The organism is uncultured Porphyromonas sp. (genome assembly GCF_938023125.1).
Classification (GTDB): Bacteria; Bacteroidota; Bacteroidia; order Bacteroidales; family Porphyromonadaceae; genus Porphyromonas.
Genome location: NZ_CALHDW010000014.1, coordinates 1 through 57671, shown reverse-complemented (window position 1 = coordinate 57671; position 57671 = coordinate 1). Strand labels below are relative to the sequence as shown.

At 47.6% G+C, this 57671-nt stretch carries 43 protein-coding genes (1 of these 43 running past the window's edge); 33 read left to right on the top strand and 10 right to left on the bottom strand.

Features of this window, described 5'->3' with window-relative positions; genetic code table 11:
* The 22 genes from uvrB to Q0090_RS04195 all read left to right on the top strand — a co-directional run.
* Positions 1–1671: the 3' portion of an excinuclease ABC subunit UvrB gene (uvrB, locus tag Q0090_RS04300; protein WP_297947798.1), read on the top strand. Its footprint begins 360 nt before the window's first position; 1671 of the gene's 2031 nt are visible here — the last part of the coding sequence; its start codon lies off the left edge, out of view; the stop codon is at positions 1669–1671.
* 92 nt (positions 1672–1763) lie between these two features.
* Positions 1764–2111: a 30S ribosomal protein S6 gene (gene rpsF, locus Q0090_RS04295; RefSeq protein WP_004333484.1), complete on the top strand. Its 348-nt coding sequence runs from the start codon at positions 1764–1766 to the stop codon at positions 2109–2111.
* A 3-nt stretch (positions 2112–2114) separates the two neighbouring features.
* The gene (gene rpsR, locus Q0090_RS04290; protein ID WP_004333478.1) at positions 2115–2387 is read left to right on the top strand and encodes a 30S ribosomal protein S18; all 273 of its coding nucleotides are present in this window, start codon (positions 2115–2117) and stop codon (positions 2385–2387) included.
* A 22-nt stretch (positions 2388–2409) separates the two neighbouring features.
* Complete coding sequence (rplI, locus tag Q0090_RS04285; protein ID WP_297947795.1) at positions 2410–2958, top strand: 50S ribosomal protein L9; 549 nt, start codon at positions 2410–2412, stop codon at positions 2956–2958.
* 261 nt (positions 2959–3219) lie between these two features.
* Entirely contained in the window at positions 3220–4890 is a 1671-nt protein-coding gene (locus Q0090_RS04280; protein ID WP_297947793.1) for a putative transporter, read from the top strand.
* A gap of 170 nt (positions 4891–5060) precedes the next feature.
* Complete coding sequence (locus tag Q0090_RS04275) at positions 5061–6173, top strand: acyltransferase (protein ID WP_297947792.1); 1113 nt, start codon at positions 5061–5063, stop codon at positions 6171–6173.
* Positions 6174–6249: 76 nt separating this feature from the next.
* On the top strand, positions 6250–7557 hold the full coding sequence (locus Q0090_RS04270; protein ID WP_297947790.1) for a peptidase U32 family protein: 1308 nt from the start codon (positions 6250–6252) through the stop codon (positions 7555–7557).
* Between the two features lie 31 nt (positions 7558–7588).
* Positions 7589–8002, top strand: coding sequence for an acyl-CoA thioesterase (locus Q0090_RS04265; protein WP_297947788.1), 414 nt, complete (start codon positions 7589–7591; stop codon positions 8000–8002).
* Positions 8003–8214: 212 nt separating this feature from the next.
* Positions 8215–9249: a hypothetical protein gene (locus Q0090_RS04260; protein WP_297947786.1), complete on the top strand. Its 1035-nt coding sequence runs from the start codon at positions 8215–8217 to the stop codon at positions 9247–9249.
* A complete protein-coding gene (locus tag Q0090_RS04255) occupies positions 9249–9806 on the top strand; it encodes a sigma-70 family RNA polymerase sigma factor (protein ID WP_297947784.1) in 558 nt (185 codons plus the stop codon). Before Q0090_RS04260 ends, Q0090_RS04255 begins: the two co-directional genes overlap by 1 nt.
* 62 nt (positions 9807–9868) lie before the next feature.
* Entirely contained in the window at positions 9869–11143 is a 1275-nt protein-coding gene (locus Q0090_RS04250; protein ID WP_297947782.1) for a hypothetical protein, read from the top strand.
* A gap of 17 nt (positions 11144–11160) precedes the next feature.
* On the top strand, positions 11161–11817 hold the full coding sequence (locus Q0090_RS04245) for a hypothetical protein (protein WP_297947780.1): 657 nt from the start codon (positions 11161–11163) through the stop codon (positions 11815–11817).
* A gap of 474 nt (positions 11818–12291) precedes the next feature.
* Positions 12292–14901 carry a DNA gyrase subunit A gene (gene gyrA, locus Q0090_RS04240; protein ID WP_297947778.1) on the top strand — a complete coding sequence of 870 codons (2610 nt, stop codon included), beginning with the start codon at positions 12292–12294 and terminating at the stop codon, positions 14899–14901.
* A gap of 119 nt (positions 14902–15020) precedes the next feature.
* Positions 15021–16217 (top strand): tetratricopeptide repeat protein, encoded by a 1197-nt coding sequence (locus Q0090_RS04235; RefSeq protein WP_297947776.1) that lies wholly within the window; start codon positions 15021–15023, stop codon positions 16215–16217.
* Positions 16218–16265: 48 nt separating this feature from the next.
* The gene (locus Q0090_RS04230) at positions 16266–16961 is read left to right on the top strand and encodes a porin family protein (protein WP_297947774.1); all 696 of its coding nucleotides are present in this window, start codon (positions 16266–16268) and stop codon (positions 16959–16961) included.
* Between the two features lie 108 nt (positions 16962–17069).
* On the top strand, positions 17070–17594 hold the full coding sequence (locus Q0090_RS04225) for an NAD(P)H-dependent oxidoreductase (RefSeq protein WP_297947772.1): 525 nt from the start codon (positions 17070–17072) through the stop codon (positions 17592–17594).
* Between the two features lie 62 nt (positions 17595–17656).
* The gene (locus Q0090_RS04220) at positions 17657–18382 is read left to right on the top strand and encodes an ATP-binding cassette domain-containing protein (protein WP_297947770.1); all 726 of its coding nucleotides are present in this window, start codon (positions 17657–17659) and stop codon (positions 18380–18382) included.
* A gap of 53 nt (positions 18383–18435) precedes the next feature.
* Complete coding sequence (locus Q0090_RS04215) at positions 18436–19803, top strand: aspartate kinase (RefSeq protein ID WP_297947768.1); 1368 nt, start codon at positions 18436–18438, stop codon at positions 19801–19803.
* 24 nt (positions 19804–19827) lie between these two features.
* Positions 19828–20733: a 1,4-dihydroxy-2-naphthoate octaprenyltransferase gene (gene menA / locus Q0090_RS04210; RefSeq protein ID WP_297947766.1), complete on the top strand. Its 906-nt coding sequence runs from the start codon at positions 19828–19830 to the stop codon at positions 20731–20733.
* A 51-nt stretch (positions 20734–20784) separates the two neighbouring features.
* Positions 20785–21840 carry a type IX secretion system protein PorQ gene (gene porQ / locus Q0090_RS04205; RefSeq protein ID WP_297947764.1) on the top strand — a complete coding sequence of 352 codons (1056 nt, stop codon included), beginning with the start codon at positions 20785–20787 and terminating at the stop codon, positions 21838–21840.
* A 30-nt stretch (positions 21841–21870) separates the two neighbouring features.
* Positions 21871–22575, top strand: coding sequence for a (d)CMP kinase (cmk, locus tag Q0090_RS04200; protein ID WP_297947762.1), 705 nt, complete (start codon positions 21871–21873; stop codon positions 22573–22575).
* Positions 22576–22577: 2 nt separating this feature from the next.
* Entirely contained in the window at positions 22578–23474 is an 897-nt protein-coding gene (locus Q0090_RS04195) for a 4-hydroxy-3-methylbut-2-enyl diphosphate reductase (protein ID WP_297947760.1), read from the top strand.
* A 304-nt stretch (positions 23475–23778) separates the two neighbouring features.
* On the opposite strand, the gene Q0090_RS04190 is transcribed toward Q0090_RS04195, so the two are convergent.
* From Q0090_RS04190 to Q0090_RS04175, 4 genes are all read right to left on the bottom strand, one after another.
* Positions 23779–26010, bottom strand: coding sequence for a hypothetical protein (locus Q0090_RS04190; RefSeq protein WP_297947758.1), 2232 nt, complete (start codon positions 26008–26010; stop codon positions 23779–23781).
* Between the two features lie 104 nt (positions 26011–26114).
* Entirely contained in the window at positions 26115–28250 is a 2136-nt protein-coding gene (locus Q0090_RS04185) for a hypothetical protein (protein WP_297947756.1), read from the bottom strand.
* 102 nt (positions 28251–28352) lie between these two features.
* On the bottom strand, positions 28353–31523 hold the full coding sequence (locus tag Q0090_RS04180) for a hypothetical protein (RefSeq protein WP_297947754.1): 3171 nt from the start codon (positions 31521–31523) through the stop codon (positions 28353–28355).
* 111 nt (positions 31524–31634) lie between these two features.
* A complete protein-coding gene (locus Q0090_RS04175; protein ID WP_297947752.1) occupies positions 31635–34061 on the bottom strand; it encodes a hypothetical protein in 2427 nt (808 codons plus the stop codon).
* A 514-nt stretch (positions 34062–34575) separates the two neighbouring features.
* On the opposite strand from Q0090_RS04175, the gene Q0090_RS04170 reads away from it, so the two are divergent.
* Positions 34576–35508 carry a nitronate monooxygenase gene (locus Q0090_RS04170; protein ID WP_297947750.1) on the top strand — a complete coding sequence of 311 codons (933 nt, stop codon included), beginning with the start codon at positions 34576–34578 and terminating at the stop codon, positions 35506–35508.
* 65 nt (positions 35509–35573) lie between these two features.
* On the opposite strand, the gene Q0090_RS04165 is transcribed toward Q0090_RS04170, so the two are convergent.
* The 4 genes from Q0090_RS04165 to Q0090_RS04150 all read right to left on the bottom strand — a co-directional run bounded on the left by Q0090_RS04165 (position 35574) and on the right by Q0090_RS04150 (position 42032).
* The gene (locus Q0090_RS04165; protein WP_297947748.1) at positions 35574–36995 is read right to left on the bottom strand and encodes an MATE family efflux transporter; all 1422 of its coding nucleotides are present in this window, start codon (positions 36993–36995) and stop codon (positions 35574–35576) included.
* A gap of 10 nt (positions 36996–37005) precedes the next feature.
* Positions 37006–39546: a Smr/MutS family protein gene (locus tag Q0090_RS04160; RefSeq protein ID WP_297947746.1), complete on the bottom strand. Its 2541-nt coding sequence runs from the start codon at positions 39544–39546 to the stop codon at positions 37006–37008.
* A 6-nt stretch (positions 39547–39552) separates the two neighbouring features.
* On the bottom strand, positions 39553–40884 hold the full coding sequence (gene rseP / locus Q0090_RS04155) for an RIP metalloprotease RseP (RefSeq protein WP_297947744.1): 1332 nt from the start codon (positions 40882–40884) through the stop codon (positions 39553–39555).
* A 209-nt stretch (positions 40885–41093) separates the two neighbouring features.
* A complete protein-coding gene (locus Q0090_RS04150; protein ID WP_297947742.1) occupies positions 41094–42032 on the bottom strand; it encodes a hypothetical protein in 939 nt (312 codons plus the stop codon).
* A 357-nt stretch (positions 42033–42389) separates the two neighbouring features.
* Between Q0090_RS04150 and Q0090_RS04145 the strand changes: the two genes are divergently transcribed.
* From Q0090_RS04145 to Q0090_RS04100, 10 genes are all read left to right on the top strand, one after another.
* On the top strand, positions 42390–43016 hold the full coding sequence (locus Q0090_RS04145) for a hypothetical protein (RefSeq protein WP_297947741.1): 627 nt from the start codon (positions 42390–42392) through the stop codon (positions 43014–43016).
* A gap of 9 nt (positions 43017–43025) precedes the next feature.
* Positions 43026–44837: a hypothetical protein gene (locus Q0090_RS04140; RefSeq protein ID WP_297947739.1), complete on the top strand. Its 1812-nt coding sequence runs from the start codon at positions 43026–43028 to the stop codon at positions 44835–44837.
* 13 nt (positions 44838–44850) lie between these two features.
* Positions 44851–46347, top strand: a complete 1497-nt coding sequence (locus tag Q0090_RS04135; protein ID WP_297947737.1) for a hypothetical protein — start codon at positions 44851–44853, stop codon at positions 46345–46347.
* A gap of 236 nt (positions 46348–46583) precedes the next feature.
* The gene (gene ileS / locus Q0090_RS04130; RefSeq protein WP_297947735.1) at positions 46584–49994 is read left to right on the top strand and encodes an isoleucine--tRNA ligase; all 3411 of its coding nucleotides are present in this window, start codon (positions 46584–46586) and stop codon (positions 49992–49994) included.
* 28 nt (positions 49995–50022) lie between these two features.
* A complete protein-coding gene (locus Q0090_RS04125; RefSeq protein WP_297947732.1) occupies positions 50023–50730 on the top strand; it encodes a lipoprotein signal peptidase in 708 nt (235 codons plus the stop codon).
* Positions 50731–50732: 2 nt separating this feature from the next.
* A complete protein-coding gene (locus Q0090_RS04120; protein ID WP_297947730.1) occupies positions 50733–51644 on the top strand; it encodes a DUF4296 domain-containing protein in 912 nt (303 codons plus the stop codon).
* A gap of 40 nt (positions 51645–51684) precedes the next feature.
* Positions 51685–52716 carry an endonuclease/exonuclease/phosphatase family protein gene (locus Q0090_RS04115; protein WP_297947728.1) on the top strand — a complete coding sequence of 344 codons (1032 nt, stop codon included), beginning with the start codon at positions 51685–51687 and terminating at the stop codon, positions 52714–52716.
* A 21-nt stretch (positions 52717–52737) separates the two neighbouring features.
* Positions 52738–53853, top strand: a complete 1116-nt coding sequence (locus tag Q0090_RS04110; RefSeq protein WP_297947725.1) for a DegT/DnrJ/EryC1/StrS family aminotransferase — start codon at positions 52738–52740, stop codon at positions 53851–53853.
* Positions 53854–53875: 22 nt separating this feature from the next.
* Positions 53876–54463, top strand: a complete 588-nt coding sequence (locus Q0090_RS04105) for an acyltransferase (protein ID WP_297947724.1) — start codon at positions 53876–53878, stop codon at positions 54461–54463.
* Complete coding sequence (locus tag Q0090_RS04100) at positions 54460–55425, top strand: Gfo/Idh/MocA family oxidoreductase (protein WP_297947722.1); 966 nt, start codon at positions 54460–54462, stop codon at positions 55423–55425. Before Q0090_RS04105 ends, Q0090_RS04100 begins: the two co-directional genes overlap by 4 nt.
* A 6-nt stretch (positions 55426–55431) precedes the next feature.
* On the opposite strand, the gene Q0090_RS04095 is transcribed toward Q0090_RS04100, so the two are convergent.
* Both Q0090_RS04095 and Q0090_RS04090 read right to left on the bottom strand, forming a co-directional pair.
* A complete protein-coding gene (locus tag Q0090_RS04095) occupies positions 55432–56028 on the bottom strand; it encodes a ribonuclease HII (RefSeq protein ID WP_297947721.1) in 597 nt (198 codons plus the stop codon).
* 15 nt (positions 56029–56043) lie between these two features.
* Entirely contained in the window at positions 56044–57264 is a 1221-nt protein-coding gene (locus Q0090_RS04090) for a cysteine desulfurase (protein WP_297947719.1), read from the bottom strand.
* Between the last annotated feature and the right edge of the window lie 407 nt (positions 57265–57671).

Here is a 57671-nt window from a genome sequence, read left to right as displayed (position 1 = left end):
CGCCTACGCACTACGGCGTCTCTACTATCCGGTCGAAGGGATGTAATTGTCGTTTCATCAGTATCGTGCCTATATGGTATGGCCGATCCTCGTGTTTTTTCGGATTGCATCATCACCCTAAAACGAGGGATGACCTACCCAAGAAGTCAGCTCATGCGCGACTTGGCAGCAAGTTATTATATCAACAACAAAGTAGACTTCACCTCAGGAAGCTTCCGAGTACATGGCGACACTATTGATATTTTCCCGGCAGTGGAAGGGTATGATGGTGTAGCATACAGGGTAGAATACTGGGACGATGAAATTGACTCACTCTCGGTTATCCACCCCGTCTCCGGAGCGGTACAAGGCGATCTAGACAACCTAAGTATTTACCCCGCCAACCTATTTGTCACCTCCAAAGAGCAGACAAAGCTGGCTATCGAAGAGATTAAGAAAGATCTTGCGCTCCGTGTTGCAGAATTAGAAAGCATGGAGAAACACTACGAGGCCACCCGCCTACAAGAGCGTGTGAAGTACGACGTAGAGATGATGAGCGAGATCGGCTATTGTACCGGGATTGAGAACTATTCCCGCTATTTCGATGGGCGAACTGCTGGCGCACGTCCCTTCTGCCTCCTCGACTATTTCCCTCAAGACTTCCTACTCGTAGTGGACGAGAGCCATGTAACCATTCCCCAAGTGCGAGCCATGTATGGAGGCGACAAGGCGAGAAAGACGTCCCTTGTTGATTACGGATTTCGCCTCCCAGCAGCCCTAGACAACCGCCCGCTTACATTCGACGAATTTAGGGAACTCACCCCCTCTACTATATACATAAGTGCAACGCCTGCTGAGTACGAATTAGAAGAAAGCGAAGGGGTAGTTGTAGAGCAAATCATACGCCCCACAGGCTTGCCGGACCCCATCATAGAGGTCAGACCTACAGAACATCAAGTAGACGACCTCATGGAGGAGATACAACAGAGAAGAGAACGGCATCAAAGAGTGCTGGTCACGACCCTTACCAAACGAATGGCAGAAGAGCTAAGCGAATACCTCCAGAGAGCCGGCATAGCTACGGCCTATATCCACAGCGATGTAGACACCCTGGAGCGAATACGCATCCTCGACGAGCTACGCAAAGGGGTATTTGACGTATTAGTGGGGGTTAACCTCCTCCGAGAAGGACTGGACCTTCCCGAAGTCTCCCTCGTTGCCATCCTCGATGCCGACAAGGAGGGGTTTTTGCGTTCGCACCGCTCCCTCACTCAAACAGCAGGTCGTGCAGCTAGACATGTAGAGGGGAAGGTTCTTTTTTATGCCGATAAGATAACGGAGAGCATGCAGCAAACCATCGATGAGACAGCGGACCGCAGAGAACGACAGCTTGCCTACAACAAAGCGCACAACATAACCCCGCGCCAGGTTGTAAAATTGGGCACAAGCCTAGTCGCTGGAGGCGACCTACCCTCTACCCTCCCCGACAAAGCCTACATTGAGTACAGCATACCCACAAAAGATCCTATGGTAGAGCATCTTAGTGCATCTCAGCTCCGAAGCCTACTCGACGGCACCCGCAAGAAAATGTACGAAGCAGCGAAAGCGCTTGACTTCTCGGAGGCAGCAAGACTAAGAGATGAAGCCAACGACCTAGAGACTAAACTACTGAAGCTAGAAAACCATTCCTAGCAGATTAGACTCCAAGAGTTGCCTAAGATTCAAATATTTGTAGTACCTTTGCAGCCGAAATGTGAATGTAAATCATTAATAGAAACGTCAGTATGAACAGTTACGAAACCGTTTTCATCCTTACTCCCGTTTTGTCTGATCAACAGATGAAGGAAACGGTACAGAAGTTCGTCGATCTTCTTAAAGAACAAGGTTCTGAGATCGTGAACGAAGAAAACTGGGGACTCAAGATGCTTGCGTACCCCATTGACAAGAAGACAACAGGCTTCTATCAATTTGTTGAGTTTAACGCAGAACCCTCTGTGATCAAGAAGCTCGAAGTAAACTTCCGTCGCGATGAACGCGTTTTGCGTTTCCTCACTATCCGTCAGGATAAGTTCGCTCGTGAGTATGCCGAGAAGCGCAGAAATCTCAAGTCTAACAAGTCAACAAATCAATAAGCCATGTATAGTAAGAATAAGGGCGATATCCGCTATCTAACCCCCATGTCGGTGGATTCTAACAAGAAGAAGTATTGCCGTTTTAAGAAAAGTGGCATCAAGTACATCGACTATAAAGACCCCGAATTCCTTAAGAAATTTCTCAACGAGCAGGGACGCATTTTGCCCCGTCGCATCACTGGGACTTCACTCAAATTCCAGCGCCGTATAGCTCGTGCTGTAAAGCGTGCCCGTCATTTGGCTCTTTTGCCTTTTGTTACCGACTTGATGAAATAACAAAGAGAGGAGATAGAAACATATGCAAGTTATATTAAAGGAAGACGTCCTCAACCTTGGGTATAAGGACGATATTGTAACCGTTCGCGACGGATATGGCCGCAACTATCTGATCCCTCGTGGCATGGCTGTTATAGCTAGCGAATCTGCAAAGAAGGTGCTTGCCGAAAGCCTCCGCCAACGTCAGCACAAGCTCGCAGCCATCAAGAAAGCTGCTGAAGATCTTGCTGCTAAACTAGAGGGTGTTACTCTCTCGCTCAAAGCTAAAACATCTAAGTTTGGTGTTATCTTTGGTAGCGTTACTAGCATCCAACTCGCAGAAGCTCTCCAAGAAAAGGGCTTTGAGATCGATCGTAAGAGCATCTACCTAAAGAACCCCGTGAAGGAAGTTGGAAACTACGAATGCCAACTCCGTCTCCACAAAGAAGTGCAAGTAAGCATTCCTTTTGAGGTTCTTTCTGAAAACTATCAGGAACTAGAAATCAAGAAGGAGGAGATCGTAGAAGAAGCTCCTGCTGTAGAAGTAGCTCCCGAGGTTACAGAAACTCCAGACGCTACTACAGAAGCATAAACTAGAATATAAGTATCGCTCTCGCTCCTCTAGGGAGGGGGTAGGCCTTACTCTCGGGCACTCTATAGTCGCACACTATAGTAGAAATCTGCACAGACAAAGGTTAGCAATGCCTTAGCGATATGATATTTGCACAACATTACCGACCTCTAAACCCTGTACAAACAAGGGTCTGGAGGTCGGTTCTTTTATTTGTTTTGTAAGCGAAACACCCTCTTCCTGTATTAGGATCTAAGGGCTAAAGACTTTCCTTTTTGGGCTATGATTGAATGGATTAAAGAGGTGTTTTGGACACCGTCCGACATACAAACCATTATTGCCATTTGCCTTGTTTGTGCCGTAGGGCTGATGCTGGCAAAAATAAAAATGGGCAAGATATCCCTCGGGATCACTTTTGTATTCTTCGTGGGAATCCTTGTTGCACATTTTGGATTGCGAGTAGACCCCACGATGCTCACTTTTGCACAAAACTTTGGCTTAGTGCTCTTTATCTATTCTCTGGGAGTGCAAGTCGGGCCCTCGTTTTTCCCCTCGCTCAAAAAGGGAGGCATTACAGATAATCTACTCTCGGTACTGCTAATTAGTATCACTCTAGTGCTCTGTTGGGGCATTTATACAGTGGTCGGCATTCCCATAACAGAAGTAATCGGGATCATGTCTGGCGCAGTAACCAACACGCCGGTATTGGCAGCGGCACAAAGCACACTTGCCGGCATTGATCCCGGCTCCACAGATGCTCAATCCAATATGGCGCTGGCATGTGCTGTAGCTTATCCTTTGGGTGTTGTAGGGATGATCCTTGGGATGGTGATCCTCGGAGCTCTTCGCAAAAAAGGAGAGGAGAAAGGCTCTTCTGCCATCCAGCACAATACGTTTATCAATGAGTTTATTGCCAATAACCCTGCCATCCTAGGACGCACTATTGCAGCTATTGCACACGATGTGGATGCCAAGTTCGTTATTTCTCGCATTTGGCATAATGGAGCTGTTGTTTTACCCACCTCTCAAACCATTATTACGGAAGGGGATCACCTGCTTGTTGCTTCGCACAAAGAGGATGTTCGAACGATAGAAATGCTTTTTGGCACTAAGGCTTCGAAGGACTGGAACCGAGAAGACATTGATTGGAACGCCGTAGACAAACAGCTCGTCTCCAAAAGACTCATCGTTACGCGCCCCGATCTTAATGGAGAAAAGCTAGGCTCTCTCAAACTCCGTAATCTCTACGATATTAACATAACGCGCATCTATCGATCCGGTATTGAGCTATTTGCCTCACCCTCTCTGCGCCTTCAGCTAGGCGACCGCCTAATTGTGGTAGGAGAAGCCAACGCTATTGCCAATGCCAAAGAGAAGATTGGGGATGAAGTAGGCGTACTCGATGTTCCCAATCTGATTAGCCTGTTTGTAGGATTGGTGCTAGGGTGCGTTGTTGGGTCAATTCCTATATTTATCCCGGGTATCTCCATGCCCATAAAATTAGGATTGGCCGGAGGACCTATTGTCATAGGAATTCTAATGGGAGCATACGGGCCTCGATTCCGACTCTCAACCTACATAACCAATAGTGCGAGCTTGCTACTACGCCAACTTGGTATCGTGATGTATCTAGGCTGCCTAGGGCTGGCAAGTGGAGCGAATTTCTTCGATACCATTGTACACGGCAACGGCTGGCAGTGGGTACTGATAGGGGCGGTTGTCACCATTCTTCCCATATTGATTGTCGGCTGGATTGCCATGAAGTTTTCCCACCGCTCCTATGGAGCTACTTGTGGGATGCTGTGTGGGAGCATGGCCAACCCCATGGCTCTAGATTATCTCACAGACAAAGTGTACGACGATAGCCACAATGTAAGCTATGCTACGGTCTACCCTCTCTCTATGTTTCTACGGATCATCACGGCACAAATTCTTTTGCTACTTATTGTATAAGTAATCAAGCTCTCAGAAGCCTCTAGGGGGAGCAGGAAAAAATAGCACTCCCCTTCCCCTCTATTGGTTGCCATACAAATCGCAATATCCTTGGGAATTAATCCCTTCCAAATTATAGAGGAGTATCAAAAGTTCCATGTAAGATAGCTTTTCACTCAAGTATAAATACCATGTCTACAACGTACAATCGCAATGTTGATCTTCTCAAAGGAGTAGCTATACTTCTTGTCGTCATAGGGCACTCTTTCTACTTTTCTTTCGTCGAACATGAAAGCGCGATAGCATTCATAGCCCTAGCGAGTATACACATGCCCCTATTCTTTGTTATATCGGGGTATCTGTCAGGATGTAAAAACCCCAGCACTGCGAACTTAACATGGATTCCTAAATACATCAAATCCAAAGCACAAAAATTACTCTTACCACTCCTTATCATACCCATCTTGTACGCCTTATGCATGAATGCGAATGTAGAAGCGGCTCGAACATTTTACCTAGAGTCCGTTGTGCCTAGTACGATGCATGCAGGGTATTGGTTTACACTGGCTCTATTCCAAACATTCTTGTTCTTTCTGCTCTTCAAAGTTCTGCTCCATTTAACTATTAAGCTACCATTTTTCTCTCGAAAGGGGGAAAATTTGTTCCTAGAGCTTTTCTGGATGATTGCAATCATCCTACTTGTCCGTCTCTTCATAGCTCCCAGTCTACTCACGAGCCACGAAAGAATCTACAAAATGATTAGCTTTTCTAAAGTAGATGAATTGCTTCCCTATTTCTTCATCGGATACTTACTATCTAAGAAAGAAAAGTACGTCTTTTTACTCAAGTCGCCCATACTTGTGGCAATTGCAGCTTGTCTGTTTTTCCTATTTTTCTATGATAAGGTTGCCTACAATCGCTGGAGATACGACTATGTCATAACTATTTCGGGCTTAATTATCCTCTATAATATAGTGACACGGCTACACTTCAGAGATGGAAAGAAGACCATTTCTCCTCTATTCATCTACTTAGGTAAGAACACTCTTCCTATCTACCTCATACACTATTTCCTCCTTCCTGAGCTTCCCATGGTCAAAGATTTTCTGGATCAAATTGGGAACCCCAACCGAATATTCCTTGTCGAAACAACACTAGCAACCCTCAATGCCCTCTTCGTGATAGGTGCCTCCTTATTTGTTACTAAAGCGATTCGACTGAATAAGTATCTTGCATTTTTTCTCCTTGGGGATAACTTACCTCGAAGAGAACGCTCCAAAGGAAATTCTCAAGAAGAAGCGTAGTGTATACGTCATCATAAGTGCAATGCTCACATGGCAAAACAACTGTTTTTTGTGAGCCATGCACTACCTTTGTGATATGAAAGAGATCGAAAGTGCAGCAAAAACAGAGCTACATTCTCTAGAGATAATGGCTCCGGCAGGTTCATACGAATCCCTGATGGCAGCTATCAACGCCGGGGCTGATAGCATTTACTTTGGCATTGAAGGGCTTAATATGCGCTCCAAAAGTGCCTATAACTTTACGAGAGAAGACCTTTATAAAATCACCGAGATCTGTCGCAAAGCCGGGGTAAAGAGCTACCTAACCGTCAATACCATCATTTATGATGGAGACCTGACCTATATGCGGCAACTCATTGACGATGCAGCGGCAGCCGGCGTATCGGCTATCATTGCCTCCGATGTTGCGGCTATGACCTATGCCCGCAAAGTAGGTGTAGAGGTACACCTCTCTACACAACTTAATATATCCAATACGGAAGCCCTTCGCTTCTATGCCCAATTCGCCGATGTAGTGGTGCTTGCCCGGGAGCTCAACATGGAGCAAGTGGATGCTATACATCAGGCGATAGAAACAGACCCTATTACAGGCCCAAAGGGCGAGCCCATCCGCATTGAGATGTTTGCTCATGGAGCTCTCTGTATGGCTGTATCGGGTAAGTGCTATTTGAGTTTACACGAACTGAATAAGAGCGCCAACCGGGGATCCTGTGGGCAGGTCTGTAGGCGGGCCTATCGCGTGCACGACAAGACTAGCGACATAGAACTAGAGGTGGACAATGCCAACATCATGTCGCCCAAAGACCTCAAGACTATCCATTTCCTCAATAAGATGATTGATGCCGGAGTGCGTGTCTTCAAGATCGAAGGGCGAGCTCGAGGGCCAGAATATGTAGACACCGTGGTACGATGCTACCGAGAAGCAGTAGAAGCAATCTCCGAAGGAACCTATACCCTGGAGCGCATTGCGGAGTGGGATGCTCGGCTATCAACTGTCTTCAATCGAGGCTTTTGGGATGGATACTATTTGGGGCAACATCTTGGGGAGTGGACACCTATTTATGGCTCTGCCGCCACCAAACAAAAGATATACAAAGCCAAAGTAACCAACTATTTTAGCAAACTAGGGGTGGCAGAGCTAAGCCTAGAAGCCGGAAGTTTGGCCCTAGGAGACGAAATTCTGATCACGGGCCCAACAACCGGACTAGTACGCATCACTTTGCAAGAAATTCGCTTCGATCTACAGCCCGTAGAGCGAGGGGAACAAGGTACACGGGTATCTATCCCTGTTCCCTCTAAGGTGCGCCCCGGAGATCGTGTATACCTCTTCGAGGAGCGAGTGGTGCAGCAAGAAGCCTTCGAAACAGATACGCAAAGCAAATAAGTATAGACCTATTAAAACGACTCTCGGAGAGATGAAAGATCAAGATTACCTCTTCTCGATTGACCTAAAAGTACGCGACTACGAGTGCGATCTGCAGGGCGTTGTAAACAATGCCAACTACCAACACTACATGGAGCATACGCGTCATGAGTTTCTAGAGTCGCTAGGAGAGAGCTTTAGCGGGATGCACGAAGCCGGTATCGACGCCTTTGTATACAAGGTCTCCATCACCTACAAGAAGTCGCTCCGTGGCGGAGATCGCTTTAGAAGCGCCCTTAATTGCTATAAAAAAGGAGCCAAGCTTATTTTTGAGCAATACATACTATTCCCCGATGGCACGGTGAGCGCCCAAGGAGAAATAGAAACAGTGGCTGTAGAAAACGGTGTAATTACCCGAGGAGAAGTATTCGACAAGTTACTAGAGGGAATAGAGAGAAAAAAGTAAAGCTTATTTCTCCTCATTTTTAAACAGTTAGCGAGGTTGAGAAAAATATTTTCTCAACCTCGTGCAGTATTTGGGGGTATCGTGCATTTACCTTATAGAAGCTCGCTCAAAGGGGGTAACTCCAGAAGAGAGCTTCTAAACGACAAGAAACAGAAAGAAAAACTAAAGCAAACAAAATAGAAGCTCACAAGGAGCAAAACAAAAACGAAGTAATGAATCCAACGAGCCCAACACACCAACTCAACGGAATGCGCCCAACACACCAACACATACTGCGCTATACTAAGTTTTTGTTCTTACTCCTGTTTGTGGTTACGATTAGCGGTTGTTCCCTGGGTCCTCACGAAGGCCTCATTTGGGATTATCGTAACGAAAATCTTGAGATTGCTCTTGTTGATGATAAAGGGCAATCGCTGATCGACCCAACAACCGACGAAGGGCTCGCACTACTCGACTCTATCTCCATCGACTACGAGGGCAAGAACTACCCCCTCCACGATCGCATAGGAAGAGGCTTGCGTGCGACCAAGGAGGAGTACAGAGACTTCTTTTTACGCCAAAACTCGGGTCGTTACGTTCTTAGCTTCGGGGAGTTCCAACCTAACTATAAGGATCTACAAGTATTGTACCTTAACCTCCCCGGCAAAGAACGTCGCCGCATCTCTTTCACCCATACACTCAAGGGAAATAGATTCATCAGCTCCGTTTGGGTTGACGATGAGCTAGAGCCTCAAACCAGGGAACTGAACAACGTAATCATTCACCCCAAGAATAACGGAGAGGCCTTCCGTGTTTCGAAGAATGCAAAGGCTGCACCCGTTACCCTATATATCTACCCGCGCCTGGCGGACAGTTGCCTTTACAAGGATAATCTAACAAATGATCTCTCTATTCCTAGAAAGGAATATTCGTTCTACAAGATTAGTTATCGTGGCGAAAGTTACCCCCTCCTAGAGGAAAATAAAATAGATGGACTCGGACTCACAACCGGTAATAGTAGATTCCTGCTTCCCCATCAAAACTATTGCAAATCGCCCTACTTAGCATTCGGTCCCTTCCGCCCGGAGGATGATATACACAACGCCGAAATTGCAGTTAGCTACCGTGGCAAAGAATATATAATCTTGCTCAACTGCTATCTCAACGAAAAGGAAGAATCTGTATACGAAGCCTGGCTGGGAGACGAAAACAAGAAAAATATTTTCTACTTTCGCAGTGGCCCCCTTGTAGAAGTAGACTGGAGATAATGACAGAACAGGAATTGTGCGATAGCTGTAAGGCTGGTAGCCGAGAGGCATACCGTCAGCTTTACCACAACTATGCACCATTCTTACTACACCTGATACAGCGGTATGTAGGTGACATAGAGGTAGCAAAAGATCTGATGCACGATACTTTTCTTTCGATTTATCAGAAGATAGAAAAGTTCGAATACCGGGGCGAAGGCTCCCTGAAAGCCTGGCTCTCTCGCATCTGCCTCAACGATAGTCTCATGTGGCTCAGGCAAAAACAACGCATAACCATACATTCCCTCGATGAGGAACTAGATGCCGACCAAGAGACGCCCTACGATGCTCCGGAGGAAGAATCCATCGAAAGCATCAGCGAAGAGGTGCTACAAGGCTTTATACGCGAGCTCCCCGATGGGTATCGCACCGTCTTCAATCTCTATGTATTCGAAGAGAAGTCGCACCGAGAGATCGCCCAACTGCTAGGGATTAACGAGCGATCCTCCTCTTCTCAATTAGCACGTGCTAAGAAGCTATTAGCTCAGAAAATAACCTCTTGGCAGCGCAACAACTAAAACAACACACCACACTCCTTCTCCCTCAAAGAGAGGAGCTAAAGAGATAAGAACTCAATAGAATGAACAACAACACACCACAGAAACCGCTAGAGCCTTGGCTCCAAGCTCTCAAGAAGAAGGTGGAAGAAGCTCCCCAAAAGGAGAGTCTCCCCTTCGATCTTGATGCAGAATGGAGCAAGCTCGAGGCGAGTTTACCTCAAGCGTCTACGCCTGCTTCTACACACAAGGGGGCTAGACTTCTTAGGTTCAAAAAGTGGTATGGAGTAGCCGCCTCCATAGCTTTATTGCAACAGGGGGCTAAAATACTTCGATATAAAGGCTATGGAGCCGCAGCGGCTGCCACCCTTGCCGTCGGAGTTACCGGTCTTACCTGGGTTATGCTCAAGAAGCCCACCTCCCCCCAAGCAAACCCAACAAATGCCATTGCTCAGAACGAACTTGTAGAGCCGTCACACCCTTCGCCCCCTGAAACATTTGAGGAAATACCAGCCTCTCCGGCCACACCTCTATCCTCTTCCTTCGTAAAAGAAGAGAGCATAGAACCGGTAACTGTAGCTACCCAACCTCAGTCGGAGCCAAAGACAGAACCCACTCAAGTGGAGACTCCACAACCCGAAGAGACACCTAAGAATACATTTATAGGGCCCGAAGCCCCCGAAAATAAAAATTCCCAACAAGAGTTGCTAGCCGATGCCGGGCCACGCACCAACTCACAAATGAGAGCCGGATTGTTTATCAGCAATATATCCGCTTCCGGGAAATATGGCGAGAGCCCATCTCAGACCGGGGGAGACCTGCAATTGATGTCGCGTACCATCAATCAACCCCTATCCTCTCCAGGGACAGCTTTTGCCTACGAATCGGCTGTTTTTGCACACAAACTTCCTTTCAACTTAGGAGCTAAAGTAAGTTTCGATCTGGGTCGTCATTTTGCGCTAGAGACCGGACTTGTCTACACCCTCCTACGCAGTGATCTAAGCAACTACAGATCTACGGGCCGTAGAGCCATGCAGCAGATCCATTACCTAGGCATCCCTGTTGGCTTCAATTTTGCATTCTACCAAGTACAAGATTTGCGCGCTTATGTAGGAGCTTCGGCTCGTCTGGACAAAGCCATCAGTAGCACCCTTATGGGAGCAAGTCTGGGAGAAACCCCATGGCAAATTTCGCTGCAAGGAAAGGTGGGCATGGCCTACGATATTATACCTCACCTAGGTCTATTTGTAGAGACCGGAATGGCGTACTACTTCGACGACCAAAGTCGTCTGCAAACATTCTATAAGCAGCACCCCCTAACCTTTGCCATCTCCGCAGGGATTCAATTAAACTACTAAACTAACTTTATACGCTTATGAAATCAAATCTTCTACGCAATCTTCTATTGGGCTCTCTCGCCCTCATTGCTTTTTCGGCGAAGCCCCTACAAGCTCAGACGACCGAGGGCACTCGAGTGGTTTATACCCAGGCTATGGAGTCGGCTCGCATCCCCTCGCCTAGCAACATGTTCTACTTCAAGCCTCTTTCTCTCCTCTATGGGGCTCAACTTGGCTACCTAAGAAATGTACGCGAGCAAGTCTACGTTGGGAGTGAATTTGCATTGACGGCTTGGAATGGTGCTCCCAAATCCATAATGGCAGCTCCAACTCTCCGCTATTACTTTGGGCAAGGACCGATGGCTCAAACGATTGCCTTCTTCCTTTCGCTCAAAGGACAAATCGGATGCTACTACGATCTACCAACAAAAGATTCTTACACTCCGGAAGGGAATCGTAGTGCGGCTCTATTTGTAGGTGCCGGGGCAGGAGTGGGCTTACATGTCGCTATCGACAAGGCATCTAGATTCCATGTATTCGCAGAAGGGGCACTGCGCTTCTCTCACATACAAGGCCAGGAGGAGATGCCCTCACTTGAAGGCTCCGAAAACCTCTCCAGCACTATCACTTACTATGCTATGATGAGCCCTACATCACCTACAGAGGTTACAATTGGGATATCTTACTTATTCTGAACAGACCGAATCTAACAGGGACAAACACACACTTTCACTAGATTTGAGGTGGGCTACTATTCCGTTCTTGGAGTGGTAGCCCCCTCTGTTTTTATCCTCTACGGTAAGATCATGAAAAGGCTCTCTACGCCTAGGGCATTCCCTTTCCGATCGCCCCCTCATACGCCCCCAAGGATTCCATCGACACTTCTCCCTGCAATCTCCAAGGGAAAAGGGAATATAAAAGCAAAAATTGTTGTACCTTTGGGATCGGTATAGACTGCAATTCCGAGCGAGGGAAGCAGGTGGAAAAAGAAAAAAACTCACCCAAAACTCCCAAGGGAAATAGGGTGAAAACAAAATAGAAACAGAGTAGAAAGGGAAAGAAAACCACCCTACTTCGGAACGAAAACTAGCGTATAAATTTAGGATACAACTCCTGCCCTTCTCTAAGAGAAGAGACCAAGGAGAATTGCAACCTAGAGCACTATAAATATGGAAGATATAGAAGATCGAATAATAAAGATCGACATAGAGACCGAGATGAAATCAGCCTACATTGACTACTCAATGTCGGTAATTGTATCTCGTGCTCTACCTGATGTTCGCGATGGATTTAAGCCTGTACATAGGCGCGTACTCTACGCAATGAATGAGATGGGTAACGTACATTCTCAGCCCACACGTAAGTCTGCCAAGGCGGTTGGTGAAGTGCTTGCAAAGTACCACCCCCATGGTGATAGTGCTGTGTATATGACCTTGGTACGTTTGGCTCAGCCTTGGAACCTCCGATACACCTTAGTGGATGGCCAAGGGAACTTTGGTTCGGTAGACGGAGACTCGCCCGCTGCTATGCGTTATACAGAGGCTCGTCTTACGGAGCTGGCCGGAGAGATGCTGCGTGATATCGACAAGGAAACCGTCGACTTCCAGAATAACTTTGACGATACGACCCAAGAGCCAACCGTGCTCCCCACCCGCTTCCCCAACTTGCTTGTCAATGGGGCTTCGGGTATTGCTGTAGGTATGGCCACCAATATGGCTCCCCACAACCTGAGAGAGTGTATTGACGGCTGCGTTGCCTATATAGATGCAGGTGGTGATCTAGAGGTTGCCGATCTTATGCGTTACGTCAAGGCCCCCGACTTCCCAACGGGAGGGTTCATATATGGCTATACCGGTGTAAAAGAGGCTTTTGAGACCGGTAGAGGACGTATCGTACTAAGAGCTCGCACAGAGATTGAGACCGATAATAATGGTCGTGAAAATATCATTGTAACAGAGATTCCCTACCAAGTAAATAAAGCCCAACTTGTAAGCGACATAGCTCAACTAGTAAATGAGCGCCGTATCGAGGGTATCTCTAATATCAGTGACGAATCGAGCGGTAAGGGAGGTATGCGCATCGTGATAGAAGTAAAGCGCGATGCCAACGCCTCTGTGGTGCTCAACCATCTTTTCAAGCTCACTTCCCTACAGAGCTATTTCAATGTCAACAACATTGCGCTCGTAAAGGGGCGCCCCTGCCTACTCAATCTAAAGCAACTGATCGGAGAATTTGTGGATCACAGACACGATGTAGTGCGTCGCCGCAGTATCTTCGACCTCCGAAAAGCACGCGAACGTGCCCATATCCTAGAAGGGTTGCTCATTGCGGTAGACAATATCGATGAGGTTATCCACATCATACGCTCATCCGAAAATGCCCAGGAGGCTCAGGAGCGTCTTCGTGAGCGCTTTGAGCTATCAGAGCTACAAGCCAGAGCTATCGTAGACATGCGTCTGCGTGCTCTTACAGGCCTAGAGAGCGACAAGCTCCGTGCTGAGTTTGACGATCTTATGAAAACAATCGAGTATCTCGAAGGCCTCCTTGCCAACGACGAGCTACTCATGCAGGTAGTGAAAGACGAGCTACTTGAAGTAAAAGAAAAGTTCGGAGACCCTCGCCGCACCGAGATCGTATTCTCTAGCGAAGAATTCAACCCCGAGGACTTCTATGCAGATGATGAGATGATTATAACCATCTCACACCTAGGATACATCAAGCGTACTCCCCTAAGTGACTTCCGTAGCCAAGCGCGCGGAGGTGTAGGATCGAAGGGCTCAACAACCCGAGAAGAGGACTTTATTGAGTACATATACTCTGCCTCCATGCATGCTACTCTACTACTCTTCACCACCAAGGGTAGATGCTTCTGGTTGCCCGTTTACAAGATCCCGGAAGGCGCAAAAAGCACCAAGGGACGCGCAATCCAAAACATCCTCAACATCGAAGCGGACGACCGCATCACAGCGTGCATCCGCATCAAGAAACTCCAGAAGGACCCCGAATTTGTGGCTTCGCACTACCTCGTGTTTGCGACCCAGCAGGGGATGATCAAGAAGACTCCGCTAGAGGCGTACTCTAACCCCCGAAGCAAGGGAGTATTCGCCATCAAACTAAACGAAGGCGATAGCGTGGTAAGCGTTCGTCTCACCAATGGTAAGACCGAGCTACTCCTTGCCAATAAGGGAGGCCGAGCCATCCGATTCCCCGAAAGCAAAGTCCGCTCAATGGGGCGCGTTACTACCGGGGTACGTGGTATGATCTTAGACGAGGGTGTGGAAGATGCTATTGTAGGAATGGTAGCACTCAAAGACCCCGAAAAGGAAACCATCTTGGTAGTGAGTGAATGTGGTTATGGTAAGCGTACCACTCTCGACAGCTACCGCATCACCAATCGCGGTGGTAAGGGAGTAAAGACCATGCAGATCACAGAGAAGACGGGATCTCTCGTAGACTTCCGCTCTGTAACGGACGAACTCGACCTGATGATTATCAATCGAAGTGGCGTGGCTATACGTATGCCCATGTCATCTATCAACGTGATAGGGCGTGCAACTCAAGGGGTCAAGCTCATCAACCTATCGAGCCGAGGAGACGAAATTGCCTCTGTATGTATTGTTGCCAGCGAAGAATTAGAAGCTGAAAAGGCCCTACTAAAAGAGGGTGCTACTGATGAAGAAGTAAACCTTACTTCCGAAGTCGATTCTAATGATTATGAAGAGATCACTGACAACACACAAGAACAACGATTAGAAACAGAAGAAGATAACGTAGAATAAAAGAACTAAAAGGACTTACTCTAGAGAGGGAAGAGGGCACTATCGGGGCCAGTCTTGTAGGATCCTCTCCACTCTCGAAGGTAGGTATAAAGCGTATAAACTATAAAAAACTATTCGCAATGAAGACAACCAAGAAAGTAATGTCTATTGTTTTGACAGCCCTCATGACTAGTGGGTTTGCCATGGCACAAAAGGCTAATGTAAAGGGAGCTGAGAAGATTGCCGATAAAAAGGGCGATTACAACGAAGCTCGTGCTCTTATCAAAGCAGCTCTCGAAAACGAAGAAACAAAGAGCGACCCAAAAACAATGTACATTGCAGGATATGTAGAAGAGAGCAACTTTACAAACGAGAACGTAAAGCAACTAGAGGGTGTAGAGCCGAATCGTGCTGAGATGAATAAGGCCCTTCTGGACATGTTTGACTACTATATCGGCACCATCGATATGGAGACGGCTGCCAATGGCGGTAGCACCAAGCCCGGGAAATTTGGCAAAAAGATTAAGGATGCTTTTTCCAACAACCTCCTCTACTTCATCAATGCAGGGGGCTACTACATGGAGAAGCAAAACTACAAAGATGCCCTCCGTGCCTTCTCCGATTTCAAGCAAATAAAGAAACTTCCGATGTTTGCAGATACTCCTATAGCAGCTGCAGACTCTAACTCTATGATGGTAGATTTCTTCTCTGTGATCAATGCTTATCAAACAGGAGACAAGCAGCTTACTATCAAGCTTGCAGAAGAGATCAAGAATGTAGAATATCGTCGTAACGACCTTATTCAGATCCTCTCTCAAACCTATCTTGAGAATGCAGATACAGCCAAGTACATCGAAACAATGCGAGAAGGTCTCTCATTGTATCCTAACGAATCGTACTACTCTGTAAATCTTATCAATACCCTCATCCAGATGGGCCGCACAGAAGAGGCGATCTCTCTCTTGGCTTCTGCTATCGAAAAGGCTCCCAACAATGCTCAACTCTACGACGTAATGGGGAAACTTTATGAAACCAGCGATGAAGAAAAGAGTCTCGAATGGTATGGTAAGGCTCTCGCTATTGACCCCGAATTCACGGAGTCTAACTTCAACATGGGCCGTGTATACTACAACAAGGCTGTAACTCTCAAGTCTAGCGACAAGTACGATGCGGCTACCGACAAGAAGATTACCGAACTCTTCAAAAAAGCGTTACCCTATCTAGAGAAGGTATACGCAAAGAATCCTGATCAGTGCTACTACGTACTCGCTCAGGTGTACTATAACCTCAAGATGGGGGATAAGTACGATGCGATCAAAGCCGCTTACGGCCTATAATATTTGGTTACAAACACACAACAGAATAAAGAAAAATCAGAAATTCTTATGAAGAAACTATTGATTTCACTCGCTGCTGCTCTTATTTGTACAGCAACAGCATCCGCACAAATGTTTACCCTTCGCGTAGAAGCCGGTCCTGAATTCGCATTCTCTTCTCTTGCTACTCACGGAGTAAAGGTTCTTAGTGGTGGCACGAAAGTTGGGTACCACGTAGGTGCCTACGCAGATATACCTCTCTACAAAGGGCTCTATGCAAGTACAGGTCTCTCTTTCGAAATGAAGGGTGCTAAGGGTAAGGTTAAAGAAGATAGCTCTCTTATAGGACAACTCGGTTCTTTGATAAACAAGAATACTCAAAACGAGATTACCATGCACTATCTACAGATCCCCGTTAATATCGGGTATCGTCTATCTCTTACTCCTAGCCTCAGCTTGGCAGCACAGACAGGTCCCTACTTTGCTGTAGCTCTTGCCGGTTCACAAAGCTCGGGCATTAAGGGTGCCATAACAAGCTTCAATATCTTCAAAGAAGGTATCCTTGGTCTTGGTAAGGCCAGCCGCTTCGATGTAGGTTGGGGTGCATCTGCTATGCTATACTTCGGCAATATCTATGGTACCGTAGGCGCAGACTTTGGCTTCCTCAATGTGGCTCAAACAGATGCAAAAAGCATTGCAAGTCAACTAAAGGATTTGTCTCTTAAGAACTCTACAGCTTATATCGGTCTTGGCTATTGCTTCTAAAGCATCTCGCCTACAGAGAAAATAGTTTGTAACTTTGTGGGGGAATACTTATTGGGGTATCTCAATGGGTATTCCCCCTTTGATATTATATAAAAACGGCATTTAGCAATGAAAAAGACTCTCGTAATAGTGGTTCACCCCACCCTCTCTACCTCAACTATAAATAAGGCATGGAGCGAAACGGCTTGTGGGCATGCTACCCTTCATTTTCTCTACGATGCTTATCCCGATGGAGCCTCTTTTGACATTGCCGCCGAGCAAGCTCTTATCGAAGCTCACGACCGCATTGTTTTTCAATTCCCTCTCTATTGGTATGCAGCACCCTACCTGCTAAAAAAATGGCTTGACGAAGTTATTACTTACGGCTGGGCATATGGCGAAGGCGGTGATAAGATGGAGGGGAAAGAGCTGGCAGTGGCCGTCTCCTGCGGAGGTAAAGAACAAGAGTTTTCTGAGGGGGGAATACAATGTCATTCCTTGGCTCATTATATGCAGGTTTTTGATGGGATTGCCGCCTTCGTTCGTGCCAAGTATATTGGATTTCATGCCCTATACGACTCTTACAATCCGGCAACGCTAGAAAAATTGCCAGCCAATTGTAACGAGTACGTTAGGTTCCTCGAGCAAGACTAATCCCAAGAGAGAGACCTTCGTTTGATTTCCTCAAAACAGTAATCACACAAAGAGTGAACAATATGAAAAAGAACTCCACTTCTACAGAATACACAGTGCATCTGGAGGATGTACAAGTGGCTCGTGCAGAAAATCAACTTATACACAATGTTACGATACGTCTGGCGCATAATGAATTCGCCTACCTATCGGGCCCTGTAGGGGGAGGGAAGAGTTCTCTCTTAGAGCTTCTCTACGGAGAGCTTCCTCATACCAAAGGAGAGGCTTATGTCTTGGGGTATAATCTAGCTCACCTCAAGCGCAATGCTCGCCAAGCACTTCGCCGTCGGATGGGTATCGTATTCCAATCTTCGGATCAATTACTTTACGATCGCACCGTAGCTGATAACCTCGACTTTGTACTCCGCGCTACGGGGAAATTTCCTCGTCTCGAACGCCAACAACGCATAGAGGAGGTACTCGAGAAGGTAGGGATGCAGGGCAAAGGCTACAAAATGCCCCACGAACTCTCGGGAGGTGAAGCTGAGCGCATTTGCATTGCGCGCGCACTCATCGTCAAGCCCGAGCTTATCTTGCTGGACGAACCCACTTCCGGGCTAGACCCCCAAACGGCGCTATCCATTGGGCAACTTGTACAACAAATATCTAAGGAGGGAACGGCCGTACTTATGGCCACCCACAACCACGAGCTCATGCGAGAACTCCCTGCCCCCACCTACACCATAGAGGCCGCATCGCGCTCCCTAAAGCTCACCTTCCCACAAGGAATGGAGCCTACGGAGGCTTAATCCAACTCTCTACTGAAGACTCTTTCTAGTTATCTTAATCTCTACGATACCCTATGATTGTACTCAAGTTTGGTGGAACTTCGGTAGGTAGTGCACAACGCATACGAGCTGTGGCACACTTGGTCTCTTCCATTGCAGGACGCAAGATCGTCATATTATCTGCCATGTCCGGCACGACGGATGCCCTCGTCCAACTTTCACAGCGCATTATCAATGCCCAATGGCAAGAGGCAGAAGAGGCTGTAGCGACCCTAGAGGCTCGTTACCAATCCGTTATAGAGGAACTTTTCGAATCACCGGACCTCCGCAAAGAGGTATGGAAGGCCCTAGCTCCCATTTTTGCCGAATTACAGAGCCAAACGCACAACGAAGCCTTCACTCAAAACAACGAGAAGCGCATTCTATCTCGAGGGGAAATCATTAGCACAACCCTTATGAGATTCACGCTCAGAGAGTATGAGAATATAAATGCCGTACACCTTGATGCTCTCTCCTTTATGCGTATCAACCATAATGGAGAACCCGAGCCTCAGCACATCCAAGAGCATCTAACGCCCTTACTTACAGCAGCGCCCGACCCCAATGCCCTCTTCTTGACAGAGGGGTATATCTGCATCAATGCCTTCGGCGAAATAGACAATCTACGACGTGGCGGAAGCGACTATACAGCTACCCTTGTAGGGGAAGCAGCCAATGCCGAAACGATACAGATCTGGACCGATATAGACGGACTTCATAATAACGATCCTCGGGTTGTGAATGTGACCAGCCCGGTACGTCGCCTTCACTTTGGCGAGGCCGCAGAACTGGCACACTTTGGAGCCAAGATACTCCACCCTACTTGTATCGAACCGGCTCGTCGTGCCAATATCCCAATTCGCCTACTCAACACACTCGACCCTCAGGCCCCCGGCACTCTCATATCCTGTGAGACTAGCCGAGATATGGTCAAAGCCGTATCCGCCAAAGACGGTATTTCCCTTCTCACGCTACGCCGCCATCCCCATGTCAAGAGTGGATCTCCCCTATCCGATTATGTTATTGCTATTACCCAATTGATTGCCAAACACAACCTCTGTGTGGACCTTCTGACAACAATGGGAGACAGCTATCTCATCGCCGTAGAAGAGGCTCCCGAGGTAGCCCAATTTGCAGAAGAGGCCGAGGAATGGGGCTCTGTACTCTACCAAAAGGATATGACAATTGTGGCCGTTGTGGGGGATATGGGCTGGAATCGCATGGGCTTTGAGTCTCGCATTCTAGACGCTATTGATGACATTCCCATCCGCATGATCTCCTACGGTAGCAGCAATTACAGCCTCGTACTTGTAATAGGGACCGTGGACAAAAAGCGTGCTATGATTGCCCTCTCCGACCATCTGTTCGCCAATATCAACCTACAATCCCCCGAGATTGACTGAGCAGCCTATCGTCTAAACTCCCTCATGACACTACGACAAGTCCTCCACCTCGTCCGTCCTCATACCCTACCCGCCTCTCTTGCTCCCGTTATTACGGCACTTGCACTTGCTGCCTTAGATGGATTCTTTCGCCCTACAACGGCTATTCTCGCCGTGCTTGTTGGGCTATTGGCGCAGATTATTAGCAACATTGCAAATGATCTATTCGACTTCAAAAAAGGGGCTGATGGTAAAGAGAGAAAAGGCTTTGAGCGCCCTCTTTCCCTCGGAAAAGTTAGCTATCGGGAGGTCAAAAACCTACTTATTATCACCATTATTGCAACGGCCCTTACGGGCATTGCCTTAATCCTACTCTCCTCTCCTTGGCTTTTCATTGTGGGCGCTCTCGTTATCCTAGGGGCCATTGCCTATACGGGAGGGCCCTTCCCTTTTGCCTACCACGGCTTGGGAGAGGTTATGGTGTTTCTCTTTTACGGATTGGTAGCCGGCGGTGGCACTTACTATATCCAGTGTGGGACACTCTCCTGGGAGGCTATAGCCCTTGCTTCTGCCATGGGTTTTGCCAGCTGCAATATACTCGTTGTCAATAATTATCGCGATGTAGAGGAGGATACCCTCTCGGGCAAGCGGACTCTTTTTGTACGCTTTGGGAAGTCTCTTGCCCCCAAGCTTTATCTAGCGAATATACTCCTATCCGTACTCCTCCTCCTATTCCCCTTTTATTCTATCATAGGGATGCTATCTTCGGGGATTTATCTTGCCCAAATGATGCACCTACAACGTACAATGCTCCATACAGAGGGAGCTCAGCTCAATAAGGTACTAGTACGAACGGCACAAGGAGTCGTTCTTTTTGCCTTCAATGCATTGATTGTAATTTTCGTTCACTATCAGTGGGGCACAGCTCTCGGAGGGTTACATCATCACTAAACCTCTAGGCAGAATATACTACAGAGAATGCATAACACGTTAGTAGGATATATGGAAAGAAACAAACCTCTCTCCCCTCTTATGGCACATCTCTCGGTAGAAAAGATCTTTTCTCCCCCCCTTCTTTGGGCAGTACTTCTCGTGCTTCTACTCCCTACTTCGCACATTAAGGCTCAAGAGAGGGAGCAGTCGTTTACTTTTCTCAATATCCCAACATCTGCCCAAACAATGGCTATTGGTGGGCTAGCCCTCACCTATGTAGATGGAATGGATGGGCAAGCTTTTGACAACCCGGCTCTATACGGAGAAGAAGCCGCAGGGCGCTTATTTCTCTCCTATCTCAACTACATGTCGGGGGCACATGGCGCCAACGCTATGTATGGATTACCTGTGGGGGAGCGTGGTGCCTGGGCTGTGGGCGTAAGAGCACTAAACTATGGAAAACTTACAAGCTATGACAAAAACAACATACAAGGCTCTACCTTCTCCGCAACGGACGTTGCTCTGCAAGGAGTATTCAGCTACGAGCTAACCGATAAGCTACGAGGAGGAGTTGCCCTTAAGATGCTATACGGCAATATCGAACGGTACAATAGTTTTGGTGTTGCGGTAGATGCCGGAGTGAGCTATTACGATGGAGAGAAAGGTCTCTCTTTGGGTGCTGCAATCACGAATGCCGGAGCAACAATCAAAGGATACAGTGAGAGAAAGACTCCTCCGGCTTGGGATCTCCGGCTTGGCTTCTCCCAACGCTTTTTACATGCCCCCTTTCGCATCCATGCTACAGCCTATGGACTGAATCCCGTAATCCTCCGCTCTTCACTCAGTACCTCCCAGAAGTTTATGAGTCGCTTCGTTCGCCATTTCACATTGGGAGCGGAGTATCTTATGGACGATATGCTATGGATCGGTCTCGGTTACAACCCTAGAGTTGCCCAAGACCTCAAGGTGCAGAATGGTAATTTCCTCTCGGGGTTTTCTCTCGGAGTTGGCTTCAATCACCGTGCCTTCCGCCTTGGGATTGCAGCATCGCGCTACCATCCCTCTTCTCTTAGCCTCATGGTTACGTTTTGCACGAACTTTGGGAGCGATCAGTATGTTTTCTAAGTAGAATAATTCATATAAGTCTCTCTTCGTATGACGGATAGGAAGATTACAATTGCCATTGACGGCTATAGCTCTTGTGGCAAAAGCACCATGGCAAAAGCCCTAGCTAAGTCTCTAGGATATATCTATATTGATAGCGGAGCTATGTATCGCGCCATCACGCTCTACTCGCTACGACAGGGAATGTGGCCCCAAGGCGAGGTGGATCAAGAGCGACTAGCTAACGATATGCCTCAACTCAAGGTAAGTTTTAAGCGAGACAGCCAAGGACAACTACGTACTCTCCTCAACGATGAGGATATAGAAGAAGCCATCCGCACGATGGAGGTCTCCAATCATGTTAGCCCCATTGCCGCACTTCCCTTTGTTCGCACCGCGCTAACCCTACAGCAACAAGCCTTAGGGAGAGAGAAAGGGATCGTAATGGATGGACGAGATATCGGCACTACCGTTTTCCCCTTTGCCGAACTTAAGATATTTGTCACAGCTCGCCCCGAGGTGCGTGCCCAGCGCCGTTTTGACGAACTGCGAAGCAAGGGAGACACAACCTCTACTCTAGAAGAAGTCCTAACCAACCTAAGAGAACGGGATCGCATCGACTCCACTCGTGCCGTTTCTCCGCTACGCCAAGCCGAAGATGCCCGAGTACTTGACAACTCAGACCTTACGCTAGATCAGCAAGATGAGGTTGCTCTCTCGTGGGCTAGAGAGACCATCGCTCACTGCTCCGACTAAAAATGATTACCATCGAAATAGATCATCGGTCGGGTTTCTGCAACGGTGTCGTTCATGCCATCAAGAAAGCCGAGCGAGAGATGGCCTCAGCTCCAGAGGGAGAACTCCTCTATTGCTTGGGGGATATTGTACACAACAAAAACGAAGTCGATAGGCTCGAGAATATGGGGCTTTCCACCATTGATTACGAGCAATTCGATGCTCTCCGTGGCAAACGTGTACTCATTCGAGCACATGGGGAGCCGCCCGCCGTATATCAAGCCGCCCGAGAGCGAGGAATCACAATTGTAGATGCAACCTGCCCCGTAGTGCTCCAGCTGCAAAAGCGAATCCGCAAATACTACCAAGAGGGAGCAGCACAGCACACTCAGATTGTCATATTTGGCAAGAGAGGACATGCCGAAGTCAATGGCCTAGTAGGGCAAACCAACGGAGAGGCCATTGTAATACAAGAGCCCGAAGAGATTGAGCAACTCGACTTCTCTCGCCCCATCTCCCTTATATCCCAAACGACAATGTCTCTCGAGACCTTTGGAGAGATTGTAGAGAAAATTAAGCAGCGAATGCACCCGGGCGTAGCCTTTACCTTCGCCGACACCATCTGCCGACAAGTAGCCCTCCGCATCCCACACATCCAAGAGTTTGCCCTGTGTCACGACCGCATTTTCTTCATTGCAGGCAAGAAGAGCTCGAATGGGAAGGTGCTGTTTGAGAAGTGTCGCTCAACCAATCCTCAGACCTTTTTTCTCGGCTCCCCCGAGGAACTAACCCCCGATATGCTACCATCCGGAGAAGATGAAAGTATCGGTATCTGCGGGGCAACCTCCACTCCAAGATGGCAAATGGAGGCCCTAGCCAAGCATCTGCAGCAGCTACTCCCCAACAGCCAAATCCGCTAAGCAGGGGGCTTCATCCTCCCATCTCTTTTCCCGAATCTAAACCTGAATTTTACAGATTTCTCCTTACTAGAATAACGATCCGTCTAGTAAGAGATTATAAATCTTCGGTCCCCACCCCGAAATTTCGACACATCGGAATTTTCTTTTCAGCACGTCTGGAATCATTTTCCACGTCTGGAAAATTATGTTTTCGACGGTAGTGTCCGAAAAAGATTTACAGTCTCCACAAAGAGGGGGTATAATACAAGTGGGGGCCGGACAAGTCCGACCCCCACAAAATTGAAATTCGTACTAGGCTCTAATATTAGATAACCTTGCTGACTACATGACCGATACGTACGATGTAGGCATCCTCGCCGGGAAGAGCTACTTCTATTTCACGATCACCAAGTTCATTTCTGTACACAATTTGTCCCATTACGTCATAGACGTAAACGGCATCCCCATTAGGATTGGCAATAGAGAGTACTCCATTAGCCAAGCGAGCTGTAGGCTCCGTAAGAACGAGTGGAGTATTTGCAGTAATATTGCGTACCAAGCCCATCTTTGTGAAGGCGCTCGAGATCAGGTCTCTCTCAGTAGCCTTGATAGCCTTAACTCGGTGATAGAGAGCATCACCTTGTACGGCTTCGGGTACGGTCACATCAATAGAGGTACCATCAAAGAGAGGTTCGCCAAAGTATGGTGCGAGGTAAGATTCACCCTTCTTGAAACGTTGTGTTACCTTGAAGTTATCCACAAAGAGATACTCAGGCCCCTTGACTGCAAAGAGAGCTATGATAGAACGCTTACTACCATTCTTAAGCTGTACCCGATAGTCTTGCCAACGATTGATAATGGGCATCTCATTCTCCTCAGCGGGATATACAAGGTCTGCCTGCTCATAACGCTCTGTCTCTTCGTTGTAGTTGAAGAGGGCAAGAGCAGCTTGTGGGAATTGGTTGCTCTCCTTGGCATAAGCGCTATAGAGACTCATAGAGACGTTAATCACGCCACCTCCGTGTGAGAGGTCAAGCTCAGGAGATTGCATTGAGGCACTAACTCCGTGGTTGATATACTGCCAACCATCAAAGCCTACATAGTCTGTACACGGCGAGTAAGCGTACATCTCCCATCCCGGCATATGGAGGTCTTTCGGGAAGGCTCTACCATAGCTACCCGTAGGACGATTATCCACTGACCAACCGGTAGAATTGCCATCAAGATCCTTCACTCCGGTGAAGTCTTCATCAATAATTGTAACCTCAGAATCCTGATATACTCGTCTGTCATGATAAGCCATGTAAGCATAGCGTCCGGCAGAGGGAACCCCGGTCCAAGATGCAACGTAGCGTCCGGCAGTGAGTTCCGACACGTCCTTGAGTTCAGGTTTAGCAATACCATTTACAGCCTGATCAACAGAGCGGTAAGACTCCTTTGTTCCCTTTGCTGCGCGTACATTGTAGTAATAAGTGTACTGAGGCTCAACACCCGTTACCTTATAGCTGGTACCGGTCACCTCTTGTCCTACGATCACATCCTTACGTACCATAGGTTGCTGCCCCATAGGATTGGGAGGGTACATGGGATCGGGTTGCATACAGTAGACATCAATGAAATAGCGATCAGCTCCTTCAACGGCTTCCCAATTGGCAACAAAGCTATCGCCCATGAAGCTAGAGTGAGGGGTAACCTTTGGAATCGGTAGATAGGGCTCCATTTTGAAGATCTCAATATCATCGACAAGCATATCAAAGTGGAACTCTCCAGTCTCTGCGACTTCTCTACTCATAGGCATTACCATGAAGCCCATGTTGACAATGGTACTGTGACCGGCACCCGCAAAAACGACCTCATAGGTATTCCAGTCTTTCGATAGCGTAGTAATATTGGGCGAGAGTTGGCGTAGCACATCCCACGACCCTTTATAAGTCGGGAAGTCACTATCGCAATACCAAGAGGTCTCGGCAGATTCTACAAATAGACGTACAGCACAAAGCTCCGGATCAATCTCCTGCGTCACCTTGGCCTTAAAGCGTAGAACAATGATATTGTCACTATTAGGCTCCTCCTCGTGGAGAATGACATTCTTAAGATCTAGAGGTGGCGTATTAAGTTTTGCACCCTCCTTACTCCCGAGGTGGATGGTACCTCCGGCAGCGTGGGTATAACCCTTACCCTTACACTCTTCAAAGGTAAGATCCTTAAAAGATCCACCCCAGCCACGCCAATGGGTATACTTAGGGTCTATGTTTTGCCACATGCGATACTTATAGGTCCCATCAGGAGCACAGATGGTACCAACAGTGTCCGGTTCGGCCTCTGTACCGGCAGTCATTAGCGAGAAGTCCTCTCGGTGGAAGAGGGTTAACTTGCCCATAGATTCCGAGGGATGAGAGCCTTCCCGAAGAACCGACTTGCCATTTACTACAGTAATCTCTGCCCCTGCATTGCGGGGGTTAACGGAGGCTTTTCGACTCTGGAGCTCCTGAGCCGAGAGCGATGTGATAGTTGTCATCGATAAGACAACAGACATCAGTGTACTCGTTCTTTTCATAGGTCCTTACTAATATTAAGTGAATATGAGATTGAAGAAGAAGACCGACTACAAGAAGAGAAGGTTTTTCTCAAGCATTGTAATCGGTCCTTATGAATTAGAGATTAATAGAGGATAACTTTGTGCCGTTCTACATCCCCTGTAGCATCTGACACTACTAGCACGTAGACACCCGGATAACCGCTATAGACGAGTTGGTCTTGTGCTTGTGCAAGGCGAATCCCCTCTAAGCTATAAAGAGTGAGTTGGCTATCGGGATGAGTTGCCGTGATCGTCTGATTTGCAACTGCGATATTGGTAGTTGTACCATTTACAGCCTCTACAGCATTGGCTTGCCCCATCTTCATCTGTCCTATCAGTAGGTTGAACTGATCAACAGTGCGATCTCTAAATGCAAGACGCACTTCCTTACCTACAAACTTTGAGAGGTCTACCTTGTGAGCATGTAATACACAATAAAAACGCTCTTCATCCTCAATAGTTTCCTTCATATCCTGGATCTCCTGCTCCGCTTCAACTTCATAAATAGGCTCAGTTGAAAGGAATTTCTCAGGAGTCGTTGCCTGAGCATCTGCTACAATATATAGAGCATAAGTAGAGGGCATCTTACCATCCTCTGATGCAGCGACCCAATGGAACCAAGGAGATCCTGCCTCTACCTTAAAAGAAGGAGTAATGAGCCAATGGTCTGCGGGCTTATTAGGACGCTCAGCTACATACATACCATCCTCTTTAATTTCGCGACGGAAGGCCGAGGAAGACATGAAGAAAGTGTAATTGCTCCCCCCCTTAACCGGTAATACACGATCTATAAAGCCTCTGTCGATATTACATCCGAGAGACTTTGCTTGGATGTTAGGGATAAGTAGCCCCTTGTCGTAGATCAAGAAGTCTCCCGAACGGTTGGGAGGGAAGAAAGAACCTGCACGGCGCTTGTAAACCAAAGACTTACGATCCTTACGATACTGATTAGGCTTATCGATCTCGGGATCATAGGTTTCATTGATCCACTTGAGGATGGGCATAGTACCATTGATGTGATGTCTATCTGCCTCAAAGAGAGACACCCCTCCATCGTTGAGAGTTGTGATGAACTCGGGCGAAGTACACTCTGCATGTGTCTTAGCCTCTCCTAGTGAATACCCTAGCTGAGCATCAGCAGAACCATCAGACTTCACGATATAGCGATCCTTGTTATAGAAAACCTTATCCACAGTAAGCGGAAATCTATTCCCTGTATGGAAGGCACAGATAGGTCCAAAACATCGAGTATAAGCGGCCATTGTCTGACCATAGTTATAAGAGTTTGAAATCAAACGATGAGGAATAGGACCATTATCATCTGTTAGGTTGTAAGCCACAACCCCGATCAAGCCTGCAGAGTTTGTACCCATTGAAGAGACGTCTCCCGCATTCATACAACTCCTAAGCTCTGGATAATCAAAAATGAATTCTTGAGTAGACTGAGGCATGTATCCAAGGATACCACCAGCAAATCCATCCTTTGCCCAAATGTCTCCAAAGTTGGCACAACCTATTATAGTGGTGTTGGGCGAAGAAGCAATGATACCCCCTGCGGTCTTGTGTATACCCTGACCATAGACAGCGACATTGGCATAGTTAACGCACTCAATAATCTTCATGTTTTTGCCCAAAGAGGAGCCAACGACACCTCCCCCACTGCTCCAGCAAGAGATGCGCACATCAGGCCCAACCTTACAACGAGTGACAGTACACCCTTCGGTGATACGCCCTGCAATGGCTCCTACGGATGCAAAACCATAGATATGCCCGGAGGCAATAACAACATTCTTAACGGTAGCTCGAGGACCGAGAGCCCCAAAAAGACCTACAGCCATGTGAGCCTCATCTCCTTCAACTTCTAGCTGTAGCTTATCATAGATATTGAGATTGTAAATCTTGTGCATGCCTCCATCATACTCACCCTGGAAGCAACGATTCTCATCTCGGTGGAAATCTTCGATGAGAGGCCCCCCAATAGGCAGTACCGGCGTCCCCTCTGAGAAGGTAATGTCTGCTGTTTGCTTAAGATATTTCCCAGCAAAGCTATTGGATTTATCCACCTGCTCAGCTAGTGTACGGAGGTCCTGCTCCGTAGCAATTTGATAAGGATTTGATTTAGAGCCATCACCCCCGGAGAAGAGACCTTGCCCAAAAAGAGTGTGCGAGGTACCCAATAATAGGAGTGAGACTACTGATAACTGTTTTAGTAAACGCATTACTTATATCTGTATTATTTAGTTGCAAAGTCTATAACAAGCCCCCCATCCCGGGTCTTCTATAGCAAAGAAGACTCAGAGATGAAGGGCACAAGGATGAGACTACTTAGCAATGACCTTCGTAAAGATCACAGAACTATTTGTTAGTTCAAGGCGAACTAGATAAATACCTTCTTGTATGCCAGTAGCAGAAATCATATGACCAGCCATGTCATACACCTTCAAATCGGTATAGGGAACATTTACCTCAATAGATCCGTCTTGTACCGTTACGTGAACATTCTGATTAGCGATCATATCTGCACCATCAGGGCTAGAGAAAGAAACTCTATTTTGAGCAGCATTGAGAACCTCATTAGCGAGGAGTCGCTTATCATTGTTTTCTACGTTATCATTGGTAGGAAGCTCTTGATAGTAGTGTAGGAATGCAACTACATTGGCCTGCTTCATTGCATCCTCTAGGGTATTATTGCTACCCTCTAGAAGCATTGCATTGTCTTCAAGCTTACCTGTCGTAGCATTTGTTGAGTTGATGGGAAGTTCCTTTACAATCTTGAAGTCTCCATTCTCATCGAACTTCACTTCAGTACCCTTGAAACCAGCATCATCTACATATCTAAGAACATTAGTGTGTACAAAGCCTGGGATGGGAGAAGCACTATACTTCTGATCACGAGTTGCTATCTGATCTTGGGTAACCATGATCGTTAGATATACAGGGCGAGAGCGATCCAGACGAGCTGAAGCATGCCCCTCTACGATAACGTTAAGTTTATTGTTGTCCTTCGTGAACCAAGGCTTAACCTCTAGGCGTACAGAAGCAGGATTTCTCTTTGCATCGTCTACAACCTTTTCTAGTTCTGTTTGATTCTTTATGATACCACATACAGAACCATTCTTTCCTCTTGCATCGTCGAGTGCAGCCACAGGCTTACGATTGAACATATTGGTCGGAGAGCTGGGTCTTACCAACGTGATATCACCATTATCATTTCTTACGCCATAGAATGGAGCCAAGCCCTTGCTATAGGAATGCTCCATAAAGTCGGGAGCAAAGAAAGAGTGGTGAGATACAACAGCTAGATTCTTGCGGATCTTTTCGTTTTCGGGTTTGTTGATAAGCTCATCCATCCATTTCACACCAGCGGGGCAGTATTGACAAGCCTCAGAAGTAAAGACTTCTACAAGGGTCGTACGCTCAAAAACTTCGTCTCTTCTGAGAAGTTCTAGATCAGCTGTTTGTACAGAAGGAGTCTTGAGAGCAACTCCATTTACTTCAAGAAGTTTGACAGTTAGCTTAAGTTTACCAGAGACCCCATCGTGATTAATCGCTTGCAACTCAACAGCTTGTGTCAAAGAAGAAGACAAGTATTTGGGTAGCTCTACGGTCTGCTCCTGCTTTTTACCGCCTAACTCTGTCTCAACCTTAATAGTAGTGATATCCTTGATACCGGAGTTGAAGAGATCTACAGTAGGCTTCAACTCTTCATCTGTGAAGGCGAAGGCAGGTACTGTAAGACCACGCAACTCACCACGATTTTGGATTGTGGGATCTACAGCCTTAGGTTCAATGATGACCTGCATCAAAAGAGGACCTTCCCACTTGTTCACCTTGCTATTGAACTGAGCCTCACCAATGGTATAAGTACTCCAGTTTGTTGCAATCCAAGCGGAGTTAGGATCTTCTCCGGGAGTATGGTAGCTACGTACAAGGATCCCGCCCTTAGCGGCAGCATCGTAAGCGTAAGCCCCTGCAAAGAACTCGCTTTCCTCTGTAATTAGATAGGGATTAGCAAAGAAGAGACTATTCCATCCATCCTTAAATTTACCTACGGAGGTTACCTCGATAGGCTCCCAAGGAGTAATAACTACGGGGTTATTGATATCCGTTCTATCAAGAGTTAGTACAGTCTTAGCAAGGAAGATACAAGGGAGTTTAACATCGAAGTAACCAGGATTGTCATTAACCTGGTTCTCTTGCAAACAAGCAGCAGAGGCAAAGCGAACACCTACTACCTTGCTACCAATATGATCCTTAAGCAACTCCTTGGTTATCTTGATGGCACCACCATGGTAACCAGCCCAAGATGGACCTGAAGGCTCAACAGCCTCGTAGTTAGGAGCTTCATAGCCACAATATCCTACATAGAGGTAATTATTATCCTCTTCGACATTATCAAAATAGGCCGGTGCGGAGTACATCGACTTGTTTAGGTTACGACGATCTCCATAAGATGGCGAATTGTCGGTATACAACATACGATAAGCAATGCGCTCACCATCTGCCTTTGCAGCATTGAGATCTAAACAACGAGAGTCGATAGGTGAATTATTTCCCGATGCAAAGTCATACGAATATTTCACTTTATAGCGCTCAGGACCCAAAGGTATATCCTCAGGATTGTCACTATGTGACTTAACCAATTGGAATGGGATGATGAGGTAGTAAGTGCTACGGAAAGAGGTTTCACCCTTCTTAAGTTGCTGCTTTACTGCAAGTTCTCCAGAGAATTCCACCTCTGCAAAGTCATTAATTTCAATGATGACACGGTTACACCAAGTACCACCATCGAAGTCAAAGCTAAACTTATGAGCCTTACCATCGTTGGGGAGCGTAAAGTCCTTAACACCAGGTACACCGCCAATATAATTGAGCTCTTCTCCATAACCAAAGATTTTCATCTTGACAGATTGGCCGTTTGCTTGTAGTGCCTTTGCAGTAAACTCTACCGTGTACTTTCTGTCGCCATTGGAGAGGTCCATGACGGGAGATGTAATACGTGCATTAGCCCCAATCATATCAGCGGGCAAACCAGAGCCCTCCATATCCTTGGCATTGACAGAGAACCCGTTAGGAGTCCAATAGAGCAACGCCGTACTCCAGTCTGTTTGAGAGAGTTGATCATTGAGGTAGGTCTGCACGTAAGATACCTGCTTTCTGGTACCATCGGGATTGGGCTTGATGACTGCATTAGCGATCTTATAAACGCCATCTTTCGTAGCCTTAATCTCTCTAGTGATGATGGAACGGAAGAATACTTCGTTCCATGGGGTTCCATCGCTATTCTTCTGCTGTACGCTAACATTGCTCCAAGTAGCCGTAAAGCCATTGGCTGTCACATTAGCAGGCGACTCTAGAGCAGGAGGAGCCAAAGAGATCTTCCACCCCTTCCCTTGAGCCGAGAGCGACAAGGTTGAAAGGAACCCACAGTAGACAAGGAGACACAATGTGCACCAAAATCTACTAGTAAATGAGTAGTTTTTCTTGTTCATTTTGTTCGATTCTATTTATTACTAACCAGTGAATTCGAGTAGCAACCCCCGCAGCAATACGCTGGAACGCATTGCCTAGGGGAATTGTTATTGTCTATCTAAGAGAGAAAGTTATTTCACAACCTTGTAGACATTGCCTTCTACAAGTACATAGTAAATACCCTCTGGTAGATCGCCGAGAACGATCGGTGAGGTCTCAACCTGACGAGAGAGAATAAGCTCACCGAGTGTATTGTATAAGAATATCTGAGCCGGAGCCGATAGACCTTCGATACGTAGCTGTCCGTCTTTTATAAATACGATATAGCCTGCATGGGCAGGAGTATCTACGGCATTGTTTTGTACTAGGACAGCTTCAATCTTTAGGTCCTTAGAGACTGTAAATTTGATCGAAGACATCTTAGCACCTTCTGCATAGTCAGAACCATTGATCACCCACTTTTCTAGCAACCAATTGGAGCCCTCTGGTAGAGTTACTTGGCAGGTTATCTCTGTACCTTCAACCACCTTAGAGCCGGAAGCGATCGCCTCATTCGTCTTCGTATTAGTTACCACTAGCTTACCTTGAGCCTCTGGTTTAATACTATAGGATAGTGTGTACTCAACAACCTTCTTGATAAAGGAAACTTCTACAGTCTGGTCCTTGTCCATCATAAGCTCAATAGAGAGCCCCTTATCGGATAGCGTAGAACCATTGACAATCCATTTCTCTAGTTCGAAGCCCTCGTTAGGTGTAGCTGTAAGTCTAACCTTAGTATCTGTATCTACAGCAGATCCGGAAGAGATAGTCTCGCCACTCTCTCTATTTGCAACAAGCGAACCATTAGCACCTGCAGTATAGGTTAGTTTGTAGGATGTGGGAGCGGGAGCTGCACAAACAACCTTGATATTTGTTTCACCTTCAATGAAGAAAGAGGTTTCCTTAACGCCAGCGAGGTCTTCTCTTAGGATACCATTGACGAACCACTCCTTAACCTCGTTTGTCCCGGGGTTAACCCAGAAAGTAACCTCTGTTCCTTCCTCAATGCGATCTCCACTCTTAGGGAAGGTGAATGTAGCATCTTCGGGATTCTTTTTGTATTTAGCGATCATGATTCCGCCCTCTATTGACCAAGATACGGGGTACTCAACGGCCGCTCCCTTCACAAAGGTCACACGGATCTTCGTAGGTCTACCGATCTCAGTTTCTAGCGTTAGCTTTCCGGCATAGGCCTGTTGGGGCTCTTCATTTACATACCACTGGTCTACACCATAGCCCTTGTCTGGTTTAGCTGTTATAGCGACAGTTGTACCTGAAGGTATAGACTGTCCTGATTCAAACGAAGTAATACCAGAAGGTAGATATACCTCTGCCTTTTCGATAGATCCGTGTTCTCCTGCAGAATAGTCTACCTTGTAGCCAGACTTACCAGGCTTGAAGGTGGCAAGAATAGTTGCAGGCTCTTTTATTGTAAAGACATATAGTTCGGGGTCTTCCTCGCTAGGTTGTACCTCTTCATTATTGTAGTACCACTTATCTATCATGTAATCTGGGTTGGGCGTAGCACGTACCGAAAGCTCTACTCCTTCTTGGATATCTTTTTCCCAGTCAAATGAAACATTGTATCCATCTTCGGGGTCAACGAAGAATGCCGTTACGCTACCACCCTGTCCCTTCTCTACTTTGATATGGTGCTTAGGAGGAAGAGCCTTAAGTACAGCCTTTACGGTGAGGTTGTCGGTAAGGGACATTTGGAGTCTCTGTGGCATATAGAGATTAGGTTCTTCCTCTACCCCATTGACAATCCACTTATCAACCTTATAACCCTCATTGGGGGTAACAAAGAAGGTAATTTGCGACCCCTCGGGCAACTCTTCTCCCGAAGAAAACTGAGTATCCCAATTGTTCTTAAGATAGCTAGCTTGTATACTACCATTCTCTTCTACAGAGAAGTCCACCTTATAGAATTTGATCTGCTTAAAGCGCACTTCAATATCTAGGGGAGTACTCGTAAATGTCCACAATTCGGCAGAAGAACTTTGGGGTTTACCATTAATCAGCCATTGTTCTACAGCATAGCCAGGGTCAGCCTCCGAAACAATATGGACACTTCTGCGTGTGGGCAGTATATCGCCACTCTCAAAAGGAATCCAATTATAATCGGCATCCATACGTTCGGTCTTTGCGATCTTACCACCGGAGCCGGCTTTGACCGTAACCTTAAAGCCCTCTGCAGGAAGCGGGAGAACCTGAGCCTCTAGATTATTCTCTCCGCTCTGTACCGTGTACTTAATTTCTTCCTGGTATGGAAACTCTTCGTTACCGTTAATCTTCCATCCTTTGACGTAGGTTGTTTCATAGTTGGTAAGATTTACCCGAAGCATAATCTCCGTACCAACTGCAATAGCATCACCAGACTTGACCTCTTGGTAGTCAAGCGTGTTAGCACGCACCGTTCCCCCTGATGTAGAGGAAAAGTTCACCACTGCTGTCGTTTGAGCCATACCCGTCAGAGTTATGGAAAGCAGTGTAAGCATCATTAGTAATGTTTTTTTCATAAGCAAAGAACACCTAGTTACAGTATCTAATCCTTTGTATCAATAAGTTAGCGGAACCGACTGCGGAGAATCTGTCTGCGCTTCCTACTCACTCTCTTGATTTTGGGGCTAAAGTTATAAAATAATCTCAGAAAGGCAAAACGCAATCACTCTTTTTCTTGCATAAATATTCTTCTTACAAATAGAAACATATCCAAGCTATCTTCTTACAACTTGAAAACACACAGATAACATGGGGATTTCTAAGCATCTTCTTCACCCTCTAGGAGATTACCTACTTCTTCAACAGTAGTAAATACTCCGAATCTATTGTATAATAGCCCATATTCAACTTGCCTGTCTGCGTCCTTTTGCTTTTTTTGCTAGTCAACGGGAAAAATTCCACTTTGGGATACAAATTTGACAGATCCTCCTAGTAGCAAAGAATCTCCCATGAGATTAGCTGTAATCAACGAGAAAGACGTAAGTTTGCATCTATGATTGATGCAATTAAATCCTATAATAATATAGCATAATGACGAAGACAAATAGACTCACCTCGCTCCTCGGGATAGAGAAACCTATCATATCGGGGGGAATGGTTTGGTGTAGCGGCTGGCGTTTGGCAGCGGCTGTAAGTAATGCCGGAGGGCTTGGACTCATCGGAGCCGGCTCCATGCACCCCGAGACTCTCCTTGAACATATCCAAAAGTGTAAGCAAGCTACAACTCGTCCTTTTGGCGTAAACGTGCCTCTCCTCTACCCGGAAATGGATAAGATGATGCAGATAATTATGGACGAAAAGGTGCCCATTGTAGTAACTTCTGCCGGAAATCCTAAAACTTGGACAGGCAAATTGCACGAGGCGGGATGCAAAGTACTGCACGTTGTTAGTAGCGCCAAATTCGCTCAAAAGGCAGAAGCCGCAGGAGTAGACGCCATCGTGGCAGAAGGTTTCGAGGCCGGCGGTCACAATGGTAGAGAGGAAACAACCACGATGTGCCTTATCCCTTCCGTTGTAGACGCTGTAAAGATTCCGGTTATTGCCGCAGGCGGTATTGCCTCAGGCCGTGCCATTGCAGCAGCTCAGTGCCTAGGGGCGGAAGGAGTACAGATCGGTACCCTTTTTGCTCTAAGCGAGGAGAGTTCGGCACACCCCGACTTCAAGCAGGCTTGCTGCGCTGCAGGAGAAGGAGATACAGCCCTTGTACTCAAAAAACTTGCTCCAACACGATTGCTGAAAAAAGGCTTTTGGGAACAAGTTGTAGCCGCAGAAGATCGTGGAGCAAGCGCCGAAGAAATGCAGGCTCTACTAGGCAAAGGCCGTGCTAAAAAAGGGATCTTCGAGGGAGATCTAGCTGAGGGAGAACCGGAAATTGGACAGGTAACCGCTCAGATTTCATCCATCCGATCGGTTGCCGAGATCATGCAAACCCTCAGCGAAGAATATGACAAAGTAATGAGCTAAAGCCGCTATCCGCAAAAACATTCTCTCCCAAAGAGAGAGTACATATAAGGTGCTATTGAGGTGAATCACCCCTTTAGCACCTTTTCTTTTGCCTCGTCCGGCTCGTGAGTATACCGCTTCAGCAAGCGAGGGATCTGGTATAGCACCATCAGAATACTGGTAATACCGGCCAAGGTATCCGCTATAGGCATCGAAACCCAAATCCCTTTAGTCCCCATAAAAATAGGGAAGATAAGAAGGCATGGGATAAGGTAAACGACTTGGCGGGTAAGGCTCAAAAACATCGATTTACCACTCTTACCTAAACTCTGGAAAAACTGCACACTCGTGATTTGTACACCAATAATAGGGAATGCCATCATGGCGATCCCCAGAGCCTGCGTTGTAAAAGTAACAAGGGCACCATCCCCTTCTCTAGAGAAAGCCTGTACAATTAAACTGGGAGTAAATAGGGCCATTGCAAAACCAATAGCCGCTACAGAAACATTCACTAGGACGGCTAACTTATACGTATCTATGGAGCGGCGTATCTTACGCGCCCCAAGGTTGAACCCGACAATCGGCTGCATCCCCATAGAAACCCCCACCATAAACTGGATGAATAACTGGGTAATACTAAGGATAATTCCATAGGCAGCTATGGAGATATTAGCTTCTGCAGTAGAGGCGGCATAGTACACAAAACTCCGATTCATGATGATGTTGATAAGGCTATTGACAATCATCATGACGAAAGGAGCAATGCCGATGGAAACAATTGCCAACATCATCTTGAAGTCCGGACGATAGTCGCCCCAAGAACGAGAGAAGTGGAGCGTATGACGCTGATTGAAGAAGTGACTCATGACAAACACAGCAGCCACAATCTCCGAAATGACGGTTGCCCAAGCCGCCCCCTTTATGCCCCAACCAAAATCAAAAATAAAGATGGGGTCTAGGATACAATTGAGCACAGCCCCAAGGAGCATCGAAATCATGGCTTTATGGGGATAGCCGGATGCTCGCATGATGGCATTGTAACTGAAACAAAGGTCTGATACAATATTGGCAGGGACTACAATATAGAGATACTCCTTGGCGTAGGGAATAATTATGTCGTTAGCCCCAAAGAGATGCAACAGAGGATCCATAAAAAGCAGAACCATGGAGCATATAGTCACATTGAAAAGGAGCGTAAGCATAATGGCATTACTCAAAAGACGCTCTGCCGTCTTATGGTCATTCCGCCCTAGATAGATAGAGACACGAACAGCCGCCCCACTCCCTACCAACATACCAAAAGCCACCAAAAAGAGAAGAATGGGCAATGTTATTGCCATACCGGCTAGGGCATCATCTCCGGCCCCCTGCCCTATGAAGATACGGTCTACTATGTTGTAGAGAGCATTGACTACCGCTCCTATCACCGAGGGGAGGGCGTAAGTGAATAGGAGGCGTGGTATAGGAGCATTTTCGAGTTTGTGGAGTCTCTCTTCTTCTCTACTCATCTGTTTTTCGTTATAGTTCCACTATTGTTATACCGGCTCCTCCGAAGCGCACATCTTCGTCGTAGAATCGGAGCACATAGGGGCGCGTGGGAAGCATCTGACGAATGCTCTGGCGTAGGGCTCCAGTGCCCGTCCCATGCAGAATACGTACCCGGTGACAACCTACTTGTATTGCCTCATCGAGGTAGTACTCAACAGCTTGTAAGGCATCTAAGGCACGCATTCCCCGCACATCGAGTTCTTCTCGGAAGTTAGTTTTCTTCTCATGGATGTGCTCGGTTATGTTACTGGAGATGCGCTCGGTGAGAGCTGAAGTTTTTGGGGTATTTCCCGCCACTCGCTCCAACTTACTTACCTCAATCATTGTTTGCATAGTTCCCCCGAGAGCAACGAGAGCCTGACGCCCACGCAGCTCTAATAGAGTGCCCTCTATACCGTTTTGTGATACGATCCGCACCTTACATCCCTCTTCCAGGGGTAAAGTTTTGGGCGGTTGGGGAGCGATTTGGTCAGCTTCGTCAGAGGCTTTGCGGCGCTTCTCTTCTTTTCGTTTACGCCTATTCTCTATACGTTGCCACTCTCTATCAATGGCCTGACTAGCCTCCGATTGAGCCGCTTCGCCATGAGCGAGGGTTGTCTCTTGGGCGAATTGCTGCAACTCTTGCCGTGCTAGGAGCGTCTTTTCGCGCTCGGCATTACTCTCTTTAATTTCTCGAATGGTGCGCTCAATACGGGCGTTGCTCTCCTTGAGCAGTCGTTGTGCTTCGTCTTGAGCTTGGGCTAGCACCTCTTTGCGTGAGGAGTGCAACTTGGCAAGTGCAGAGCGATACTTCTCTATTTCCTCCTCAAGCTGCCTCTCTTGGCGGCGTATATTGTCACGCTTCTTCTCCCAATAGCGTTTGTCTCGAGCAATCTCTTGTACGTACTTATCCGTATCAAGCATCTCTTTCCCTACCAGGCTTTCCGCCATCTCCAGCACCCCTTTGGGTAAGCCCGATTTCTTAGCGATCTCAATCGCAAAGGAGCTACCCGGCTGACCAATGGATAGGCGGAAAAGAGGACGCATAGCCCCTCGGTCGTAAAGCATAGCTCCATTGATAATGCCTTGGTGGCAAGAGGCGTATTGTTTGAGGTTACGGTAGTGCGTAGTAATAAGAGCAAACGACTTGTGTGCATTAAACTCCGCCAAAAGAGCTTCGGCAATAGCTCCGCCTAACTCAGGTTCTGTACCGGCTCCGAATTCGTCTATGAGCAAAAGGGAGCGGGGGGAGGCTATCCTGCAAAAGTGGCGCATGCTCACCAGGTGCGAACTATACGTACTAAGATCGTCTTCGATACTCTGATCATCCCCTATATTGATGGCTAGGGAAGAAAAAAGACCGGCTGTAGAGTCGGGATGTACCGGGATAGGCATCCCCATTTGCAGCATGTATTGTAGTAAAGCACAAGTCTTGAGGCATACCGATTTTCCCCCCGCATTAGGACCCGAGATAAGCAAAATACGCGCATTCGGGGCCTTGAGTGCCAAATCAATAGGCACTAACTCCCGTTGCTCGGCTTGTAGGGTTCGGCGGAGAAGAGGATGCCTCGCCTCTTTCCAATCCAAATAGGGACGTGGCTCTATAACGGGCACAATGGCTCGCTCCTCTTGTGAGAAACGGGCGATAGCAAAGAGAGCATCGAACACCCCTACCAACCGGTACATGGCAAATAGAGAGGGGATATGGGGGCGAATATCATCGGCAAGGAGTATCAGGATACGAATAATCTCCCTGCGCTCGGCGGCATCTAGCTCTCGCATTCGATTGTTCGACTCAACAATCTCGATAGGCTCTATAAAGACCGTCTTCCCACTACTCGACTCGTCATGTACAATCCCCGGGATATTCCGCTTATAGCTTGGATTCACCGGTATTACGGGGTGCCCATCTCTCAGAGAAGGGCGAGCCTCTTCGTCTGCCCAGCCCTCACGTATTGCCTGTGCCAATAGAGAGCGAATCTGTCGCGCCATGCTACGCTCTACCGACGAACGCTCCGTACGGATGGCTCGCAGCTCGGGAGAGGCTGAGTCTTGTATTCGACCGAAGCGATCGAGCAGGCTATCAATCCGCTGAGCGATATGAGGGAGCAAAAGCCCCTCGGGGAGCAGTTGCAAAAGAGCAGGATAGCGAGGCGATTCTCCGCTCTCGGGGTCTGTCGCTTGCTGATAGCCCAAAAAACGATAGAGATGCTCCATCGTACGAATGGCTTGCAAGAGATGCGGCAGGCGATCCTCACTCAGATAAGTACCCTCAGGGCGTATCCCATCAAGCGAACCACGAAGGTCTTCGAGCGAAAGAGAGGGAAAGTCTCGCCCCTCTTGTAGTATGAGAAGCAACTCCTTTACGCGCTCCAGACGCTGCAAAATAAGGGTAGAATCATCCTCTGCACGGAGGGCATCAATCTCCTCCTTCCCCATCAAGCTACATGTTTTTTTCTTCAGTAGCTCACGCACTTGGTCGAACCCGACCTTTTCTTCAAAGGCTCGAGGATAGGTCTTTAGTAGCGACATAGAGGATTAGAAATGAAAGAGGGTGCGGAAGAAGTCGTTGCCATTAGCATAAAGCAAAAGGGCAAGAAGCAGAACAAAACCTATCTTATTGGCTTTGAGTATCGTCTTATCACTGACTCTTCTACGAGTAATAATCTCCCAAAGAGTAAAGAGGATATACCCACCATCCAGCATCGGGATCGGGAGGAAGTTCATAAAGGCAAGAATCACCGAAAGAAGGGCTGTAATGCTCCAAAAGCGATAGGGATCGAAGAAGTTATCAAATAGCTTCCCTATGGATATGAAGCCTCCCATCTGCTGGGCCCCCTCCTTGGTAAACACATATTTCATGTCCCCTACATACCCTTTGAGCGTATTGACAGCTCGGGAGCAACCTGCCGGCACACTCTGCAACAGGGTGTATCGTATCTCCTCGGTAGGATATATCCTATTTATATCGGCAAGAAGTTGCACACCAATGCGCCCCGCAGTATCAGGCTGAAGGGTAGCCGTAAGAGTATCTCCGGCTCGGAGCAATTGCAACGAATGTACTCGATTGCGTTGCTCTCTAAAGATAAGTTGGGCATCCGTGGCATCCACAATTGGGAGGCTATCTACCTGCAAGAGGATATCCCCCGCCTGCAGCCCCACTCTCGCAGCAGCAGTATTGGGGAGCACACTATCCACAATAAAAGGGATCTGCATACCCATAAAGCCAACGCCCTCAGCCATCACCTGCTGCATCATATCGCTAGGCATCACAATGGTTTTCTCTACCCCATCCCGACGTACTATCACCTTTTTTGCGGTAATCACATCTCGAATAAAGTTATTAGAAAGGGCATCGAGAGGCTTTCCATCGGCCGAAAGGATGATGTCATTATCTTGGAATCCTGCCTTATGAGCCGCAGGTGAGAAACTCATCCCAGCTGTAATATTGGCACTCGATAAGGAGGAATCTCCCCAGTGGAGTGCAATACTACTATAGATAACAACGGCAAGAATCAGGTTAAACAGGATACCTGCAATCATGATAATGAGCCGTTGCCAAGCCGGTTTTGCTCTAAATTCGTAGGGTTGAGGCGTAGACTTCTCATCTAACTCTAAGAAACGCTCGTCCACCATACCCGCCATAGAGCAATAACCCCCAAAGGGGAGCCAGCCTATGCCATAGACGGTGCCACTACGCTTCGATCGGTACTTAAAAAGAGCCCTTCCCCAGTCGAAAAAGAGGAAGAATCGCTCCACTCGTACCCCAAAGAGACGTGCCGCTAAGAAGTGGCCAAGCTCGTGAAATACGACCAAAATGCTCAGTGAGAGCATCAATTGCAACGTTTTAATTAGAAAGGCAACTAGCATGAAATTGGGGGGATTATAGGTGAAGAAACCCTCGGAGAGAGGGTCCTGTGGTAAGCAGAATAGATACACTCATTCATGCTTCAAAGGTACAAAAAAAGAGATGGTAGGCCTATTTCGAAAAAGTTTCTAGGCAATATAGGAGTCCATTTCCACCCCAAAACGATAGAATTTTAGGGTAGAAATGGAGTGCACTTTAGGGCAGAAAGTTTTTATAAATCACCTGTAGTTTCGAGCTCCGAATGATCCAAGATGCGATAGGCAATAGACCCCATACTATCCGTTTGGAAGACTCCTCCCTTAACAGAAACTTTGGCCGTACCCCTATCAATACCAAACCAAGCCCCCACCATATTTACACGGAATGTGGCCTCACATATCATTCCGGAAGGAGAGGAAACCCACGTGGGCGTAGTCTTCGATACCAGCTCTATACTCTTTACTCGGTAATGCTTATGGTTATAGGTAGTGCGCACAGAAGCCTCATGCTCCAAAGCCGGCATAATTGAGTCAATTGCACGCTCTATCTCCATATTGATCAGTTTCTTTCGTTTGGCATCAGTATGCTTCTCCCATAGGGTGGGTATGCTACTAAATCGCGACTGCTCGAATCGCGACTGCCGAGCCTCCACCTCTTCGTTAAACTCTTTGAGGGAAGAGTAGCTACTTGTAGCTATAGCTTCGATGGCTTGTATCTCGTCTCTAAACTCCAAGAGATCCGGCTCATAAACTTTGGCATTGGGGTACTTATTGAGCAAAGTTTGAGCTTCCGAAGTCTTCAAAATGACCAATAGGTTGTGAGTATTCTTGAGGATTTCTTCGAGAGAATGCCCTGTGTCGGAGGTGATTAGTTCGTATTGATTGCGAATGCGAAAGAGCCTGCACTTATCACGCTGATCCGCTAAAGCCCCACGTTTCTGACGCAACTCCTCTACATGGGCATTCTTGGGATGCTCTGTGATAAATAAGTCAAAGCGGTCTATGACTCCGTCAAGCGACTCTTCACTCGCCAGATTCCCCTCGGCTTGCAATTGCGCAGCATCTTGCAACAGCTCTCGGTAGAGTTTTTCTTTGCTTTTGCGCCCACACCCTGCAATTAGCAGGGAGGAAGCCAGCAAAATGGAGCAGAAAAAAGTTCGTGTAATACGCATATTATGTTTCTGGTTGGCTGCTAATCTGTTTTCTAGTTTCACTCTAATAGTGGAGAAAGATTCACCACAAAAAGAACAAACGAAGAGGGAATAAAGATTACGCTCCCCCTCTTTTTCATAGACAAATATACATCTTTCTTATACATCCCGATGCAACATTCCCCATTAATATTCCCCAAGGAAGACGAGAAATGAAGCCTAAGAAGCATAGATAGACACAAGGCTGTTGTCTCTAAAGGTTGAGGTGTATTACTACGACAGCACACACTCCCCTCAAAAATAAATGCCCAAGAGATTTATTTATGATACATTTCTATATCTTTGCTGTTGCACTTTGAATAAAAAAGTAACAGTTATATGACACACTACAATTGTCTTATAAGACCTATAAGACTTAGAGCCATTTCGGTTTCGGCCGTTCTGTTGCTCCTCTCTTCTTTTTTACTCGCCTCTTGTTCACCTTCTACCCCCCAACCGGACCCCTCAGGGAAGCAAGAAGGCCCCCAACTCCCAACGGGGGTTTTCACAAAAGTAGGAGCCAACATAGAAGAGGTGCGAGCCTTTGAAGACAAGCAGAAAGACCACCAAGCCGTAGCCGCTATTCCTACAAAAGTAGAGCCCAACGATATCTGGACCTCTGTCTTCTACGTGCTCCTATCCGAAGATGAGCTCGCCCCCTGCAACGCCATCGCCTACTCTGGTCGTGGAGAGCGTCTCGAACGAGTGAACCTATTCATGCAAACCCGTGCCGCTTACCAAGAAAAAGTAGAGCCTTGGCTTCAGTATTATTATCGCCCCATAGGCTACACCGCAGATAATAGAGAGGTATATCAAGAGAAGTCTATCACCACACAGAGCCCTCAGGATATACTCGTAGCAGTATCCTTGGTCGACAACGCGACCGACCCCAAGAAAAGCGACTATAAGCTGATGTGGGTGCAACGAAAAGATATTAACATCACCACACCTGCAAGCAATAACTAACAAATTAATATGAAAAAACAATTACATCTACTGGTACTCTTGGCAGCCGTTTTTTGCTCCACAGGGCTCGCAAACTCGCAAACTCGCGTAAAACCACCTACGCCCTTCTATCACACCGGGTTTGAAGATTGGACCAAAAACGATCTCAAAGAAGAAATCATAACCATCGATGGATACCGGTGGAAGGTTTGCAATGCAGTCATCACCTCAGACTCCACCAAGAGAATTCCCACAGGACACAAAGCCCTCGAACTACGGGCCGGTTCCTTCAATGGTGAAGTCGCTTCGCTAGAGCTTCTCGATAATATAGAAGCAAGCCAAATTGCTTTTGCCTTCTCAGCGTCCGGCATGGACGGCGTTGTCTCTAGACAACGCCAAGCTTGGGCATACGAATTGACCTACGACAATGGAGAGAACTGGCACAGGGCCAACTCGCCTTTCATCTTCGACCGTCATGCCTATACAGCGACCATCGAACAACCTGAAGAGGAATTCAAGCCCTTCCGCTTCCGTATTTGCTATGCAGGCAATGCCATACAATACGGGACAGACTATCGTATCCTCATAGACGACATCCGCTTTTATTCCTACCAAATCAAGAACGATCAGGCCTGGGAGATACGTGCAGATGGAATCACCAACGGCTACGAAACAAGCCAGACCTCTCTTACCGTCTCCCCAGCTCTTGGCGGGGCTACATGGGTACTCTGGGGATCGGGCGAGCACCCCTACCCCAAATCCACCTCCTATATCACCGTCAAGCTAGACGATAAACCCGAGATGTTGGTGAAGCACCTCAACCCGGACATCCCTGGTAGCAAGGTAACATTCGACAACCTCACTGAGGGAAAACACTCTCTATCACTACGTGTTGTAGACCTTATAAGTGGGCTTCCCTACAAAGGCATTGATGACTACAAAATGGATTTCTACGTCCGTCCCTACAAGGCCATAGAGACCCTAAGCGAATTACGTAATGGAGAGATCGGTGCTTTTTACGAACTGACTCCGAAAGAGGGATCTCCCATCCTGATCAACTTCTCTGTGCCTCTCTGCAACCAATATTGGCTCTGGGATGGTGAGATGGGAATGCTTGTCAATGACCCCCTCTACTACCTACCCATCAGTAATAACTTCCCCGAGAAGTTTTCAATGATCAAGAAGATGCGAGGTCAACTTATCAAGCAAGATAATAATCTCGTATTCGTGGTAGATGGTGCTCCCACCACTGTTCTTAGTCAGAATAGCTACCAATTCTTCAACAAGACCTTCATTAGCATTGCCGAGCTTAATAAGCAACTTCCCGAACTCGATGAGGCTCCCGTATCGCTCCAGCAGGTTCGTATCGTGAAGCCCCAACTCGGATATGGCGTCTTCCCTCCCACAACAAACCAGCGTTTTGAGGTGGAAGACAAAGACGGAGCACGCGTCCCGATGAGAAATATCTACTCATTCTTCTTCCTTAAGAACGAGATAGATCCAAGCCAAGAACTCGATGTATTCGCCATCGTTGGCAAGGACTTCTTTTCCGGGGAAGCGATCCTCTTCCCCATCCTTGCTCGTGAGCACAACAAGACAGCCAACGAAGAGATATCCTATAACAAAGACCTTCTCTCTTGGCAACCCAAAGAGAACGGAATAGCGCTCCACGCTAACGAGGCTTGCATGGTAGCCATCTACTCGATCCGTGGCGAAGTGATCGCCCACCTTACACTAATGGCGGAGAGCCAACAAGAGGTCGCTCTCCCCTCTGGCAATTATGTTATTGTAGCAACCTCTCCCGAGCAGGATTCTTACTACACAACCAAGGTTAGTCTGTAATGTTTCTACAACAATGAAAATGAAAAAATATAGCTTCGTAGCCCTAGCGCTACTCCTCTCCATCTTCCGCGCCTCAGCCCAAGAGGTTTTGCCTCCCACCGAGATAGATCGCACATTCCGCCCCACCCTAGATGGGAATGTAATGACCATGGTCATTGACCCCGACGACAAAATAGTAGTAGGGGGGGCCTTCCACAATGGGGGATTTTCGGACGAAGAAGCCCTCAGAATGGACTGCATCATGCGACTCAATAAGGATGGCAGCCCGGACAAAACCTTCAATAAAGGGGGAAGTGGATTCAACAATCTAGTGTATGCTATCACCCGTACTAAAGAAGGGAAATACTTGGTTGCCGGAGCATTTACCGAATACAATGGTGCTCCCGTGGGCATGCTGGTGCGTCTCAATAGCGATGGTTCGCTCGACCCTACATTCAAGCAAGACAATAAGTTTGTACTCCAACATTTCAACGAGAACTACACAACAGAGGTAAACAAAATCATGGTTCATCCATCCGGAAGTATCTATGTAGCAGGTGCCTTTAACACAGTTAATGGCATCTTTGCACCCCTCGTTGCTCGCTTCTCTGCGGATGGAGAACACGACATCTCCTACCAACCCGTAGATGCTGTGAATGAGAAATCATCGCCCATTATCCTCGGCTCTTATATGGAGGAAGATGGTAGTTTCTACATCACGGGCTTCTTCTCTAAGTATGGAGCAATACGTGGGTTGAATGGTATCGCCCGCTTCAATGAAGATGGTAGCTTGGATAAAGACTTTCTTCACATTGCAGCAAAGGACGATACGGATTACTCTTGCACAATCAAAAGCATTGCTCCCTACGACAAGGGGCGCTATATCATAGCCGGTGACTTCACCAAGATCAACGGCAATCCTCGCTTCTTGAGCTGTGTAATCAACTCCAAAGGTGAGGTAGAAATGGATCACTATCAACCCTACAACTTCGCCTCTCTTAACCCAAGCGCCAACTGGGCTTGCTATAGCGCCCTCCGCTATGGAGAGTATGTCTTTGTGGGTGGTGGAGACGTCGCTCTAGCTAAAACCTCATACCTCCGTGCCCTTACGGCTCAGGGCAAAGAGATCCGCGAAGGTTACGACTTTGGGCTAACCCCCGATGGTACGGTAGCCTTCCTACAAATAGATCCAAGAGGTTGGCTTTACATATCCGGGCTCTTCAAAAACATGTCCGGCACTCCGACTCTCTACTTCACAAGAGCTGCCATCCCCGCCCAGGGGACTGCCATTGCCCCCATCTCTCCTCTAGAGAGTGTTGCCATCTCTCAAATAGGACTTTCCGTTAAGGTCGAAATGAAGAAAAACATGGCCCAGCTATCGCTATACTCGGTGGATGGAGTTCTTGTTGCTCAGCAAGATGGACATGGCACAGAAGCCTCTATCTCGGCTCCTGCAGTAGGGAACTACATCCTCTGCATTACGCTCGAAGATGGATCTCGCCAAACCGGAAAAGTTTCTATTGTAGAGTAAGAAAGTCTTACCGTTCGGCACACTTCTTCCTCCAAAGAGGGGGAGCATGATGCCTCTTCTAGTACAGAAAAAGGTTGACCTCCTTGAGTGTCAGCCTTTTTCTATATACTCCCGCAAGATGTAAAGCAACAAGGGAAGGACTCTAGACAACGACTTATCCCCACCCGACACATGCATTAGTCACTATAATATTATTACCTTTGTTGTATAGCTGAAAATAGCAAGAAGAGAAGACAATGAAAAAGAAGTTCAGAGAATATACACAGCCCGACTTCTCGGGAATCAATAAAGAGATCCTAGCTAAGTGGGAAGAGGAAAACCTCTTTGCCGAGAGCCTTCGTCAACGCACTGATGCTCCTTCGTTTATTTTCTATGAGGGGCCACCATCTGCCAATGGAATGCCTGGCATTCACCACGTAATTGCCCGCTCTCTCAAAGATATTTTCTGTCGCTATAAAACCATGAAGGGGTATCGTGTGGACCGCCGGGCCGGATGGGATACACACGGTCTACCCGTAGAGCTGGGTGTAGAGAAGCTCCTTGGTATTACCAAAGACAGTATCGGCAAAACCATTAGTGTAGCCGAATACAACGCGACCTGCCGTCGCGAGGTAATGAAATACACTGCAGAGTGGGAGCAACTTACCAAGAAGATGGGCTACTGGGTAGATATGGATCACCCCTATATCACCTACAAGAATAAGTATATCGAGACGCTTTGGTGGCTTCTTGCAGACCTCCACAAGAAGGGTTTTCTCTACAAGGGATACACCATCCAACCCTACTCCCCCGCTGCCGGTACAGGGCTTAGTACGCACGAGTTGAACCAACCTGGCTGCTATCGCGATGTAAAAGACACAGTCTGCACAGCTCAGTTCAAAGTCTTAAATCCTAAGAAAGAATGGAGCAATTGGGGCGACGCCTACTTCTTGGCTTGGACTACCACTCCTTGGACTCTTCCCTCCAACACCGCCCTCTGTGTGGGTCCCAATATCGAGTACGTAGCCATTGAGACCTTTAACCCCTACACGTCTCTCAAGCAAACCATCATCATGGGTGCCCCCCGTGTAGAGGCCTATTTCGATCCCAAAAATCAAGTAGAAGAGCTACCCGAAGTTGCACCAAAAGAGGTAAAGAAACTACCTTGGCGCATAGTAGGTCGCTACAAAGGAAGCGAACTTGCCGAGCTACAATACGAGCAACTTATCCCCTGGGTTAAGCCTGACGAAGGAGCCTTCCGCGTAATTACGGGAGACTTTGTAACTACAGAAGATGGTACCGGCATCGTTCATATTGCCCCTACATTTGGTGCAGACGACCGCCGTGTAGCCCAACAAAATAACATCCCATCGTTGGTACTCATCGACCGCGATGGGCAAGAGCGTCCCATGGTAGACCTCAAGGGAAGATTCTATAAAATAGAGCACCTCTCTAAGGAGTTTGTTGCCTCTAGAGTAGACCTCCCCCTCTACGATGTGTATGCCGGGCGATATGTAAAGAACGCCTACTCTCCCGAGCCTATTGACGACAAAGAGAGCCTCGATATAGACATCTGTGTGATGCTTAAGATGGAGAATAAAGCATTCCGCATCGAGAAGCATACCCACAACTACCCCCACTGCTGGCGTACCGATAAGCCTATTCTCTACTATCCTCTCGATAGCTGGTTCATCCGTACTACGGCCTGCCGCGAGCAGATGATTGCCCTAAACAACACCATCAATTGGAAGCCCGAGAGCACTGGTTCGGGTCGCTTTGGCAAGTGGCTTGAGAACCTTCAAGATTGGAACCTCTCACGTAGCCGATTCTGGGGTACGCCTCTGAATATTTGGAGAAGTGAAGATGGCACCGAAGAGCGTTGTATCGCATCTGTAGAAGAGCTCTACCAAGCCATCGAAGAGTCTATCGCTGCGGGCGTAATGAAAAGCAATCCTTTCAAAGGCTTTACTCCGGGCGATTATAGTGACGAGAACTACGAAAAGATCGACCTTCACCGCCCCGTGGTAGACGAGATCAAGCTCGTCTCTCCCTCCGGCAAGGTGATGACGCGCGAACAGGATCTCATCGACGTTTGGTTTGACTCAGGGGCTATGCCCTATGCTCAAGTACACTATCCCTTTGAGCATAAAGAGGAGATAGAAAGTGGCGAGCTATTCCCCGCCGACTTCATTGCCGAAGGGATTGACCAAACTCGAGGCTGGTTCTTTACGCTGCATGCCATCTCTACCATGGTACGTGGTAGCGTTGCCTTCAAAAACGTATTGGCCAATGGATTGGTTCTCGATAAGAACGGAAACAAGATGAGCAAGCGTCTAGGCAATGCTGTAGACCCCTTTGCCACCATTGAGCAATACGGATCAGACCCCCTCCGCTGGTATATGATTACCAATGCTTCCCCATGGGATAACATCAAGTTCGACCCCGAGGGAATCAAGGAGGTAAGCCGCAAGTTCTTTGGCACCCTATACAATACGTACCAATTCTTCGCCCTCTATGCAAATCTCGATGGCTTTATAGCAAGCGAACAGCCCTTGTCAGACAGCGAGAGACCCGAGATAGATCGTTGGATCCGCTCGCTGTTGCACAGCCTCATTGCCGAGGTTGACCAGCATCTTGCTAACTATGAACCCACCAAAGCGGGCAGAGCTATTGACGATTTTGTCTCCATAAACCTAAGTAACTGGTACGTACGTCTATCACGCAAACGCTTCTGGGCTGGCGAGATGTCTCAAGACAAACTCAGTGCCTACCAAACGCTTTATGAGTGCCTTACTACCATTGCAAGGCTCATCGCTCCCATCGCTCCGTTCTATGCGGATCACCTCTATCGCGATCTTGTGGGAGACGGGCGTTCTGTACACCTTACAGACTTCCCCGAGAGCCGTCCCGAGCTTATCGATAAGCAATTGGAAGAAAGGATGCAAATAGCTCAAGAGCTATCCTCTATGGTGCTAGCACTCCGCCGAAAGGTTAATATAAAGGTGCGCCAACCTCTCAGTTTGATCATGCTCCCCATCTCCAATGAAGAAGAAAAAGCTCAAATAGAGGCCATTCGCTCCCTCCTCCTTTCTGAGGTTAATGTAAAGGATATAAGCTATGTAGATGCATCAGAGAGCATCTGGAGCAGACGTATCAAGCCCGACTTCAAAAAGCTCGGTCCCCGCTACGGCAAGATCATGAAGCCCTTGGCTCAAGCTATTGCCGACCTACAAGCTTCGGAAATTGCAGCTTTAGACCGCAACGGATTCTTAGAACTGACTGTTGCAGATACGGCTGTACGACTAGAGCGTAGCGACGTAGACATCATTGTAGAAGACATACCGGGATGGCTCGTTGCAACCGAAGGCACGCGTACCGTTGCCCTAGATGTTACGCTCACAGAGCAACTCATCGAAGAAGGGCTGGCGCGCGAGTTTGTCAATCGTATCCAGAATGTACGAAAACAGGCAGGCTTCGAGGTGAATGATCACATCGATATCATTGTGCTCGCAGGGAGCAAAATGGATCCAGTGCTTCAGCATCATCACGACTATATTGCCCGTCAGGTACAAGCCGAAAGCATCCTGCTCAGCGATACCGTAAGCGATGCTGTAGAACTCGACTTCGACGACTTCTGCCTATCGGTAAGCGTAACTAAAAATATCTGATTGAGATAAACTCCTCTTCCTAAACACAATGAGTTTAATTTCTCAAGACCTGCTTACCCCCGAAGAATTACACCGCAAGAGACTCACCCAGTCTCTTGTGGTATGGGGGATTGTTGCCCTATTGCTTATTATCGACCAAGCTATCAAAATATGGGTAAAGACCCATATGATGCTCGGAGAAGATATACGTGTATTCAGTGGATTTCACCTGCTTTTCGTTGAGAACGAGGGGATGGCATATGGGATTACTCTAGGTAGTAAACTCTTCTTGACTCTCTTTCGCATCGTAGCCATGGGGCTACTCTCTTGGGGGGTCGCTCGGCTGATACGTAGCGGCAAGTTCTCTACATGGTTTCTGATTGTGCTTGCCCTCATTACAGCCGGAGGGATCGGCAATATTATTGACTCCCTCTTTTATGGTTTGATTTTCTCCTCCAGCCAGGGGACCATTGCCGAGATTTTCCCAAAAGACGGCGGCTATGCACCCCTCTTTTATGGGCATGTTGTAGATATGTTTTCTTGCCCACTGATCGATTGTACACTACCCTCGTGGATCCCCAAATGGGGTGGGCAGCGGTTTACATTCTTCGATCCCATCTTCAATTTTGCAGATGCGTGCATCAGCGTTGGCGTTGTGGCTCTTATTCTATTTTGCCGCACGCCGCTATCTCGCGCCCTTGAGATGCTGCCTTCCAAACGTCATCGCCAAACCACCCCCCCCGATAACGAAGAGTAACTATGCAGCGCTGCGCTCGTTATCTGCTAGGGACTCTTGCCCTTCTCATCACCCTAGGCAGCCTATCAAGTTGCGGAGACAAATGGCAACGCAAGCTGAGTGATAAGAAGCTCAGACAACTCATTGGCGAACTCTACAAGGCCGATTGCCTCATGGACAATCTAGGCAACAGCATCAACGACACAATGCGACTTGCCTTAGAGGATCAGATTTTTGAGAAGTACGGAATTACACGATCCGACTTCGATAGCATCGTATATCATTACAACATTGATAAGCCCCTCTACTTTGCCGACATAGTGCGACGTGCCTCCTATGACCTCGACAAAGAATTGGAAGCCGTGCAGAAGGGGGGCTCCACTCCCTCTCCTGAGAATTTATTTTTCTCTTCAGAATCGGGAGACTTAAGCAATCTCAATATCGAGCAAATCGTCCCCAACTCTTACTACCCTTGCCGTGTTAGCTTCTTGAGCAAAGCCTCTTGGATAACGCATAGTGCCGTTATAAATGACGGAATACCGGCGGGTAGCTCGCTTGAGGTCTCGATCGATGTAGAGGAACTTCCCGAGAAAGTGATCGAGAATCAATTGGCACCCATTCTTGAGGTAAGCTATTATGCCGATGATTCCCACCAAGTATCCATTCAAACTCCGCTCAAAAATTCGAATGGAGAGACCTACTGTACCCTCGATTTCAAAGAAGATTTCCCGCCAGGGCGCCTAACCCTCTCTCTATTCCAACCCGGAGGAAAAGGATACCCCGGCTATACACTTTACATTCGCAGCCTACGAGTTGCTTTCATCTCAGGAAAGGGCCCGGGCGACTCCTCCTCAACCATAGAGGACGAACTCCTTTTCGATCGCCTTCTCGCCTCGGAGGAGGCTCTTAATCCTCAACTTAGGCCAGAGCCTTAGCCCCCTTTATTTTTATATATCCTCTCTCATGTATAATTCTATGAACCGATCTATCCATTTTTTTATCCTCCTTATTCTCTCGGTAGGCGCCTTGAGTGCTCAAAATGTAGCACACCGCATCCCCATCGCCTTTTACAATGTAGAAAACCTCTTCGATTGCAACGATGACGCTAACGATGACGCCGAATTCCTTCCTCAAGGCAAACGTGAATGGACAAACGAACGCTACCAAGAGAAGTTGAACAATATAGCCCGTGTATTGGGTGATATTGCAGACAACGGAGCGGCCGTTGTAGGTCTTGCCGAAGTCGAAAATCGCCATGTGCTAGAAGATTTGGTACGAAACCCCAGCATTCGAAAGCGTAATTACAGCATCATCCATTACGATTCTCCCGACCCTCGTGGGATAGATTGTGCCCTCCTCTACGATGCTAAGATCTTTCACCTCAAGAGCAGTGGTGTGCGCTTTGTAGCACTACCCGAAGAGTCCAAAATACCCACTCGAGACATTCTCTTTGCCACAGGTACCATAGATAATGAGTTATTTCACTTCATCGTAGGGCACTGGCCCTCTCGCTATGGTGGCGACCCCGCCTCAGCAGGGCGACGTATGGTGGCCGCTCAAACCATGTGCCAAGTGGCAGACTCTCTCCTCAGAGAGTACCCCGGGAGTAAGGCAATACTGATGGGAGACTTCAATGACGATCCTTTCGATGCTTCCGTAGTAGAGGGGCTCAATCTCTGCCAAACTATCGATGAGACTCATGCGACAGATCTTTTCTCGCCCATGCTCCCTATGTATCGCCAAGGCGCCGGCACTCTCGCCTACAAAGGGAAATGGAATCTTTTTGACATCATCGTAGTCAGTGGCAATCTCCTGAAGAAAAACACACAGGGGCTCCATTTGTATCAGGATCCTGAGAGTCATCAACTCGCCTATATATTCCGTCGCGACTATCTTCTCCAGCAAACTCCCAAGCATCGGGGAGAGCCTTTGCGCACCTTTGCCGGTGGTAAATATATAGGTGGCTACTCCGATCATCTACCCGTCTACCTCTACCTCACCAAGTAACTACACCTATCCGCCCTTGATATGAAGATGCTCGACCTCCATGCTCAATACCTATCTCTCAAAGAGGAGATAGACCAAGCGATAAAAAAGGTGCTAGAGAAAACCGATTTTATCCAGGGGGAGGAGGTAGGTTTATTCGCTCAAGAATTGGCAGACTTTGTAGGATGCCGCTATGTTATTCCCTGCGCCAATGGCACCGATGCTCTACAGATAGCCTTAATGGCTTTGGAGCTAAAGCCGGGTGACGAGGTGCTTGTACCCGCCTTTACCTATGTGGCAAGCGCAGAGGTGATAGCCCTACTCGGCTTGGTACCGGTACTTGTGGATGTAGACAAAGAGACCTTCTGTCTCGCCCCCAGGCAACTAGAGAAAGTACTAACCCCACGCACTCGTGCTCTTATCCCCGTGCATTTATTTGGAGCCATTTGCCCCATGGAGCCAATACTTCGCTTCGCACAAGAGCACAACCTCTACGTAATAGAAGACAACGCCCAGGCCTTGGGCGCTACCTATACCTTCTCCGATGGAAGGAGGGCAAAGGCAGGCGCTTTGGGGCATATTGGCTGCACCTCCTTCTTCCCATCCAAGAATTTGGGATGCTACGGCGATGGGGGAGCCCTCTTTACAGACGATGATCGCCTTGCCGAGAGGCTCAAGATGATCGCCAACCACGGTCAGCGCACAAAATATAAACACGAAGCCATTGGCTGCAACTCACGGCTAGACACGCTGCAAGCGGCAATACTAAGGTGTAAACTTCCCCATCTTGCCGAGTATGGAGAGAGACGATGCGAATTGGCTCACCGCTACACAAAGGCTCTACAAGGGGTAGAAAACATTATTCCTCCCCAAGAGATGCCCTACACAACGCATGTGTATCACCAATACACCTTGCGGGTACTTAGTGGGAAGCGAGACCAACTACGCCAGCATCTCTCGGAGCGGGGTATTCCCTCCATGGTCTACTATCCACAGCCCCTACACCATCAGCCTGCATTCACCCCCTTAGTGCATTGCCCTGAGCCCCTCTCCGTGGCAGAGCAACTCCCCCTTGAGGTGCTCTCTCTACCCATCTATCCCGAGTTCCCCCTAGAGGAGCAAGATCGGGTAATTGCAGCCATCCGGCAATTTGCATAGAAGCTAAAATACTCATAGCCTTATGGACGTACCCACAGCACACTATCAAGCTCACCCCACAGCCATTATAGACGAAGGTTGCTCCATTGGTAGCGGCACCGTTATTTGGCATTTCTCACACGTTATGCAAGGGGCTACCCTTGGCAATAATTGTTCTCTAGGGCAAAATGTAGTTGTTTCTCCCGGAGTCATACTTGGGGATGGCTGTAGAGTGCAAAACAATGTATCTATCTATACCGGAGTACATTGTGCCGAAAATGTCTTCTTAGGTCCCTCTTGTGTTTTCACCAACATCCTCAATCCTAGAGCTTTTATAAGCAGAAAAGAGGAGTTCCTCCCTACTCGAATAGGATGCGGAGCCTCTATCGGGGCGAATGCAACCATCCTATGTGGCATTTCCATCGGAGCTTATGCCCTAGTAGGTGCAGGTACTGTAGTACTCAGCGATGTCCCTGACTTTGCCCTCGTGGTAGGGAACCCTGCTCGACAAATTGGATGGGTAAGCCGCCATGGCGAGCGACTCAATTTTAACGAAAAAGGCCGAGCCCAATGCCCTATCACCCAAGAAGTTTACCAACTCTCTAACTCTAAAGTATCTCTAGTCGAATGAAAAATTTCGCCATCATAGGGGTCGCAGGTTACATTGCCCCTCGCCATCTCCGCGCCATACAAGCCACCGGTAATCAGCTCATCTCTGCCTACGATCCTCACGACAGCGTCGGCATCATCGATAGTTACTTTCCAGAAGCCTCTTTCTTTACCGAACAGGAGCTATTCGACCGCCACAACAGCAAACTGCGAGGTACCCCAAAGCAACTCGATTATATCTCCGTCTGCTCTCCCAATTACCTCCACGATGCCCATTGTCGCTACGCAATGCGTCTTGGGGCGGAAGTCATCTGCGAGAAACCTCTCGTGCTAAATCCCTGGAATATAGACGCACTACAACAAATCGAGAGGGAGACGGGGCACCACGTTTATAACATACTACAACTACGTCTGCACCCCTCTATCATCGCCCTACGCGAGAAGGTACAAAATGGAGATCCCAAGAAGATATACGATGTAGACCTCACCTACATTACCTCTCGTGGCATGTGGTACTACACTTCGTGGAAAGGGGATGATCGGAAAAGTGGAGGTATTGCAACGAATATCGGGGTACACTTCTATGATATGCTTACTTGGATCTTTGGCTCTGTACAACGCAACATCGTGCACGTAATGAGCCATGATCGCTGTGCAGGATACCTCGAGCTAAAGAGAGCCCGAGTGCGTTACTTCCTCTCCATCAATGCCCAACTACTTCCACCCAATGCCGTAGAGGGCGAGAAGCGAACCTATCGCACCATCAATATAGACGGAGAAGAGTTTGAGTTCAGTGTTGGCTTTACCGAGCTACACAACGAGAGCTACCAATATATATTGAGAGGAGAAGGATTTGGATTGGAAGAGGTACGCCCCTGTATCGAAATTGTGCACGACATACGTCACAGCACCCCTATTGGGCTCAAGGGCGACTACCACCCCTTAGCGAGCCAACCACTCTCGTCACACCCTTTTTATCACTAAGCTACCCTACTCCTTTCTAGAGAGTTTCGCCTCCATAAAGGTGAAACGCTGAAGCGGAGAATGCCCTATTTTTTCTATCGCCTGCCTATGAGCCGGGGCAGGATATCCCTTATTGCGATCCCACCCATAGAAGGGGAATCGTTTGTGAGCAGCTAGCATATAGTCATCTCGATAGGTCTTGGCCAGAATGGAAGCTGCGGCAATAGAGGCTAGGCGACTATCCCCTTTTACAATGCACTCATGGGGGATATCAAGGTAAGGGTCGAAGTGATTGCCGTCAATAAGCAAACGTTGGGGAGTAATGCTCAAGGCGGCTATAGCTCGGTGCATGGCCAAGAATGAAGCGTGAAGTATGTTGTACGTATCAATCTCTTCTGCCGAAGCACGCCCAACAGCCCAAGCCACTGCTTGCTCTTCTATTTGGGGACGAAGACGATAACGAGTGCGCTCCGTTAGTTTTTTCGAGTCGTTAAGCTCCGGCAAACAGAAGTCCTCCGGCAAGATTACAGCCGCCGCAAATACATCCCCCACGAGGGAGCCTCGTCCGGCCTCATCGCACCCACACTCTATACAGCCATCTGCCAAAAAATGCAAGTCTAACATCCCCTATATTCCTTCTTAAAAGAAACTAAGAGCACGACGTAAAGCCGCAACAAAGGCTTGTACATCAGCCTCGGTATTGTAGAGGGCAAAAGAGGCTCTGAGGGTAGAGGTTACCCCAAAACGATCTAAAAGAGGCTCGGCGCAATGGTGACCGGAGCGCAATGCAATACCTTGCTGATCCATCAAAAGCACCAAATCATAGGGGTGTACTCCATCTACTACGAAGGTAAGCACGGCCTCTTTGTTGGGAGCCGTACCAATCATCCGTACGCCCTTGAGAGAAGCCACCTCGTCTACCGCCATACTAAGCAAGTGCTTTTCGTGTGCGCCAATAGCCTCTAGACCAATTCCTTGCACATACTCAATCGCTTTTGCTAGAGCTACCGATCCTACAAAATTGGGAGTACCGGCTTCAAATTTATAGGGTATGGTATTGAAGGTGGTTTGCTCAAAAGTAACCTTCTCGATCATCTCTCCCCCAAATTGGTAAGGGGGCATTTTCTCTAGGAGTTCGGCCTTGCCATAGAGCACTCCTATACCGGTAGGAGCATAGAGTTTATGACCGGAAAATGCATAAAAGTCACAATCCAACTCTTTTACATCCACGACCTCATGTGCAGCTCCCTGTGCCCCATCAATTACCACCACAGCGCCAACAGCGTGCGCCTCGGCAATCATCTCCCGAATGGGATTGATCGTACCTAAAACATTACTTACGTGGGCTATGGAGACAAGGCGTGTACGCTCGGTAAGCAGAGAGCGATAGGCCTCTTGATCTAGAGTGCCATCATCGTGGATAGGGATAATGCGCAAGGTACAACCACGACGGAGAGCCACCTGCTGCCAGGGTACTATATTGGAGTGGTGCTCCAGTGTACTAATGATAATCTCATCCCCCGGTTGGAGAAACTCCATACCATAGGTAGAGGCTACCAAATTAAGGCTTTCTGTAGTACCTCTGGTAAAGAGGATTTCGCGGCTATCGGCTCCTATAAAGTTGGCTACCGTGGCTCGTGCAGCCTCATGTCGCTCTGTGGCCTCTCTACTAAGACGGTAAACCCCACGATGTACATTGGCATTGCACGTTGTATATGCCTCTACGATACTATCTATTACCACTTGAGGCTTTTGTGTGGTAGCAGCATTATCCAGATAAACCAAAGGCTTACCATTCATCTCGGTGTGTAGAAGAGGAAAATCTCTGCGATACCTCTCTACATCATACCTACTCTTCATTTGCTCCATTACTCTGCGTCTAAAATCTACAACAAAGGTAGTTCTATTCGCCCGTATCAAAGATACTTTCTAAGAGATTCTCGGGTGAAACGGAAAATTTTCTTGCCCTATATGTTGGTCACATTCTAGCTGAAAAACAAGAATTTTTAGGCCTAAAAGGAAAAATATTTTAGCCTGCAAACCTCCTCCATTTCAGCCTAAAACGAAAAACCTCTCCGCCCTCACTCTTTTTCCCGGGGAGGAGACAAGAAATACCCGCCCTCTCGGTATAATAAAAAGGAGACTGTTACACGTCTAATCGGACCAAACTGTTGCATATCTCGCTGATTATTAGTATCTTTTCGTTGTATTAGAAAGCACTCTAGTTAGCTGTATGAGCAAGATTAAACAAACCAAAGCCCCCTCCT

Coding starts and splice junctions, on each gene's coding strand:
- rpsF (WP_004333484.1), top strand. CDS start 1,764: ATGAACAGTTACGAAACCGTTTTCATCCTTACTCCCGTTTTGTCTGAT.
- rpsR (WP_004333478.1), top strand. CDS start 2,115: ATGTATAGTAAGAATAAGGGCGATATCCGCTATCTAACCCCCATGTCG.
- rplI (WP_297947795.1), top strand. CDS start 2,410: ATGCAAGTTATATTAAAGGAAGACGTCCTCAACCTTGGGTATAAGGAC.
- Q0090_RS04280 (WP_297947793.1), top strand. CDS start 3,220: ATGATTGAATGGATTAAAGAGGTGTTTTGGACACCGTCCGACATACAA.
- Q0090_RS04275 (WP_297947792.1), top strand. CDS start 5,061: ATGTCTACAACGTACAATCGCAATGTTGATCTTCTCAAAGGAGTAGCT.
- Q0090_RS04270 (WP_297947790.1), top strand. CDS start 6,250: ATGAAAGAGATCGAAAGTGCAGCAAAAACAGAGCTACATTCTCTAGAG.
- Q0090_RS04265 (WP_297947788.1), top strand. CDS start 7,589: ATGAAAGATCAAGATTACCTCTTCTCGATTGACCTAAAAGTACGCGAC.
- Q0090_RS04260 (WP_297947786.1), top strand. CDS start 8,215: ATGAATCCAACGAGCCCAACACACCAACTCAACGGAATGCGCCCAACA.
- Q0090_RS04255 (WP_297947784.1), top strand. CDS start 9,249: ATGACAGAACAGGAATTGTGCGATAGCTGTAAGGCTGGTAGCCGAGAG.
- Q0090_RS04250 (WP_297947782.1), top strand. CDS start 9,869: ATGAACAACAACACACCACAGAAACCGCTAGAGCCTTGGCTCCAAGCT.
- Q0090_RS04245 (WP_297947780.1), top strand. CDS start 11,161: ATGAAATCAAATCTTCTACGCAATCTTCTATTGGGCTCTCTCGCCCTC.
- gyrA (WP_297947778.1), top strand. CDS start 12,292: ATGGAAGATATAGAAGATCGAATAATAAAGATCGACATAGAGACCGAG.
- Q0090_RS04235 (WP_297947776.1), top strand. CDS start 15,021: ATGAAGACAACCAAGAAAGTAATGTCTATTGTTTTGACAGCCCTCATG.
- Q0090_RS04230 (WP_297947774.1), top strand. CDS start 16,266: ATGAAGAAACTATTGATTTCACTCGCTGCTGCTCTTATTTGTACAGCA.
- Q0090_RS04225 (WP_297947772.1), top strand. CDS start 17,070: ATGAAAAAGACTCTCGTAATAGTGGTTCACCCCACCCTCTCTACCTCA.
- Q0090_RS04220 (WP_297947770.1), top strand. CDS start 17,657: ATGAAAAAGAACTCCACTTCTACAGAATACACAGTGCATCTGGAGGAT.
- Q0090_RS04215 (WP_297947768.1), top strand. CDS start 18,436: ATGATTGTACTCAAGTTTGGTGGAACTTCGGTAGGTAGTGCACAACGC.
- menA (WP_297947766.1), top strand. CDS start 19,828: ATGACACTACGACAAGTCCTCCACCTCGTCCGTCCTCATACCCTACCC.
- porQ (WP_297947764.1), top strand. CDS start 20,785: ATGGAAAGAAACAAACCTCTCTCCCCTCTTATGGCACATCTCTCGGTA.
- cmk (WP_297947762.1), top strand. CDS start 21,871: ATGACGGATAGGAAGATTACAATTGCCATTGACGGCTATAGCTCTTGT.
- Q0090_RS04195 (WP_297947760.1), top strand. CDS start 22,578: ATGATTACCATCGAAATAGATCATCGGTCGGGTTTCTGCAACGGTGTC.
- Q0090_RS04190 (WP_297947758.1), bottom strand. CDS start 26,010: ATGAAAAGAACGAGTACACTGATGTCTGTTGTCTTATCGATGACAACT.
- Q0090_RS04185 (WP_297947756.1), bottom strand. CDS start 28,250: ATGCGTTTACTAAAACAGTTATCAGTAGTCTCACTCCTATTATTGGGT.
- Q0090_RS04180 (WP_297947754.1), bottom strand. CDS start 31,523: ATGAACAAGAAAAACTACTCATTTACTAGTAGATTTTGGTGCACATTG.
- Q0090_RS04175 (WP_297947752.1), bottom strand. CDS start 34,061: ATGAAAAAAACATTACTAATGATGCTTACACTGCTTTCCATAACTCTG.
- Q0090_RS04170 (WP_297947750.1), top strand. CDS start 34,576: ATGACGAAGACAAATAGACTCACCTCGCTCCTCGGGATAGAGAAACCT.
- Q0090_RS04165 (WP_297947748.1), bottom strand. CDS start 36,995: ATGAGTAGAGAAGAAGAGAGACTCCACAAACTCGAAAATGCTCCTATA.
- Q0090_RS04160 (WP_297947746.1), bottom strand. CDS start 39,546: ATGTCGCTACTAAAGACCTATCCTCGAGCCTTTGAAGAAAAGGTCGGG.
- rseP (WP_297947744.1), bottom strand. CDS start 40,884: ATGCTAGTTGCCTTTCTAATTAAAACGTTGCAATTGATGCTCTCACTG.
- Q0090_RS04150 (WP_297947742.1), bottom strand. CDS start 42,032: ATGCGTATTACACGAACTTTTTTCTGCTCCATTTTGCTGGCTTCCTCC.
- Q0090_RS04145 (WP_297947741.1), top strand. CDS start 42,390: ATGACACACTACAATTGTCTTATAAGACCTATAAGACTTAGAGCCATT.
- Q0090_RS04140 (WP_297947739.1), top strand. CDS start 43,026: ATGAAAAAACAATTACATCTACTGGTACTCTTGGCAGCCGTTTTTTGC.
- Q0090_RS04135 (WP_297947737.1), top strand. CDS start 44,851: ATGAAAATGAAAAAATATAGCTTCGTAGCCCTAGCGCTACTCCTCTCC.
- ileS (WP_297947735.1), top strand. CDS start 46,584: ATGAAAAAGAAGTTCAGAGAATATACACAGCCCGACTTCTCGGGAATC.
- Q0090_RS04125 (WP_297947732.1), top strand. CDS start 50,023: ATGAGTTTAATTTCTCAAGACCTGCTTACCCCCGAAGAATTACACCGC.
- Q0090_RS04120 (WP_297947730.1), top strand. CDS start 50,733: ATGCAGCGCTGCGCTCGTTATCTGCTAGGGACTCTTGCCCTTCTCATC.
- Q0090_RS04115 (WP_297947728.1), top strand. CDS start 51,685: ATGAACCGATCTATCCATTTTTTTATCCTCCTTATTCTCTCGGTAGGC.
- Q0090_RS04110 (WP_297947725.1), top strand. CDS start 52,738: ATGAAGATGCTCGACCTCCATGCTCAATACCTATCTCTCAAAGAGGAG.
- Q0090_RS04105 (WP_297947724.1), top strand. CDS start 53,876: ATGGACGTACCCACAGCACACTATCAAGCTCACCCCACAGCCATTATA.
- Q0090_RS04100 (WP_297947722.1), top strand. CDS start 54,460: ATGAAAAATTTCGCCATCATAGGGGTCGCAGGTTACATTGCCCCTCGC.
- Q0090_RS04095 (WP_297947721.1), bottom strand. CDS start 56,028: ATGTTAGACTTGCATTTTTTGGCAGATGGCTGTATAGAGTGTGGGTGC.
- Q0090_RS04090 (WP_297947719.1), bottom strand. CDS start 57,264: ATGAAGAGTAGGTATGATGTAGAGAGGTATCGCAGAGATTTTCCTCTT.